Source organism: Blastopirellula marina (assembly GCF_002967715.1).
Taxonomy (GTDB): domain Bacteria; phylum Planctomycetota; class Planctomycetia; order Pirellulales; family Pirellulaceae; genus Bremerella; species Bremerella marina_B.
In genome coordinates this window covers 57,672-115,342 of sequence record NZ_PUIA01000064.1, presented here as the reverse complement: position 1 = coordinate 115,342, position 57,671 = coordinate 57,672, and the positions used below count along the sequence as shown (strand labels likewise).

At 55.1% G+C, this 57,671-nt stretch carries 52 protein-coding genes (2 of these 52 cut by a window edge); 15 read left to right on the top strand and 37 right to left on the bottom strand.

The features are described 5' to 3' along the window. Window positions 1–170, bottom strand: the 5' end (the start) of a protein-coding gene (locus tag C5Y96_RS20000; protein WP_105357041.1) for a putative sugar nucleotidyl transferase. Its footprint begins 1,081 nt before the window's first position; the window shows 170 of its 1,251 coding nt (coding positions 1–170); it begins with the start codon at window positions 168–170; its stop codon lies beyond the left edge, outside the window. 362 nt (window positions 171–532) lie between these two features. On the opposite strand from C5Y96_RS20000, the gene C5Y96_RS19995 reads away from it, so the two are divergent. After that, the gene (locus C5Y96_RS19995; protein WP_105357038.1) at window positions 533–1,630 is read left to right on the top strand and encodes a diguanylate cyclase domain-containing protein; all 1,098 of its coding nucleotides are present in this window, start codon (window positions 533–535) and stop codon (window positions 1,628–1,630) included. A 24-nt stretch (window positions 1,631–1,654) separates the two neighbouring features. Beyond that, a complete protein-coding gene (locus C5Y96_RS19990) occupies window positions 1,655–2,644 on the top strand; it encodes a succinylglutamate desuccinylase/aspartoacylase family protein (protein WP_105357036.1) in 990 nt (329 codons plus the stop codon). 113 nt (window positions 2,645–2,757) lie between these two features. Here the strand turns inward: C5Y96_RS19990 and C5Y96_RS19985 are convergent, their stop codons facing one another. The 5 genes from C5Y96_RS19985 to flhA form a co-directional block, all read right to left on the bottom strand. After that, window positions 2,758–3,546 (bottom strand): FliA/WhiG family RNA polymerase sigma factor, encoded by a 789-nt coding sequence (locus C5Y96_RS19985; protein WP_105357034.1) that lies wholly within the window; start codon window positions 3,544–3,546, stop codon window positions 2,758–2,760. Between the two features lie 195 nt (window positions 3,547–3,741). Next, entirely contained in the window at window positions 3,742–4,047 is a 306-nt protein-coding gene (locus C5Y96_RS19980; protein WP_105357031.1) for a hypothetical protein, read from the bottom strand. Between the two features lie 138 nt (window positions 4,048–4,185). Beyond that, complete coding sequence (locus C5Y96_RS19975) at window positions 4,186–5,007, bottom strand: MinD/ParA family protein (protein ID WP_158261330.1); 822 nt, start codon at window positions 5,005–5,007, stop codon at window positions 4,186–4,188. Between the two features lie 87 nt (window positions 5,008–5,094). Beyond that, window positions 5,095–6,225 (bottom strand): flagellar biosynthesis protein FlhF, encoded by a 1,131-nt coding sequence (flhF, locus tag C5Y96_RS19970; protein WP_105357026.1) that lies wholly within the window; start codon window positions 6,223–6,225, stop codon window positions 5,095–5,097. Between the two features lie 51 nt (window positions 6,226–6,276). Beyond that, window positions 6,277–8,361 (bottom strand): flagellar biosynthesis protein FlhA, encoded by a 2,085-nt coding sequence (flhA, locus tag C5Y96_RS19965; RefSeq protein WP_105357024.1) that lies wholly within the window; start codon window positions 8,359–8,361, stop codon window positions 6,277–6,279. Window positions 8,362–8,753: 392 nt separating this feature from the next. Here flhA and C5Y96_RS19960 point away from each other — a divergent pair, with 392 nt between their 5' ends. Both C5Y96_RS19960 and C5Y96_RS19955 read left to right on the top strand, forming a co-directional pair. After that, the gene (locus tag C5Y96_RS19960; protein WP_105357021.1) at window positions 8,754–9,929 is read left to right on the top strand and encodes a sulfotransferase family protein; all 1,176 of its coding nucleotides are present in this window, start codon (window positions 8,754–8,756) and stop codon (window positions 9,927–9,929) included. Between the two features lie 111 nt (window positions 9,930–10,040). Continuing rightward, window positions 10,041–11,939, top strand: coding sequence for a DUF4332 domain-containing protein (locus tag C5Y96_RS19955; RefSeq protein ID WP_105357014.1), 1,899 nt, complete (start codon window positions 10,041–10,043; stop codon window positions 11,937–11,939). 19 nt (window positions 11,940–11,958) lie between these two features. Here C5Y96_RS19955 and flhB read toward each other — a convergent pair whose 3' ends face one another. The 30 genes from flhB to C5Y96_RS19805 all read right to left on the bottom strand — a co-directional run bounded on the left by flhB (window position 11,959) and on the right by C5Y96_RS19805 (window position 42,400). After that, window positions 11,959–13,068: a flagellar biosynthesis protein FlhB gene (flhB, locus tag C5Y96_RS19950; RefSeq protein WP_105357013.1), complete on the bottom strand. Its 1,110-nt coding sequence runs from the start codon at window positions 13,066–13,068 to the stop codon at window positions 11,959–11,961. 3 nt (window positions 13,069–13,071) lie between these two features. Beyond that, complete coding sequence (locus C5Y96_RS19945; protein ID WP_105357012.1) at window positions 13,072–13,875, bottom strand: flagellar biosynthetic protein FliR; 804 nt, start codon at window positions 13,873–13,875, stop codon at window positions 13,072–13,074. Between the two features lie 22 nt (window positions 13,876–13,897). Beyond that, the gene (fliQ, locus tag C5Y96_RS19940; RefSeq protein ID WP_105357011.1) at window positions 13,898–14,173 is read right to left on the bottom strand and encodes a flagellar biosynthesis protein FliQ; all 276 of its coding nucleotides are present in this window, start codon (window positions 14,171–14,173) and stop codon (window positions 13,898–13,900) included. 15 nt (window positions 14,174–14,188) lie between these two features. After that, a complete protein-coding gene (locus C5Y96_RS19935) occupies window positions 14,189–15,118 on the bottom strand; it encodes a flagellar type III secretion system pore protein FliP (protein WP_105357009.1) in 930 nt (309 codons plus the stop codon). 3 nt (window positions 15,119–15,121) lie between these two features. Then, window positions 15,122–15,805 carry a FliO/MopB family protein gene (locus C5Y96_RS19930; RefSeq protein WP_158261329.1) on the bottom strand — a complete coding sequence of 228 codons (684 nt, stop codon included), beginning with the start codon at window positions 15,803–15,805 and terminating at the stop codon, window positions 15,122–15,124. A 192-nt stretch (window positions 15,806–15,997) separates the two neighbouring features. Next, window positions 15,998–16,633 carry a flagellar motor switch protein FliN gene (fliN, locus tag C5Y96_RS19925; protein WP_105357004.1) on the bottom strand — a complete coding sequence of 212 codons (636 nt, stop codon included), beginning with the start codon at window positions 16,631–16,633 and terminating at the stop codon, window positions 15,998–16,000. 33 nt (window positions 16,634–16,666) lie between these two features. Then, window positions 16,667–17,227: a flagellar basal body-associated FliL family protein gene (locus C5Y96_RS19920; protein WP_105357002.1), complete on the bottom strand. Its 561-nt coding sequence runs from the start codon at window positions 17,225–17,227 to the stop codon at window positions 16,667–16,669. A 73-nt stretch (window positions 17,228–17,300) separates the two neighbouring features. After that, the gene (locus C5Y96_RS19915; RefSeq protein WP_105357000.1) at window positions 17,301–18,068 is read right to left on the bottom strand and encodes a flagellar motor protein MotB; all 768 of its coding nucleotides are present in this window, start codon (window positions 18,066–18,068) and stop codon (window positions 17,301–17,303) included. A 12-nt stretch (window positions 18,069–18,080) separates the two neighbouring features. Beyond that, a complete protein-coding gene (locus tag C5Y96_RS19910) occupies window positions 18,081–18,857 on the bottom strand; it encodes a motility protein A (protein WP_105356998.1) in 777 nt (258 codons plus the stop codon). Window positions 18,858–18,868: 11 nt separating this feature from the next. After that, a complete protein-coding gene (locus tag C5Y96_RS19905) occupies window positions 18,869–19,090 on the bottom strand; it encodes a flagellar FlbD family protein (protein WP_105356996.1) in 222 nt (73 codons plus the stop codon). 96 nt (window positions 19,091–19,186) lie between these two features. After that, the gene (locus C5Y96_RS19900; protein ID WP_105356993.1) at window positions 19,187–22,027 is read right to left on the bottom strand and encodes a flagellar hook-basal body complex protein; all 2,841 of its coding nucleotides are present in this window, start codon (window positions 22,025–22,027) and stop codon (window positions 19,187–19,189) included. A gap of 57 nt (window positions 22,028–22,084) precedes the next feature. Then, the gene (locus C5Y96_RS19895; RefSeq protein WP_233199034.1) at window positions 22,085–22,585 is read right to left on the bottom strand and encodes a flagellar hook assembly protein FlgD; all 501 of its coding nucleotides are present in this window, start codon (window positions 22,583–22,585) and stop codon (window positions 22,085–22,087) included. Between the two features lie 138 nt (window positions 22,586–22,723). Next, window positions 22,724–24,355, bottom strand: coding sequence for a flagellar hook-length control protein FliK (locus tag C5Y96_RS19890; protein WP_105356987.1), 1,632 nt, complete (start codon window positions 24,353–24,355; stop codon window positions 22,724–22,726). Between the two features lie 11 nt (window positions 24,356–24,366). Continuing rightward, window positions 24,367–25,065, bottom strand: coding sequence for a hypothetical protein (locus C5Y96_RS19885; RefSeq protein ID WP_105356985.1), 699 nt, complete (start codon window positions 25,063–25,065; stop codon window positions 24,367–24,369). 2 nt (window positions 25,066–25,067) lie between these two features. Beyond that, window positions 25,068–25,517 (bottom strand): flagellar export protein FliJ, encoded by a 450-nt coding sequence (locus tag C5Y96_RS19880; RefSeq protein WP_105356983.1) that lies wholly within the window; start codon window positions 25,515–25,517, stop codon window positions 25,068–25,070. A 17-nt stretch (window positions 25,518–25,534) separates the two neighbouring features. Next, window positions 25,535–26,893 (bottom strand): FliI/YscN family ATPase, encoded by a 1,359-nt coding sequence (locus C5Y96_RS19875; RefSeq protein ID WP_261341402.1) that lies wholly within the window; start codon window positions 26,891–26,893, stop codon window positions 25,535–25,537. Next, window positions 26,890–27,558, bottom strand: coding sequence for a FliH/SctL family protein (locus C5Y96_RS19870; RefSeq protein ID WP_105356981.1), 669 nt, complete (start codon window positions 27,556–27,558; stop codon window positions 26,890–26,892). Before C5Y96_RS19870 ends, C5Y96_RS19875 begins: the two co-directional genes overlap by 4 nt. A 12-nt stretch (window positions 27,559–27,570) precedes the next feature. After that, a complete protein-coding gene (locus C5Y96_RS19865; protein WP_105356979.1) occupies window positions 27,571–28,725 on the bottom strand; it encodes a FliG C-terminal domain-containing protein in 1,155 nt (384 codons plus the stop codon). 37 nt (window positions 28,726–28,762) lie between these two features. Then, a complete protein-coding gene (locus tag C5Y96_RS19860; RefSeq protein WP_105356977.1) occupies window positions 28,763–30,433 on the bottom strand; it encodes a hypothetical protein in 1,671 nt (556 codons plus the stop codon). A gap of 83 nt (window positions 30,434–30,516) precedes the next feature. Beyond that, entirely contained in the window at window positions 30,517–30,819 is a 303-nt protein-coding gene (fliE, locus tag C5Y96_RS19855; protein ID WP_105356975.1) for a flagellar hook-basal body complex protein FliE, read from the bottom strand. Window positions 30,820–30,838: 19 nt separating this feature from the next. Further along, on the bottom strand, window positions 30,839–31,261 hold the full coding sequence (gene flgC / locus C5Y96_RS19850) for a flagellar basal body rod protein FlgC (protein WP_105356973.1): 423 nt from the start codon (window positions 31,259–31,261) through the stop codon (window positions 30,839–30,841). A gap of 40 nt (window positions 31,262–31,301) precedes the next feature. Next, window positions 31,302–31,715: a flagellar basal body rod protein FlgB gene (locus C5Y96_RS19845; RefSeq protein WP_105356971.1), complete on the bottom strand. Its 414-nt coding sequence runs from the start codon at window positions 31,713–31,715 to the stop codon at window positions 31,302–31,304. Between the two features lie 218 nt (window positions 31,716–31,933). Next, entirely contained in the window at window positions 31,934–33,346 is a 1,413-nt protein-coding gene (locus tag C5Y96_RS19840) for a sigma-54-dependent transcriptional regulator (protein WP_233199030.1), read from the bottom strand. Then, a complete protein-coding gene (locus C5Y96_RS19835) occupies window positions 33,343–34,224 on the bottom strand; it encodes a sensor histidine kinase (protein WP_105356968.1) in 882 nt (293 codons plus the stop codon). Before C5Y96_RS19835 ends, C5Y96_RS19840 begins: the two co-directional genes overlap by 4 nt. A gap of 17 nt (window positions 34,225–34,241) precedes the next feature. After that, a complete protein-coding gene (locus C5Y96_RS19830) occupies window positions 34,242–34,700 on the bottom strand; it encodes a flagellar export chaperone FlgN (protein ID WP_105356966.1) in 459 nt (152 codons plus the stop codon). Between the two features lie 17 nt (window positions 34,701–34,717). Beyond that, a complete protein-coding gene (locus tag C5Y96_RS19825; protein WP_105356964.1) occupies window positions 34,718–37,240 on the bottom strand; it encodes a tetratricopeptide repeat protein in 2,523 nt (840 codons plus the stop codon). A gap of 395 nt (window positions 37,241–37,635) precedes the next feature. After that, window positions 37,636–38,379 (bottom strand): alpha/beta hydrolase, encoded by a 744-nt coding sequence (locus tag C5Y96_RS19820; protein ID WP_146115742.1) that lies wholly within the window; start codon window positions 38,377–38,379, stop codon window positions 37,636–37,638. A 336-nt stretch (window positions 38,380–38,715) separates the two neighbouring features. Beyond that, window positions 38,716–39,663 carry a malate dehydrogenase gene (gene mdh / locus C5Y96_RS19815; RefSeq protein ID WP_105356959.1) on the bottom strand — a complete coding sequence of 316 codons (948 nt, stop codon included), beginning with the start codon at window positions 39,661–39,663 and terminating at the stop codon, window positions 38,716–38,718. A gap of 186 nt (window positions 39,664–39,849) precedes the next feature. After that, window positions 39,850–41,304, bottom strand: coding sequence for a hypothetical protein (locus tag C5Y96_RS19810; RefSeq protein WP_105356957.1), 1,455 nt, complete (start codon window positions 41,302–41,304; stop codon window positions 39,850–39,852). Then, window positions 41,285–42,400, bottom strand: a complete 1,116-nt coding sequence (locus C5Y96_RS19805; protein WP_146115741.1) for a hypothetical protein — start codon at window positions 42,398–42,400, stop codon at window positions 41,285–41,287. Before C5Y96_RS19805 ends, C5Y96_RS19810 begins: the two co-directional genes overlap by 20 nt. A gap of 293 nt (window positions 42,401–42,693) precedes the next feature. On the opposite strand from C5Y96_RS19805, the gene C5Y96_RS19800 reads away from it, so the two are divergent. The 7 genes from C5Y96_RS19800 to C5Y96_RS19770 all read left to right on the top strand — a co-directional run bounded on the left by C5Y96_RS19800 (window position 42,694) and on the right by C5Y96_RS19770 (window position 51,997). Beyond that, window positions 42,694–43,260: an RNA polymerase sigma factor gene (locus C5Y96_RS19800; protein ID WP_233199029.1), complete on the top strand. Its 567-nt coding sequence runs from the start codon at window positions 42,694–42,696 to the stop codon at window positions 43,258–43,260. A 54-nt stretch (window positions 43,261–43,314) separates the two neighbouring features. Continuing rightward, window positions 43,315–45,393, top strand: a complete 2,079-nt coding sequence (locus C5Y96_RS19795) for a VWA domain-containing protein (protein ID WP_105356951.1) — start codon at window positions 43,315–43,317, stop codon at window positions 45,391–45,393. 262 nt (window positions 45,394–45,655) lie between these two features. After that, entirely contained in the window at window positions 45,656–48,826 is a 3,171-nt protein-coding gene (locus C5Y96_RS19790; protein WP_105356950.1) for a tetratricopeptide repeat protein, read from the top strand. Between the two features lie 74 nt (window positions 48,827–48,900). After that, window positions 48,901–49,917, top strand: a complete 1,017-nt coding sequence (locus C5Y96_RS19785; protein ID WP_105356949.1) for a tetratricopeptide repeat protein — start codon at window positions 48,901–48,903, stop codon at window positions 49,915–49,917. A gap of 245 nt (window positions 49,918–50,162) precedes the next feature. Continuing rightward, entirely contained in the window at window positions 50,163–50,978 is an 816-nt protein-coding gene (locus C5Y96_RS19780) for a MotA/TolQ/ExbB proton channel family protein (RefSeq protein ID WP_105356948.1), read from the top strand. A gap of 45 nt (window positions 50,979–51,023) precedes the next feature. Beyond that, window positions 51,024–51,476, top strand: a complete 453-nt coding sequence (locus tag C5Y96_RS19775; protein ID WP_105356947.1) for an ExbD/TolR family protein — start codon at window positions 51,024–51,026, stop codon at window positions 51,474–51,476. Window positions 51,477–51,493: 17 nt separating this feature from the next. Further along, window positions 51,494–51,997, top strand: a complete 504-nt coding sequence (locus C5Y96_RS19770) for an ExbD/TolR family protein (protein ID WP_105356946.1) — start codon at window positions 51,494–51,496, stop codon at window positions 51,995–51,997. 35 nt (window positions 51,998–52,032) lie between these two features. Here the strand turns inward: C5Y96_RS19770 and xerD are convergent, their stop codons facing one another. Continuing rightward, entirely contained in the window at window positions 52,033–52,974 is a 942-nt protein-coding gene (gene xerD, locus C5Y96_RS19765) for a site-specific tyrosine recombinase XerD (RefSeq protein WP_105356945.1), read from the bottom strand. A gap of 182 nt (window positions 52,975–53,156) precedes the next feature. Here xerD and galE point away from each other — a divergent pair, with 182 nt between their 5' ends. The 4 genes from galE to C5Y96_RS19745 all read left to right on the top strand — a co-directional run. After that, window positions 53,157–54,140 carry a UDP-glucose 4-epimerase GalE gene (galE, locus tag C5Y96_RS19760; protein WP_105357067.1) on the top strand — a complete coding sequence of 328 codons (984 nt, stop codon included), beginning with the start codon at window positions 53,157–53,159 and terminating at the stop codon, window positions 54,138–54,140. A gap of 39 nt (window positions 54,141–54,179) precedes the next feature. Beyond that, window positions 54,180–55,400: a lysophospholipid acyltransferase family protein gene (locus C5Y96_RS19755; RefSeq protein WP_105356943.1), complete on the top strand. Its 1,221-nt coding sequence runs from the start codon at window positions 54,180–54,182 to the stop codon at window positions 55,398–55,400. Between the two features lie 79 nt (window positions 55,401–55,479). Then, the gene (locus C5Y96_RS19750; protein ID WP_158261328.1) at window positions 55,480–56,502 is read left to right on the top strand and encodes a 3'-5' exoribonuclease YhaM family protein; all 1,023 of its coding nucleotides are present in this window, start codon (window positions 55,480–55,482) and stop codon (window positions 56,500–56,502) included. A gap of 114 nt (window positions 56,503–56,616) precedes the next feature. Further along, a protein-coding gene (locus C5Y96_RS19745; protein ID WP_105356938.1) for a sensor domain-containing diguanylate cyclase crosses the window boundary here: on the top strand, window positions 56,617–57,671 show its 5' portion. The gene runs 238 nt beyond the window's last position; the window shows 1,055 of its 1,293 coding nt (coding positions 1–1,055); it begins with the start codon at window positions 56,617–56,619; the stop codon falls past the right edge of the window.

Genomic DNA, 57,671 nt, shown 5'->3' with positions numbered 1-57,671 from the left:
GCCTGAAGCGCGTCGATATGGTACCGCACGACACCGCGGCAGGCGTCGAACTTCTCGGCCAGCAGTTCGGCCAGGCGAAACCCACCGCACGTAATCCCATAGGCCGGCCGCGCAAGGACGATCGGATACAGTTTGGAAACCGAACGGTCTTCAAAAAGGATGCAGTTCATGCCTGGGCGGTGTCTTTCTCGGCATCGTGCCGAACGACTCAAATAGTACCGGTAATAACGAATTTAACACCACAATGTGGTTTAATCGTCTTTCGGGCAACGCGTCTGCTGCCCAATAGGTGCCGTAAAACGATTTCGCACCCGATATTTTTGTAATCTTTGCTTACAATTCCCTGAAACACCGTTGTACCCGAACTTTTAATACTGCGATTCCCCCAGAAACACTGTTGCCCCGTCTCATCGGGCAACCTGTAACCTAAGATTTCCCAGCGGTTTTGGTCGTAACCGACTGGAACCGCGCAAGGTGCCCCTGTTTTTGTGGTTCTCGACGTTTTCCCTGCATCTGATTGTTTGACCGAACTATGGCAGAGCTATTGACGTTTGTTCTGGGTGACGTTTTCGGCGTGGTGACTCTCTTCGTGGGGATCGTCATTGGTTTCTGGCTTGGAAGACTGTGGGCCAAGTACGTTCAACCACCGCAACCTGCCGAGTCCGAAGATGAGTCGGCCGCGTATCGCGATCAGTTGGCTGGCATGATTCAGTTCACCAACCACTTCACCGGCGACCTGAGTAAGCATATCGAATTGCTCGAGAATCTCGAACAGAAGTTGATCCAGCCTGAGGGTGGTCAGGCCGTCGCCGACGATGGCCCGTCAGCCAAGGCAGTCGAGTTGATTGCCCAGATTACCGCCGCCAATCAGAAGCTAAAGCAGCGATTGGAATCGGCCGAGGCAACGTTGAAGACGCAATCGCAAGAACTGGAAGACACCCTGTCGGAAGCCCGGACCGATCCTCTCACACAACTGCTCAACCGCCGTGCTTTCGACGAAGAACGAGAACGCCGCTGGGCACTCTGGCAGCGCAAGCAGCAACCGTTCAGCCTGATGATTCTTGACATCGACCATTTCAAACGTGTCAACGATACCTACGGGCACGATGCGGGTGACATGGTACTACGTGAAGTTGCCGCTCGCCTGAACAGTGTCATGCGAAAGACCGACTACCTGGCTCGGATCGGCGGCGAAGAGTTGGCCATCCTGGTTCCTGAATCGGATTGGGCTTCGGTTTCGACGGTCGCGAAGAAGGTCCTAAACGTGGTGCGTTCGTTGCCGGTGCAATACGGCGAAACGTCGATCGACATCACGATCAGTTGCGGGCTGATGCCGGTTATCCATGTCGAAGCGCTCGATACGCTAACTAAGGGAGCCGACGAAGCGTTATACGCCGCTAAGGCAGCCGGCCGCAATTGTGGCTTCCTGAACAATGGCGAAACGCTGATTCCGATCGAAGGGCAATCTTCGCTGTCCTCTCAAGACGAGCAATCATCCGCGAGTAATCCGTCACGCACTTCGGAAGACGAGTCAGAACCGACAGCTCGAATTCAGATCAGCGAACTTGATTCGGCGGCCAATGAACTCAAAAATCGACTGTTTCAGATTTCTCAAAGCATTATGCCGTAACGTAAGAGAGGGATCTTACGACGTATGGACGCGCGACACACCAACCAGCCCAGCCCACAACCCAGCCGTTCGTTTGTCATTGGTGGACAGTACGTAGGCCCTGGCAATCGGCTGCGTCTGGAAATCCCTGTCGCTCGTCTTCCTACCGGCACGTACATCACTCTGCCAATTGAAGTGTTGCATGGCCCGGTTGAAGGTCCCACCGCTTGGGTTTCTGCCGCCGTGCATGGCGACGAACTGAACGGGGTCGAGATTGCTCGCATGCTTCTTGAGAAGCTGACGCCAAGCAAGTTGATCGGAACGTTGATTGTCGTGCCGATGGTGAACGGCTTTGGCGTGATCAACCAGAGCCGTTACCTGCCTGACCGACGCGACTTGAACCGTTCTTTCCCAGGCTCGAAGACGGGATCGCTCGCCTCGCGACTGGCCAAGCTGATGATGACCGAAGTGGTTTCGCGTTGTCAGTACGGCATCGATTTGCACACCGGTTCCAATTTGCGAACCAATCTTCCGCAGATCCGCGGCGATATGGATGACGAAGAAACGTACGAATGTGCGTTGGCCTTCGGACCGCCTGCGATTGTGCATTCCGACCTGCGCGACGGCTCGCTGCGCGCGGCGGCCAATGCGAAGGGGATCAAGGTTCTGCTTTACGAAGCAGGCGAACCCAATCGCTTCAACCACGACTCGATTCGAGTTGGCGTGAACGGCGTGATGCGTGTTCTTTCATTTCTGAACATGCTCAAGACACCGGTCAAGCTTCCCAAGCGTGCCCCCAAGATGATCCGCGAATCGACTTGGGTACGCGCCAAACGAAGCGGGATCGTACGCCTGCTGGTCGAACTCGGGGACGAAGTTCACGACGGACAACAAATTGGCATCATCGCCGATGTGTTTGGAACGGAACCGAAGTATTTGAAGGCCCCGTACGACGGCCTGGTCATTGGGCTCTCGAACAATCCGATCGCGCACCAGGGGGATGGCTTGGTGCATGTTGGAAGGCTTGGCTCTTAAGCCCCGGCAGGAGCTTAAGAAGGAACACTGAAAACTTGCCACTAGCGCAAAAACAAACGACCCACTCAAGAGCGGGTCGTTTGCGATTTGATCTAACAATCTCGCGGCAAACTCTAAACCGTTCCGAACTCTGGCTTACGCCGTCCGAGTTGGCTTTGGAGTCGCGAGACGATGCTGCTGTGCATCTGGCTGACGCGGCTTTCGCTCAGGTCGAGCGTGGCACCGATTTCTTTCATGGTCAGCTCTTCGTAGTAGTACAGAATGATGATCAGACGCTCGTTGCGATTGAGCCCCTTGGTCACCAGACGCATCAGGTCATTCTTTTGAATGCGACGCGTGGGGTCTTCCCCCTTCTTGTCTTCGAGAATATCGATTTCACGGACGTCTTTGTAGCTGTCCGTTTCATACCACTTTTTGTTGAGGCTGATGAGCCCGACGGCGTTTGCGTCGGAGACCATCTTCTCGAGTTCCTTGAGTGGCATTTGCATGTGCTCTGCCAGCTCTTGGTGAGTAGGTGCCCGTCCAAACTTGGCTTCCAATTGCTTGGTTGCTTCGTTCAACTTGCTCGCTTTCGAGCGAACCAGACGGGGTACCCAGTCCATGGTTCGCAGTTCGTCCAGCATTGCACCGCGAATACGCGGGACACAATACGTTTCGAACTTCACGCCTCGGCTCATATCGAACGCGTCGATTGCGTCCATCAAGCCAAAGACGCCTGCCGAAATCAGATCGTCGAGTTCAACCCCTTCAGGGAGTCGAGCCCAGATCCGCTCGCCGTTGTATTTCACCAGCGGCAAGTAGCGTTCAACAAGTTGGTTTCGTAATTCTTTCCGCGACGGGTCCACTTTGTAGGCTTCCCACAAGTGAGACACGTCTTCCCTGGTCGCGGTCGTCGTTGCCATGCGTTCCTCCGTGAATCGCCCATCTTGAGCTAACACGCATTTTCTTATGAAATCGACGGGCCTGAATCCTTCAGGCCACTTCCCCGTTGTTGGCAAAATGCCACTTCGGAAAGGGAATCGATCAGGTGATCCAATCTCGCGTTAGGGACTCGGAGATTCCCGGGGAGGAATATCTTTGTCGGCCTATGTCGCGGGTTACGCGGTTTTGGGAGCTTTGGAGTCGGCAGACATGCCACCGTGTTCCATTGCTTCCAACTCCGCATTGATTCGCTGCCGCACCGATTCGTCCACAATGCGGGCAGCAGCGTTTCCTATCAGCCATCCAATTGCCGCGAACAGAAACATTGCTCCGATCGCCGCGATAAGAATCGATTCGATCCCGCCAGACATAACCAGTCCCCGTATAGTCACGGTGACTAGTGCCGTCGTAGCCAAGATTCCCGCGTAGTCGCGTCCCATCGATTCCAGGTTGGTTGAGTTGTATCGATCCGCAAACCTCATACGTCACATGCGCATGTGACGCTTTCTCGTTCAATCGACGTTCCAAAAACGAGAATTGAGGTAATTTTACGGATATCATTTGTTTTGCTTGAAAAACTCGTTGCCAGTTCTGAAGTGATTGCAGCGATAGCACCATGGTTAAGCGGCCCGTTTCGAAGAGGGCGATTGGGAAAGGCTTAACGACATGCGCACCAGGCGATCGGCAATGCGCTGAATCGACTTGCTGGCGGTATGATCGGCGTAGCGTTGAATGAATGGCTGAGCCACACGAGACGCGGCCTTGATCTCAGAGGCCGTCTCGACATGCCCTACCGACTCGATGGCCAGGTTCAAATACTTGGCGGCGGTGGCATCCATTCCAGCAACTAAATCGAGATGTCCTGAATCGCTCGTGGCACGATTCATAAGGACATGGGTGACTTTTCTCGGCGAGTAACCATGCAGCGAGCGTATCCGCTCGTAGCTGGCCTTAATGGCATCCGCCGTGGGGTTCAGCACGACCAGGAACAGTTGGGCCATGCGCCACAGTTCGCCGGCCAAGGGGTTCAGTTCATTACCGGCATCAATCAGCACGATGTCGGCATGACGTCCCAGTCCCATCAGTTGTTCGATAAAGCGGTCGACCGCAGCCACCGGCCACCCCCCTGCTCCGCTGCTCTGGTCGGTCGGTAGCAGCAGCGATGCCGCCAGGCCAGGCACCAGGTATTCGTGCAGGTCGAGTCGTCCCGTCAGCAGTTCATCGATACTGACCGTGGGCGTGCGACCGGTTAACAGAGCGAGTCCCGCGTTGTTGGGATTCAGATCGACCGTCGCCACACGATGCCCGGCAAGTCCCATTGCACAGGCCAGGTTATGGCAAACGGTTGTCGTTCCTACCCCCGCACTACCACCAAACAGCACGAAGGTCTTCGCTTTCGCGAACGCCGGCGTGCCGCCGATCATGGCGCGTTTAGCAAGCATTCGCAGAAGCGTAGCTTGGTCGCGGGGAAAAGAAGGTTCAAACGACATATTAGATCAGACAGTAACTTGGCTAAGGCTGGTTGGTTTCTACAGGATACGAGCGACCAGGTCTTCCGCTTCAGCAACGGCGATGGCCTGGGGGACGTCCTGACCGTTGGTCACGTATGCCAGCGGGAGCTGGGGATCTTGCAGAAAACTCAATGTGTTACCCAACGAACCAACCTCATCAATCTTGGTTAATACCCAGCTGGAAGGACCTACCGTGGTGAACTTTGCCACCGCCTCGGCCAGGTTCTTCGAACTGCTGGGGGCGGACAGTACCAAATAGGTCTCATCAGGGGAAGCTGCTTTTATCAAAGATCTGAGCTGCTGTACTTGCACCTCGTCGCGAGGGCTACGACCCGCCGTATCGATGAAAATTTGTTCGCAGTCCGACAGTTCATTGATAGCACCGCGAACTTCCATCGGAGTCGATACGATCTTCATCGGAAGATCCATGATCTCGGCATAGGTTTGCAGCTGGTCGACGGCGGCGATCCGGTAGGTATCGACCGTCACCAGGCCAACGCGACGCTTATGGTCGAACTTGGCCCGAGCTGCCAGCTTGGCGATCGTCGTGGTCTTGCCGACGCCTGTCGGTCCAATCGCCGCGACAATACGAGGATAAACATGTGGGTTTTCGATATCGTGTCCCACGTGCATCGATTCCGCCAACTCGTTTCGAATGGCCTGCAACAAAACGACTTCTTCTTGCTGCGACGGCAGGGCATGATTCGACAGCACTTTCTCGCAGATCGAATCGGCCAGAAAGCCAGGCACTTCCGCTTCGACCAGTCGCTCGCGAATTCGCAGTAGCGAAGGCGGCCAGCCAGGCCCGGTGCTGAAAAAGCTTTGGCTGAACGACATCGCTTCCAGGTCGATACCGGTGTCGTCTTTCGGAATATCGTTTAACAGTGGAGCATTGAACTGTTCGATAGTTTCAGGTGCAACGGCTTCCGGTTCTTCAGATTCTTCTTCCGGTTCTTCGACCTGAAAGCGACTCTTCAGATTGGAATCGGACGAAGCAGCCAGTTCGATTTCCTTACCGCCGAAAAGGCCCTTCAGCCCACGCTGGGGAACTTCTCGCGTGTGGAGCAAAGCGGCATCGGGGCCAAGTTCTTTGCGAACTAGCTCCAATGCTTCGGGCATCGATTTGGCGCGGAATGAGCGTATGTCCATGATGATTATTTACTACTTCTGCGGCGGTTGCTGAGGGCCTGGCCCTGGCGGCTAATGTTTGCCTGGCATCGCGTCACTGATAATGCCCATCGACTCGATCATCGTATCGTTGGTGATTTCGTTGTGGCTCAGCACGATCAGGTCAGGAATGAAGTTGCCGGTCAGTTGTTTCACGGCGGGGCGAATCTGAGGATTGACCAGCACGATCGGCGGCTTGCCAATTTCGCGAAGCTTCTCGATTCCAATGGCAATCGATTTGCATGTCATCTCGATGGCTTGAGGACTCATGCGGGCAAACGCGCCGCGTTCCATTTCAATGCCTGAGGCAATCCGATCCTGCATCGCCGGGTCGAGCGGCACCACGTAGATGCGGCCTTCCTTGTCGCGATACTTGGTGCAGATCGTACGGGCCAGCTTGTGGCGAACGAACTCGGTGAGCCACACTGGATCTTTCGTGCGGCCAATATGGTCGCCTAATGTTTCGAGGATGCGAGCCAGTTGGCGGATCGAAACTTCTTCGCGAAGCAGTAGCTGTAGCACGGCCTGAACGTCGCCGATCTTCATCGCCCCAGGAATCAACTCGTCGACCACGGCCGGAGATGTTTCCTTGAGTTCATCCAGAAGGTGCTTGGTCGCGTCGCGGGTCAGTAGTTCGTCCGCGTGCTTCTTCGATACCCGCTGCAAGTGCGTGGCCAGAACCGACGTCGGTTCGACGATTGTGTAGCCCATCATTTCGGCCTGCGGCCGCATGCCCGGCTCAATCCAGACGGCAGGCTGATTGAACGCAGGGTCACGTGTCTTCTCGCCGGGCAAATCTCCCTTGGCACCACTCATGGCAATCGCCAGCAGGCCATCTGGGTAGATCGTATTTTCAGCGACAACGTTGTTGCTGATCTTAATGCGGTACTGGTTTTCGTGCAGGCGCATGTTGTCGCGAATGCGAACCTTGGGCAGGATCACGCCGATCTCGCTGGCCACGTTCTGACGTACGCCAGTGATACGCGGCAGCAGGTCACCACCTCGGGCAGGTGCCGCGAGCCGGACAAGACCGACCCCCAGTTCCATTTCCATGGGGTCGACCGTGAGGTAGTCTTCGATCCGGTCGTCCTTCTTGGCGGCGTCCTGTTCTTCCTTCTGTTTCTTTTCGGTCTCGGCCGCCTCGGTTTGTGTCTTCTTGGCTTGCCCCTTCTTGGTCATCACGGCGATGCCCACGCAACCGGCACCGATCAGCAACAACGGAAGAGTCGGCAGGCCCGAGAAAACCAACAGCCCCAGGAAGCAACCAGCCACACCCAACGCTTCTGGACGCGAGAACAACTGCTTGATGAATTCAACCGGCAGGTTCGATTCTTCGGTGCTGCGGGTAACGAGCAAACCAGCGGCCAGCGAAATCAAAAACGCCGGCACCTGGCTCACCAGGCCATCACCGATGGTTAGCTTCGTGTAGACCTGAGCCGCCTCAAACACTTCCATTCCAGACGAAACGCCGATGATCAGCCCGCCGATGATATTGATCAGCGTAATGACGATACCGGCAATCGCATCACCGCGGACGAATTTACTAGCACCGTCCATGGCCCCAAAGAAGTCGGCCTGCTGTGTGATCTCGGCACGCCGCTGTTGGGCTTCGACTTCGTCGATGATACCGGCATTCAGGTCGGCATCGATCGCCATCTGTCGCCCTGGCATCCCATCCAACGCAAAACGGGCCGCGACTTCACTGATACGCGTGGCACCTTTGGTGATCACCAGAAACTGGATGAGCACGATGATGATAAAGATAATGATCCCGACTTCAACGCGGTCGCCGGCCACGAATTCGCCGAAGCTTTGAATCACGCCGCCAGCGGCATCCATCCCTTCGGTTGCCGCCCCAGTCAGAATAAGTCGCGTGGTAGCGACGTTCAGCACGAGCCGAGCAAGGGTCGTGGCGAGGAGCAGCGAAGGAAAAATATTGAACTCGAGGGGTGTCTTCACGTAGATGGTCGTCAGCAAGATGATGACCCCCGCCGTGATGTTTGCTGTCAGCAGCAAATTCATCAGCGGTGCCGGCAACGGCATCAAAATCACCAATACGCTGGTGATGATACCGATGGGCAAGATCAGGTCTCGAATTCTGCTGAGGCTGAAATCCACGAGTTTCTGCGAACTTTTTTCAAGTTTGTCTAAAGGTTTTCCCTGTCCGATCCGACGTCGGGCGGGTGGAAGATTACTGAAACCCCTTTGGGGTGTCCAGAGCGATCAATTCAGTGGAAGTTGTTGCCTGCAGACGAGTTAACTGGGGTGCCAGGTGCTAGCAATAAGGGGCACTCATTCGCGTTCTCTCGATTCCTGTCCCCTCGCCCCTCAGAGGAGAGGGTTAGGGTGAGGGGCGAACCTGGTACCAACTTTCCAACCCTCACCCTGACAATTTCCCTTGAGAAGGGAGAGGGAACACGTTGACCGACCTTCGCTGGTCGATTTAGCGTTTTTGGCGTAAACTTCGGTACCCATACCCCAATCGCAGACGTTTTAGGAACTTGAGCGACTTGAATGCCTCATCCCCCGCCACCGATTCGCAGTCGAAACCGGCGGAAGCCTCGAAACCGAAGAAGCCCAAAGCCAACAATTACCCCTGGTACACGCCGCGCGTCTGGCACGGTATGCGGGTAGGTACGTGGGGCAGTCTGCTAGCAAAGAACGGATTCAAGGTGCATCCCCTGAAGCTGGGCCTGGCCGCGACTGTTTCCGGCTTTGCGATCAACAACAGCGTTTGCCATCAGTTGCAAAACCTCTTCTTTGGCAAGAAGATCAAAGACGCGAAAATCGAGAACCCGATCTTCATCCTTGGTCACTGGCGAAGTGGTACGACCCTTCTGCACGAGTTGATGGCCGCCGACGACCGCTACGCGACACCGAACACGATTCAGTGCTTTGCGCCGAACATGTTTTTGATCTACGGCCGGTTGATCGAGAAATACTGCAACTTCTTCATGCCCAAGAGCCGCCCGATGGACAACATGGGCATGGGATGGTCGAAGCCGCAGGAAGACGAGTTCGGCGTTCTGAGCCTGGGAGAAATGTCCCCCTACGTACGGATGGCATTCCCCAATAACGCCAAGCCTGATCCCGACTTTCTCGATCTGGCCGCTGTTCCGCCGCATCGTAAAGAAGAGTGGCTCGACACGCTCGACCTGTTCATGCGCATGGTCACCGTTCAAGAGCAGAAGCCGCTGATCCTGAAGTCACCCACGCACACCGGCCGAATCGGCGAACTGGCCGAGCGTTACCCGGACGCGAAGTTCATTCACATTGCTCGCGATCCCTACGATGTCTATGCGTCGACGGTCCGTCTGTGGAACACCATGGACGAAGTGCAAGCATTCCAGGTCTCGAAGGATGACTATCGCGAGTACGTCTTCGACTGCTTCGAGCGGATGTACGCCGCCTACGACCGCGGACTGGCATCGGTACCCAAGGAGAAGGTTTGCCAGACTCGCTACGAGGACCTGATCGCCGACCCGGTAGGGGAAGTTCGTCGTATCTACGATTCGATCAACCTGGACGGGTACGACCGCATCGAACAAGGCGTACGAGACTACGCCGAACGTACCAAGGACTATCGCCGCAACAGCCACTCCATGGATGAAGCCACTCGCCGGGAGATTCAACGCCGCTGGCGAGGGTATTTCGAGTCCAACGGATACCCGCTGGACGAGGCATAAGCATCAAATCCGGCTTGGGGCAAATGGCCACTTTTCGCTAGAATTCGCGTAGCGAGACGCCATCATTCTCCCCGCACGCGGATACGAAGGAACTCGGGAAAGGAAGCCCCGTTGCATTTGCTGTTCGACATTCTGTACGCCGCCCATGCCAACGGCACACACCACAAGCTGGCGATGGATGCACTGAAACATCTGCCGGCCGAGAACAGCGAGCGCCGTCGTAACATCTTCCTAAAGCACTACGAGCCCTATCTGCGGGGCTCGAAGGATCCCGATAAGAAGTTCAAGGACTTCCGTAATCACGTTCTCCATCCCTCGCAAGACTACTGGGGCGGTGCCGAGAAAGCGGCCAGAAAGTGGTACGATCTGCTGGTCGAATCGATCCGCGCGGAGAAGTGGAAAGAGGCCGCCTACAACGCAGGCGTCCTGAGTCACTACTACAGCGACCCGATCATGCCGTTTCACACCGGTAGTTCCGAGGCCGAGAACAACATCCATCGCGCGGCGGAATGGAGCATTAGCTGCTCGTACGATCGGTTGCGATCCATGGTCGAGCTTCGCGGGCTACCGGCGGTACGGATGCCCAGCGGCCAGAACTGGCTCGAACAAATGGTTCGCGATGGCGCGACCAAATCGCACGCCAACTACCAGAGCTTGATTGATCATTACAACTTCAAGCAGGGGCGTCGCAATCCTCCGCGAGGACTCGACGTCACTTGCCGCGACATCGCTTCCGAGATGATCGGCTACGCGATCGCTGGCTTCGCGAAGATCATAGGCCGCGCATTCGACGAAGCTGCCCACGAACCTCCTTACGTACTACTGGTCGTCGAGACCGTCTTCGCCACGCTGGAGATGCCGGTGCAATGGGTTACCAAGCGGATGGAAAACGCCGAACAGGCAGAACTCGTCCGGCAGATGTTTCGCGAGTACCAGAAGACCGGCAAAGTCGAACGCAATCTGCCGGAAGACATACGTGTCGTTCGCGATGAGCTGGAAGCGGACATGAACCCGAATAAGCCTCAGGAAGGAGAACGACCTTTATATGAGGTGCCTGATCTTCCGGAGGTGAGTCTTGCAAGCCTGAAGCTGACCGGCACTCGCAAGTCGACCACAATCAAGCCTGAACCACCGAAGCCCCGTCGCGAGATCGAAGAAGAAAAAACCAAGCCGCGCGTTTCGATTCCGATCCCATCCTTTGAAGAGGATGAAGAGGAGGACGAACCAGCACCGAAGCCATTCGCCGAGAAGCCGCAGCCAAGCCAGCTCTATCAGCCGACCAAAGGCGTGACCATTCGACCGAAACCTCAAGAACCGGAGGACGAACTCGAGGAAGAAGACGAACCAGCCAGCCCAGTCGAACGGACGCGACCGCCGGTTTCCGTGAAACCTCCACAAGTCGAACCACCCAAGGTTCAGGCAGCAAAGATCGAGCAGCCTGAGGAGGACTACCCGCCGTCGGTTTCCATCGCACCGAAAGCGAGGCCGCAATCGGAAGTCAAACAGCCACTGGCTGAAACGCCTCCACGCGAGCGAGCGATCGAAGAGAAGAAGCCGATCGAAGACAAGCCGCTGAAGTTCTACCTGAACTGGGAAGACCCGGTCGTCGATGCCCCTTCGATCGGCAACAAAACCGCCAAGCGGCTCAACGGCGTCGGCATCAAGACAGTGGCTCAGTTGGTATCCGCCGATGCCAAAACCGTCGCCCCCAAGCTGAAGGCCAAGCATATCACGCCGAAGTTGTTTGCCGAGTGGCAAGCCCAGGCCGTGCTGGCTTATCGCATTCCTATGCTCCGCGGGCACGATGCCCAACTGCTAACCGCATGCGGCCTGGAAACGCCCGAAGATGTCGCGAAAGCATCAGCGAAAGACCTGCTGGCCGAGGTTACCGAGTTTGCCGAAACATCGGATGGGCAGCGGATCATTCGCAGCGGAACGCCGCCTGATTTGGCTGAAGTGACCAACTGGATCGCCTGGGCACGCCAGGCGCGACGTTCGCAGGCAGCTTAGAATTCTTCGACACAAAGAATTACGCCGCCCTGCCCCGTTCACGGTCGGCTCGTTCCAGGTCGGCCATCGTCGGCATCTGCTTGCCTTGCAGTTCGTAGACGTATCGCAGCACTTCCGCGACTGCCGCGTAACGTTCCGCTGGTACCGGATAGCCGATCTCGGCTTCCTTGTACAGCGCGCGGGCCAGTTCTTTGCGTTCGACCACGGGAATATTATTTTCGAGTGCGAGACGCCGGATGCGTTGGGCAACGGTGCCGGCTCCTTTGGCAACGACCACCGGGGCTGACATCTCGAATGGATCGTACTTTAAAGCAATCGCCAACTCGGTCGGATTAGTCACCACGACATCGGCCGTGGGAACATCGTTGGCCATGCGGCTCATCGCCAACTGCCGAGCAACCTGACGCCGCTTGGCCACGATCTGTGGGTCGCCCTGCATGGTTTTAATTTCTTCGCGAACCTCTTCCTTGGTCATCATCATGTCTTGTTCGGCTTTCCAGACCTGGTAGCCGTAATCAAGAATCGCCAGGATAACCAGCGCGGCGGCAATCTTCATGGAAGTCCACAGCGAAGTATCCAGCAGGTACCGGGCTACTTCCATCGTGCTCATGGCCGAGAGCCCGAGGATGGTATCCATCTCGAACCAAAGGGTCACGCCGGCAACAATCGAAATGATCAGGACCTTACCAATCCCGAAAAGCAGTTTCATCAAGTTCGTCAGCGAGAACATTCGCGACAAGCCTGAGGCTGGATTGATACGACTCCAATCGAAGCCCAGCTTATCTGGCAGGAACATCACGCCTGATTGCATCATGTTGACCGCAATCGCCGCGAAGAACAGGATCGCCAGGATCGGCAGCATAACCATCGCCAGTCGCCAGAACGCGGTGGCCGTGTGATTGGTGGCCCACATGTCGGTTGGGTTCAGCGGCGGTACGGTGCCAAGTTCGTCGCGGGTCAATTGCCCCAGAAAGTCGACCAGATCGCGTCCCAGAAACATGAGCGAACCGAGCGCTACGGCCAGCATTACAGCCGATACCAGGTCCTGACTCTTGGGAATCTGCCCTTTCTCGCGCGCTTGTTCGCGGCGATGCTGGGTTGCTTCTTCTGTTTTCTCTTGATCGGACATCGTCTAATTCTGGGCCGTTTCGATAGACCGATGAAACATGGATCGAATGTTATCGACGGTCGGTTCAACCGAGCCTTGGAAGATCCATACAACGCTGCCGATGGTCAGCATGACGAACGCCATCAACAGCATCGTGTTCATGCTGAAACCGATGGCCATCAAGTTCAATTGAGGAAGCGTGCGACTGATCACCCCCATCACAAGCACGCCCACCAACAACGCCACCGTTCCAGGAGCAGCGGCCTGAACACCCAGGATTAGTGAGTTCGCCAAGGTCTCTCGAATGACATGCACCAACTGCACGTCGATGGCCGCCACGCCAGGAGGTATCTCGGCGAAGGTATGCAGCAAAGCCGACATCAGAAAGCGATGGCCACCGATCACCAGAAACACGGCCAGCACCACCAGGTCGAAGATGATTGCCAGCATGGGAACGTTGTCGTCGAAGGCTGGATTGAAAACGTCGGCAATCGAGAGACCACCAATCTGCCCCAACAGTTGCCCGGTCATCTGCACCCCGGCAAACAAGATTTTAATGCCAAGCCCAAGCGACAGACCGATAATCAACTCGGCCCCCAGCACGATGATCAGGTTGGCCGCATTGCCAGGCTCGGGAAAGTCGTAATCCCAAAACACCGGGGTCAACATCAGCGAAATGGCAACGGCCAGGAACGATTTCACCTGTACCGGGGCATAGTTGGCACCAAGTACCGGAGCAGTGGCCACGAGCCCGCCGATTCGCGTCACGATAGCCGCGAAGATCAGCAGTTGCTCGAGGTTCGGTTCCAAGTACCGAAGCAGTTCCATGACGCGTCCCTCTAGCTAGTGATTAACCACCAGCGATTCGGTCGGGAATATTGCTGAACAGCTCGACCGTGTAACCGGCCAACTTGTGTAAAAGCCACGGCAGCGTAAAGGCCAAGGCGACGGCCATCGCCAAGATCTTGGGCACGAACGAAACCGTTTGATCCTGCACCTGCGTCAGCGCTTGCAGGAAACCAATCAACAGCCCCACTACCATGCCCACCACCAGCACCGGGGCACCAATCACCAGGCACATCATCATGGCTTGCCGGGTGAGATCGATTGTCGTTTGAGCATTCATGCGCGGTGCCTACGGCTAAAGACTGGGAGCGAAACTTTGCATCAACATGCCAATGATCAACGTCCAGCCATCGACCAGCACGAAGAGCAAAATCTTAAACGGAAGCGAAATCATCACCGGTGGTAACATCATCATGCCCATCGAAATGGTCACACTGGCAATTACGATGTCGAGAATCAAAAACGGCAGGTAGATCTGGAAACCAATCAAAAAGGCGGTCTTCAATTCGCTGAGCATGAACGCCGGCACCAAGGCCTGTAGGGGCACATCGTCGTACGACTGCGGCTCGCCGATTTCGTCGCGGGTTTTCTTCGGCAGGAACTCGTAGAACATCCACACGTCGTCGCTATTGCCAGCGATGTCGATCTGCTTGGCCATGAACTGCCGGATTGGTTTGACACCCCGTTCCCAGGCTTCGTCCGGTCCGACAACACCGGTGACGGGATCTTCTTCGGCAAACAGCTTGAACGGTTGTCCCGTTTCGGGATTTACTTCCTGACGTGTGTAGGGACCGATGCTTTCCTGGTAAACCTCTTGCCAGTATGGATGCATCACCATGAACGTCATGAACATCGCCAAGGCCGTAATGACCTGGCTGGGTGGCAACTGCTGCGTGCCGATCGCTTGCCGCAGTAGACCCAGCACGATGGTGATGCGAATGAAACTAGTGGTCATGATCAACAGCGCCGGGGCCAGGCTGATGACCGTCAGCAGGACCATGATCTGGATTGTACTAGAAAGCCCCTGAGGACTGGTCCAATGCTCGGGCCCTGCTTTGACGAAGTCACTCAGATCTTCGACTTCCTGCTGAATAGGACGATCGAGCGACGACTCGATCAGTGATTCCGGAATGGAAGTCGCCTGCTGTGCGATGGCCAGTTGCGGCTGAACAGCGACCGCGGCCAGGGCAATCCAAAGCCAGGCAATGTTTCGGATACTTTGCATGAACTAGGCCTCCAGGAATCCACGTGCCGGCTTGTGTCCCATTTGGCTCAGCACATCATGAAATGTCGCCGTCATGCTGCCAGGCGAATCCTGACGAACGATCGTCAGCAAACGTTCCACTTCGGTTGGCTCGGTAATCTCGGTCAGCGTTTCGACACCGCTGGGCGTGACACACAGCAGAAGCAGCTTTTGCCCAACACGAACGAGTTCCAGTTGCTGTTTGCCGCTGAGCTGACTCTTGCCGAGGACTTGGATGATCTCTTTCGACAGGCGACCATTGCTCGGCTTCATATTCTTCTTGCCAACCCAGGCAAAGATCAAAAACAAGCCGACCACCACAAACAAGCTCGCAGCGATACTGGCCGTTTGATTGCTTTGAAAGTTGAAGGTTGGCATGGTGATGCCTTCCTCTTTGGCGGCCTTGCTGGGGGGGGGCAGACGCAGTGGCTCTACCGCTGCGGCAGGCTGAGCGGCCGCTGGATTCGCAGCGTGCTCGCCCACCTCGGGAACCGCTTCGACATGCAGTGCCTGAGCCAACGGAGGAAAGGCAGGCGGGGCTTCGTTATGGATTTGAATGGGCTGGTTGGGTGGTACCTGCGAACCGGAGTAATCGTTGGCCGTTGCCGTCTGAGCCCCGGCAATCAACGTTAGTGCCCACAAGCACGCAGCTAAGATTCCATTCCGCATGAAAGTCTTCCTGATTTCCATTCAAGTCGCGAAGGCGACCAGGCCGAAAAAGATAGTGGGGAATTAGCTTCCTGCCGCATCCCGTCTCCCGCACAAAAATTGCGGGTGAGGCATCTTAGAAACTGGGCCGTCTCGGCTCAATACGAATCGGGCGAAACGTCGGGCAATTGCCTGCTAGCAGTTGCCCCCTGGTTAGACGACCGAGTCGCCCACGATCAGCTCGGTAATACGCACGCAGAAGTTGTCGTTGAGAATCAGCACTTCCCCTCGGGCAATCAGGCGTCCGTTAACGAAGATATCGACCGGATCACCGGCCAGCTTATCCAGCGGCACGACCGAACCCTTTTGCATCTGTAAGACTTCTTCCAGGTGCATATCAGCGTGCCCGAGCTCGATTTTCACTTCCAGCTCGACATCGCGAACCAGATCGATCGTGGTCTTATCGGTACTGGCTGGTGAGCCGCCAAAATCGCGAAGCGTAAATGGAGCGATCCCGGCAGGCATGTTATCGTTGGGTGAATTCAACGAAGCGATTGCCGCTTCGGCTTGATTAAGCAGATACTCGATATCGGATGCCCCCTCGCTCGATCCCCCGTGAGACGCTTGCGGGGCCGGCTGCGTAGCGGTGGCCATAGCAGGCTGTTGCTGCTTGGGCTGAGAACTAGCAGGAGGTCCAGAATTCTGAAACAAGGCTTCAATATCGTTCTGGTCGAGGGCCTCGAGATCTTCCGCTTGCTTTGGGGCAGGGCCGCTAGCACTCATATTGCCCGCCTGGGCTTTACGGAGCAGCTCTTCAATTTCGTCCTGTCCCATTTGGTCGTCAGTCATCGGATTCCATTCCAGATGAGAGGTCGTCGTCGTTTATTGTTCGACGAAGGAAAACTCGCTAAAGACGATGGAATGCACCATCGGCTTACCCAAGATGTTGTTGGTTTTCTCTAAAATCTTACGCTTGAGCAACCCCAAACTGGGATCGGTCAGCTCTCCGTCGTCGCTGCTGCGGACCGTCACAATGACTTGTTCTCGGAAACGCTTCTCGAACTTCGCGATCGCGGCGGCAAAGTCAGCCTCGTCACTGGCCCGAATCGTCGCGTACAGATGAAAGTCGATACGCATCGTCGATTCGCTGAGCGGACGATAGGCGGTAATGCCAAAAGGATCACCCAGATCGACTTCAACGGTCTCTTCGTCGGCGGACAATGGTTCGAGTTCTTGCTTCGGCAACATGCCATCGGATTGCCCATCCTGCGCCTGAATTTCGGCAGCCCGAATCACATCTTGGGGGCTGGGAATGATCAGGTAAGCAACCACGCATTCCAAAAGAACCAAGACCAGAATCCCTCCCAAGATCTGCAATTTCGCTTTCATGGGAGGACCTTTTACTACGTCGGGCGTTGCCGTGCTGTTTGCTGAATCAGCCATGGAATACTGCTTCTCACGAGACTATCTCGAACATACCACTGCACAAACGTAGCATGTCCTGGCGCGCACGCGGCTAGTTTCCTGAGGCCTCGATGGGCGGAGCACGGCGATTGGCCTGTTCCTGGGCCGTGCCGACCAGATCGTCGATAACTTCGTCCAGGAGAAAGACTTCCACACGCGGATTCTGCTTCAATAGCAGTGGATCGGTCCCGATATGAAACGGTTCGTTCTTCCCAGCGACCGAGACACGAATTCGGCGCTCGTCGATGCCCAGCGACACAAGGTACTCTCTAACGGCCATGCAACGGGCGTAGGCCAGATCCCAGTGCGTTTTGTAGGGACTATCAGGTGGAAGTGGCCGAAGCGAGGTGTGACCGCGTATCTCGATCTTCTGCGGTTTGCCCCCAAATTCCAGACTTTGGGCCTGTAGGGCCTCGATGGCGGTCTCGTCCAGCTTCGCGCTGTCTTCAGGGAAGTAGACAACCGTTCCGACTGCGGTCTTCGATCCAGGCCGGATAATCCGCACTTGCGGACTATCCCCTACCGGAGCTTTGACTTTATCACCGCCAGCATGAGTCGAGAAACGCTTGGCACGCCCCATTGTCGCCAGCTTGGCCAGATTCGAGTTACGAGGCTTGGCATTACCCGCGATGACGCTTTCCATCGAGCTATCGTGACCAAACTGACGGCGAAATGACTCGACGAGTGCCTGGTACTGTTCTTCCTTCTTAATCTCGCTCATCGAAACGAGCATGATGAAGAAGGTCAAAAGAAGCGACATCATATCGCCAAAGGTCACGACCCATTCCGGGATGCCAGCGGCTTCGTCTTCTTGGTCCATGACCTGCTCTCCTTATTTGTCAGCGTCGAGCTTAGCGCGAACCGAAGGCGGTAGAAATGTACGGAGCTTTTGTTCGATGACTCGGGGATTCTCGCCGGACTGAATCGCCATAATGCCGCGAATGACGATTTCCATACCGAGTAGTTCCTGCTTGTTCAGAAAGCCGAGTTTCTCGGAGAATGGCAAAAAGAAGACGTTCGAGACAATGGCCCCGTACAGCGTCGTGAGAAGTGCCACGGCCATACCGGAACCAATCGAACTGGGGTCGCTCATGTTACCGAGCATGATAATCAGACCAAGCAGCGTCCCGATCATCCCGTAAGCGGGAGCGAATCGCCCCATCTGGTCGGAAACGGCCTTGGCATCGCGATGCCGCGTTGCAACGGCATCCATTTCAGTCCGCATGATATCTTCGATGGCGTCCGGGCGCGTGCCGTCGACGGCCATTTGAATGCCGGTGATGATAAACGGGTTGTCGATCTCGTTGATGCGGTTTTCTAGGGCCAACAGGCCATCGCGACGAGCCGTTTCAGCCAGGCTGACGATCTGCTTGATCAGTGCACCGTAGTCAGTTGCCTTGTTGAGAAAGACTACCTTGATGGACATGGGCATGCCCAGCATCGATTTCAGCGGGAAAGCGATCATGCATGCAGCCAAGGCCCCGCCGCAAACCACCAAGAGCGAAGGTACGTCGACGAACGCCATCAGGGATGAACCTGGTGCGATCAAAATGGCTACGAGAATGAGTCCCATCGCAGCCAAAAGTCCGACGACGGATGCGATATCCATGGCGTTTTATTCTATTTTTCCCCGGTGTCTGGCCGGGCAAATCCTGGGGGTAACAAATTTTTGCGTTGGTGGTACTCAATTACGCGATCTACGACAACGTCAGTTCCCTCTCGAACGACAATTCGGTCCCCGTTGGTCAGGGTGATAAACGTGTCGGGATTGGCTTCAACGTACCGAATCAGTTCGGCATTCAATACGAACGGCTCGCCGCTGAGCCGGGTTAACTTGATCATCCTGGCCGCTCCAATTCGAAGCACGGAATGCCTAGTACGCTTAATTAGCGCACTAGGCTTTCAACCGTAGGTCAATATTTAGGACGTGCTAGCGTTTTATCGCCGCAGGTTCAAAAGTTCATCAAATAGCTGCTGGGCAGTCGTGATCACCCGGGAGCTACCTCGATATTGGGTCGAGGCCAAAATCAGGTCGATCAAGTTGCCGCCGATATCGGTGTTACTCAATTCCACGGCACCGGCGATGACATCGCCCAGGCCATCTGCCCCCGGGTCGCCAGTGACTGGCAGCCCCGAGTTCACCCCGGTGGCGTACAAGTTTTCACCACGTTGCTCCAGGCCGGTAGGATTGCCAAAGCGAGCCAACTGAAGCATACCCAGATCGCGGTCAACACCGTTGGAGAACACACCCCGGATGACGCCGTCTTCACCAATGATGAAGCTATTAAGGGTACCTGTACCGGAACCGTCTTGCCGCGAGGCGTTGAGGGTCGGCTTGTCAGCAGCCAGACCCGACAACTGAGTAAAGTCCAGGTCAAATTCCAGCGGCGACTGCGATGGAATATCACGGCGCTGGATATTGATCGTGTTGTTGTCGGTACCTACGAAGTTACCATCGCCATCGAAATAGATGAGACCAGTACCAACGGCGATTTCAGCCTGGCCGATATCGCCGGTATCCATAGCGGCATCGTTATCGGGCGAGTCGGCATACCAGCGGTAAACCGTGTTGGTTCCGTCTCGGCTTTCGAGGGTTGCGGTCACGCGAACATTGATCGGAATACCCAGCGTGTCGTACACGACGAAGTCCGATACGGCACTCTGGCCAACCGCTTCCTGAACCGTACCGAAGTTGAGGTTCGGGTTCTGCAGCACGCCGGTATTGTTATCCAGCGTGAACGACGACAGTTTGATATCGACACCATTGTCGACACCGTTGTTCGAGACAACTCGGATACGACCATCGCTAATCGAAATCCCTTGCGACAATGTTCCCGATTCACCAGGAATCGAGTTCGTCGAACCAGGAATTGGATTCGCGTTACCGTTGACCGATGGCTGAATACCCGTGGATGACTGAACGAACTCAAGCAGTTCCTGCACGATCGTCGTTTCGGTGATCGTGAAGGTTTTCGTATCGAGCCGGCGATCACCCTTGAAGCCGGTAAAGCTAAGTTCGCCGACTTCAAAGACATTTTCAAAATTGAGCCCGTCACGCTTCACCACGTCAACCAGCAGCGTATTCGAGTCAATCTTCGGACCATCCAAGTCGATGGCCTTGTTACCCAGAACGGACAGGTCCGAAATCTCGGAGTCAGGTGTCGTATCGATGAAATCTTCACCTGGATCGAGTTCTTCCACCAGGTAGAAGCTCGACGAGTCGGTCGAAAGGTTACGGTAAATCCGTACCTTGTCATAAGCCGGGAAACCACCTTCCGGAGGAGGAGTCGGAGGAAGCGGCAAGTTGGAAAGCTCGATACGTCCGTTCACGACGTTCTGTGGCCCAATGGCCAAGGATGGTCGCGATTCCTCTTCGCCTGAACGAGCGAAGGTAACCAGGTAGGTGTAGTTGCCGTTGATCGTCTGAGCATCGAGCTGATTGGTCGTCAGGGGCGTACTTCCGTCGTCGACGTATGGCGTAGCCGCGGCGGCCATCGTCAAGGTATCCAGTTCGTAGAAGTCGGAACCGCCAGCAGCTGTTCGGTAAATCCGAACCGAAGTGTAGTCGGGACTGGTCGGAATATTGTCCAGCACAACCGAGTAGCCGTTGCCATCGGCCGGGCTGCCCGATACGGTGACCGTATGGGTATTCGACGGAGCGGTCTCGTTACCAGAGGCATCGATAAACGTGTAGCGGTATTGATAGACGTCACCACCACCGAGCGTACCGTCGGTGCCGGTACCACCGATCATCGAAGCACTCAACTGAGTGGCAGTCGGCGAGGCGGCGGTATCCGTGACCGGAGATCCCATCGCGGTCGAACCGACCAGGAAGTAGGTCGCACCGCCGTCGTTACTGCGGTACATGTTGAGTTGCGAGAACGAACTCGACTGGGGCGGATTGGTAAAGGTGACGGTGTTGTCATTTGCCGAAGCATTGCCATCGGCCAGCGTCACGGCATAGTCCGCCGAGGCGAGTGTTTCACCCGAGAGGCCCGCGTTCGAGAATGTGAAACGATAGTTGAAGTTACCATCAGGAACCGAACCGCCGGCACCTTCGGTCTGCCCATCGGTTGTGGTCCCCACGCCCGGCGTGATGGCCGAAGCGGTGGTGGTTGCGGTAATATTCGGCTGAGTCGAAACACCAACGTTGGTAGCAGACGTATCGGGTCGAGGCACGTTGGCGTTACCCAGAATCGCGCTTTCAATCACCTGAGCCTGCGTCGCCAGATCACCGGTCGCGGTCAGGGTACCTTCCAGGTAAACGTTTTCCGTTGCTTTGGCGACACTCTTAGCCCCCAGAGGAATCGTCAGCGGAACTAGCTGCGTACGCTGGATCTGGAAGCCTTCGTCGATACCAAAGCCGAGCACGCGTTGGCCGGTAATCGTGACGAGTTCGTTTTGCGAATTCGTTTTGAAGATACCATTACGGGTATACAGCGTTTCGCCGTTCCCCCCTTCGACGATGAAGAACCCATCCCCCTGAATCGCCAGGTCGGACGGGCTGTTACTGACTTCGATCGTACCCTGAGTGAAGTTCGGTGTAATCTCTGCGACCTTCGTACCAAGACCCGTTTGACGCGGGTTCGTACCACCATTAGAAGCGGTCGGCTTGGAACCGAGGCTCTGTGTCTGCAGAAACTGGGTCGCGAAGGTTGCCTGCGATGCTTTGAAACCGACCGTTTGCGAGTTCGCGAGGTTATTACCGGTGACGTCGATTTGCGTTTCAGCCGCCGTCATCCCGGTCAATGCGGTCGATAGTGCAGATGCTAGACCCATGATTATGCTCCTTGCAATTTTAAAAACGTCTCCAAGTCCCTGGAGAGCGTGGTTGTTTTAGGTAGTTGTTTCTTCAGTTTCGTCGCCAGATTCGTCCCCGCTGCCGGTGTCATCTCCATCATCAGTTCCGGTTCCGTCTCCGGTACCTGTACCATCGGTTCCGTCAGTCGGAGGATTCTGAACTTGAGCTGGGAGGATCGTGAAGATGTCGTCCATGTTCACGTCAACAGTCTGATCGCCCGTATCGACCTTCAACGTCAACTGCCGCGTCCCATCGTCGTTAGGAGCCAACTGCACGCTCTTCACCACGCCGAAAAGAACGTACCCGTCGTCAGTCAATGCCTGGACCTGCTTCCCGATCAATCCACTCGCGGTCGAGATACCTTGGCTCTGCTGCATCGATTCGAGCGACTCACGTAATTGATCGGTCGCACCGATCTCGCGAATCTGGCTGATCTGTTGCAACATTTCCGAGTTTTCCATCGGATCGAGTGGATCCTGGTTCTGCAATTCGGTGATCATCAATTGCAGAAAGTGATCCATGTTCAACTCACGCAAGTCCGTTGGCTGCTTGGTGGATGAACTGGAACTATTAGTCGACGAACTGGAATCGATTTTTGACATGATTCGCTCACGCGTAAGTGAACTGCGGTAAATTCATTTTGCTATTGTTCAAGTATGCCTGACGCACTTTCTTTAAATGGTCACATTCAAGTTGCGACTATCGCGTTCGGCATCTTTATTGACGGACTCGCGTGCACTCGACGCGGTCTCTTCTTCGTTGTTCGTATCCACGCCTTGGCGATTTGAAGTGTGCGAACCGCCTTGACGATCGGATTGATCTGCGAAGGTCGACGCCGATCCATCCTGGGGTGTTTGCTGCCCCATCAGCTCGACTTCAAAATGTTGGACATTGATATTCGATTCCGCCAATCGTTCGCGAAGCTGCGGAAGGTTATCGAGCAGCACCTGCCGTGTGGCGGCGTTCTCGGCTTCAATCTTGGCTGACAGATTGCCGTTTTCGATCTTGATTTCAACCTTCAGTTGCCCAAGCTCCGATGGATTCAAGCGAATCTTGATCGACTGTCCCGGGGGCGTTGTTTCGACGGCCCTGGCAACTCGATTGATCAAGCGAATCTGCTGCTTGGGATCGAGTTGCGGAGACTGACTGCCTTCCGCTTTCTGAAGTGATCCTCGCTGAATACCACGCTGCAAAAGCGATGCGAGGTTGTTCACTCCGGTTGTGCTATTAGACGTACTATTGCCACCTGACGCCGTTGTAGCGACTGTATTACTCGACGCCGCCGCGGCCAATGCTTCACTGGCTTTCGTCACGGCCGCCATCGTCGAAGAATCAGGCGATGTCGTAGCGGCGGGCTCGATCACGTCGACCTGACTAGTGTCTTTGTTGCTGGCTCGCTGAGTCGAAGTACGACTTTGGTTTCGGTCGGAAGAATCGTCCTGAGCGGTGTCTCCCGTCTCTAGGCTGACCTCGCTGTCGACCGTTTCCTCGGCAACTTGTTCGACTCCATCCAGCTTCAGCTTGCGTTCTTCCTGCGAACGCACCTCGCCTGGTTCTTCGCCTGGGTTCACTTCGCTAACCGGTTCAACCGGTTCTTCTTCCATCGCGGCGAATGCGGGGGCTTCGGCTTCTCTCGATTCCTTTTGTACCGATTCAGATGTTACTTCTTTAGCGGAGTCATGCTGCTCATCCGAAGAATCCTCGGATGCTTTCTCCGTATCGAGCGGCTGGCCGGCATTCAATTGCCCTGGCAGCAGCGTATTTTTCTTTTCCTCCGATGCGCTAGCAGCATCTACGGGAGCCTGTTGTTCGACTTCGCCCTGCTCCCCTTCCGCCAGCGTATCAGGAGCACCCAGTAGCTGCTCTTGCTGTGTGGCAGCAGCTGCGGTCTCCAGAGCTGCCTGATCCGGTTCACTATCTTCCTCGTCCTGAGCAGCTTGCTGCTCGGACAACTCTGCGACTGCTGCGGTGTCTTCTTGTTCGACTGTTGTATCTGCCGCCGACAGGTCGACATCCGACGATTCGCTTGATCGAACACTCCCTGCGTAGGAAGGCGTCGAATCGTCGTAACCATCGTGAAGATTCGGATCGTCGGTGGGTGCCGTGTACGGATCACTCGCTGCCGTCGCGGTGCCTGTCGAGGCAACCGGATCGAACGATTTGCTACCCTTTGTTGTCATCGCCTGGGTCGACTTCATGATCAAGTCGAAGAATGCCATCGGATCGGCAGCCGACGCTGAATTGCTACGCGAACCGCCTGACCAGCCAGTCGTCGAGTTCACGGAGTTGGATGATGTCGATTCCATGGGTTTCCTCGTTATTTGGACGGCGGCGCGAATTGTTGAAGTTGATCGCGGGCATCGCCCAGGATCTCGGTATCCGGAACACCGCGGCGAATCTCATCCAATATGTCGGCGAGTTTTTGCTGTTCATCTTCCGAGCGAAACTCGCCCATGATCTTCTTTCGTTTGTCTGTGGACATTGCTTTGACGATCTTCACCACATCGGTCATGGCTTCATCATCTCGCTGCAGCATCATCAAGATCTGCTCTTTCGCCTGTCGCGGATCCAATGCTTCCAGCGTCCGTTGAACTTCGACAATCGCCTCGTCCAGCACGCCGTCTTCCAGTGCTTTCAAACGCTGATCGAAGCCCTGCTTCAGCTGATCGTAACGCCGTCGCTCTTCCATCAAGCTCGACTGCATGTTCCGGAGGTTCTCGATCCCGGTATCCAGGGCCTGCAGGCGAAAATCGAGCGCCAGATGCCGCTGGGCTCGTTCGTCGATAATCTGCTGCATGTCTGGTTCTTCGTGATCTTCCTCAGGCTCGTCCTTGTTCTGCACTTCTTCTCGAATGGCGTCCTCGTCGATGCCGTACACGATAGCCATCAACGAGTAGAAACGGTCTTTGGTGAACGTCCCCGAGTTGGCGAACACAGCGACACAGATCACCTGTGCCAACACGGTTGCCACACATAGGTAGGCGAAAAACGCTCCCGCCATTCGTACCAAAGCCACGGCTAGTCTCCTTTACGCATGAAACCGCTTAGCGCGATCTCGTCCATTTGTTTTGCTTCCACGGCAGCTTCCCACTTCAGGTGCTGCTCGTGCTTCTGCTCTTTGAGCCTTTCCAACGTTCGGACTTCGTGGTCCGCATCGATCAATGCTTGTTGTCGCTGCTGAATATGCGGCCGCAGCTTGAGCATCAGTTGCTGTTTCTCGACTTGCAGGGCCTTCAGAAACATCACTTCACGCTGCGAGGCAGTGATCAAGTCGACATTCAGCGAACCGACTTGGGTTAGTCCACGAATGTAACTGTGTTGATCCTGGATATCGCTTTCGATCCCGGCCTGGTGTTCCTTGAGTTGCTCTTCGGCCCGCAGGACTTCGGCAAGTTCCGCGCGACACTGATCCCGTGCGGCAATCTTGAGCCGCAGGTAAGTCTCGAGTCGGAAACGGAACTTGGACATAACGTTTTACTTCCTATCTACCTGGCCGCAATCTTCGGACCACCGGCGGCCTGAAGGTTCGGCTGGGCAATGCTGCACTTGCGAACCAGGGCCATCAATTGTTCCTGGGCTGACTCAACACTGGCCTGTTCGTCCACTCGCTGGCGAAGGAATCGATCGATTTCATCCTTCAAGCGAATGGCCATATCAATGCGTGGATTCGAGCCTTGGCGATAAGCCCCTATGTTGATCAGGTCTTCGTTTTCGGCGTAGGTTGCCATCAGGTCGCGAATGACAATCGCTCCCGTGCGCACTTCCTCACTCACCAGATCGTTCATCAAACGACTAATGCTAGGCATGATATCGATCGCCGGATAATGCCCCTTGCCTGCCAGCTTACGAGACAGAATGATGTGCCCGTCAAGCAAACCACGCACGGTGTCGGCAACTGGCTCGTTCGTGTCATCCCCTTCCACTAGCACCGTGTAGAAAGCCGTGATGCTTCCTTGCTTGGTACGTCCGGTACGCTCCACCAATCGCGGCAGCATAGCGAACATCGACGGTGGATATCCTTTGGTCGTGGGGGGCTCGCCAGCGGCGAGGCCGATCTCGCGCTGAGCCATAGCAAAACGTGTGACACTATCCATCAGGAAGAGCACGTTTTTGCCACTCTCTCGGAACGATTCGGCTATACTCGTTGCGGCCATGGCCGCTTGCATTCGCTGAATGGCAGGCTGATCGCTGGTCGCCACGACGACCACACTTCGCGCCATTCCTTCTGGGCCGAGGTCACGTTCGATGAAGTCATTTACTTCACGGCCTCGTTCGCCGATGAGTGCAATCACGTTCACGTCGGCCGAAGTGTAGCGGGCCATCATCCCCAGCGTGACGCTCTTGCCGACACCACTGCCGGCGAAGATTCCCACGCGCTGTCCCAGGCCGCAGGTCAACATGCCGTCGATGGCTCGTACCCCAGTCGAGATGGTTTGATCGATCCGTGGCCGGTTGATCGCGTTGGGGGGATCCTGGTCGAGTCGAACTCGATCGGACGCGATCGGCGGAGGAAGATCGTCCATGCAGTTTCCATGGGCATCCAACACACGGCCAAGCAGTTGCTCGCCAACACCCACCGTGCGGAACGAATGAGTCAATCGAACGCGGTTTCCACGTCGAATGCCCTGTACGCCTGTCAGCGGATAGATGAGCGTATTCTCTCCCTTGAAACCAATGACTTCGGCGGGAATCGGCGGCCCAACTTGTCGTTCCACTTCCACGACGGCACCAATTGGCACGGGGAAGCCAGCGACTGCCGTTGTGGTACCAAAGGTTTCGACAACACTTCCGGTGACGGCAGTCGGCATGACCTGTTTGAGTCGACTCTTGAGAGAAGCGATCACTGGGCATCTCCCAGTTCGTCAGCGATTCGCGACAGTTGTGTCTCGATGCGGTTGTCAATCGAACCAAACCTGGTTTCGACCACACAGCCGCCGCGGCTGATAGCGGGATCGGCAATGATCTGCGTTGCGGCAAGCTTTTTTAGTTCGTCACACAGCATCGCTTCGCCGCTTTGCATGCTGCTTAAGTCTTGGGGATTCAGTCGAATGTGAATCTCGCCGCATCCGGCTGCCAATTGCAGCGACTCGCGAACGAGCGTGGCCGAAATTTGAGGGTCTGCGGCAATTTCGCGACGAATGATCTTCTCAGCGATGGCAGTGGCAACCTGAAGGCCAACCTTCTCCCACTGGTTGAGCCAGTGCTGACGCTCGGTCGTTAGATCTTGGACCAGAGTTCGCAGCGCTGGCAGTAGCGTCGCAGCGTGCTGATCGACTTCGGTCTTCAGCGATTGTCGGGCCTTTTGCTCGGCAGCTTGTCGCCCTTCCGCTTCAGCCTTGGCACGTATCTGCTTCGCCTGCTCTTGGGCCTGTTTGATGATGTCGGCGGCCTTGAGCTTGACGTTGTTCAGGTCGCTCTGCGCCTTGTCGGAAACATCGTTCAAATTGAAAGCGATGGTCGAAAGCGAATGGGCTTCGTGTTCGAGTTTGCCTGATTTGATGACTGCCATGATGCGATTTCCTTATGCGGCTGCCTGAAGTCGGCTCGTGGGATGAACCAGGGAAGCCACAAGCAGCTCATCCGCTGCCAGACACATTTGTCGTTTCGCGTGATCGATATCGGAGAGCAATACTGGCTGCATCTCGCGAATCTTGCGTTCGAGCAGCTTCACGTCTCCTGCTCCGAGACCACGAGAAATTCGCTTCATTACTGCAGACGATGCACCACACAATGCCAACAGCACAACCTTAGGACCGGCCTGGTGTAGCACTTTGGCCAGCGAAGCATCGTCCAGCAAGGCAAAGCGTTCAAAGGGGAACTTCGCCTGAGGCAATTCTCGCAGAGTGGCTTCCTTCTTCGGCTCCGGCTTCAAAGCTTCGACAGCCGGGTCGAACTTCGTTTCTGGTTTCGGCTCAGGCTGGACCGGAGCAGGCGACAACGGAACGATCGCCGGTTGCGGTGCAGGCATCTTGAAAACAGGCTGCTCGACTTCTACGTACTTCAGCGTTTCCAACTCGGAGGAAAGCTGCGAGCCACGGTTTCGCAACTCGGCGAGAAGTTGTTCTGCCTGATCGCCAGATGAGGCCTTAAGGATTGCCTGGGCTGCGGCCATCCCAAGCCGGCGACGCTCGAACGCCAGCACCTGACGCGAGACAATCTGCTTGATGCGAACTTCGATCTCGGCCACGATCTCTTGCGAAGGTTCGTCCAACTGGGTGATCCGATGAACGATGTCGGCCTGCAGTCGGGCAGGAAGTTGACGCAAGATCTCCGAAGCCCGCTGAGGCTGAAGATAACTCATCACGACAGCCGTTACCTGCGGATGTTCCTGTTCGAAGAAGGGTGCCAGCATTTCGCTAGGGGCATCGTTCAGAAAGGCGAACGGTGGGGGCGTGGTTGCCGTTGTTGGGACAGCAACCATTTCTGGCTGCTGGTAGGTGAATTCTATTTCCACGCCTGGATCTTCGACGGGTAGTTGTCGGCCAGAGTTGCGTAGAAATTCGTCGAGAACGGTCTGTCGTTCTTCATCCGATACGTTTTCCAACTCAATCGACATCCAGCGAATCTGGGAAGCGACTTCTTCCGGCATGCTATCAAGCAGCTTATCGGCCGAGGCTTCATCGAGACTGGCGATGACGATGGCGGCTTTGCGGATGGTTTCAGGGGATGTACTCATGATGTTTCTCTAAAAAGGTGCGACAACCTTTTGGCACTTAGTTGGGGCTTCCGATCCAGGTCTGCAGAATGCCCAAGGCCGTGTCGGGGTCCTCGCGAACCATATCGGCCAGCTCATTCTTCAGGTTAGGACCACTGCCCTGGGCAAAGCGCTTCTTCAATAGCCCCTGCATCGATCCTTCCGGCTGCTCTTCCTTCTTCTCGTCTTTGGCTTGTGCGGCGGCAGGATCTTCCAGCTTGAAGGCTTCCGACTGAGCCGGAACGCCAGCTCCGCTGGTCAGCATGCCACGGAGCATCAACAGCCCCACAGCCGCGAAGCCAATCGTTGCCAGGGTTTGCCAATTGGTTGCCAACCAGGCCATGGCCGTATCGGCAACAGCAGGTTCGACCGTTGGCGTTTCCGGCAGCTGAGGTGCCGTCCAGACGTAGACCTGGGGATAAGGGTCGTCCCCTTTGGCTTGCTCAGGCAGCAGTGTCACGACGGTCGTTTCCACCGTCTTCTTGGTTTCGTCTTCGATCTTCTTCAGTTCGCCTGGATCAGGCGTCTTGGGCTGCTGCCCGGCCGGGGTCGGGTTCCGCGAGTTCCAGACATCAACGTAGTACTGACTCGGAATGCTGACCGAAACGGTCACGCGTTTCGGCGTAAGGGAAGCCAGTTGCTTCTGGGTGTAGTCCTGGTTGGTAACGGCGAGCGTTTCTTCTCGATTCGATTCGGAAGTTTGTTCCGTCATCGGAGCTGCACTGACAGCCGTAGGACGATTGGGGCCTTGGGCACCAAGTCCAGGTTCACCAGCGTTGGTAGGGGTTCGCCTGACCTCAGACGATTTCTCGGCAGTCGAAGCCAACGGCGTCGGACGGGGATCGTACTTGATCCCCTTCTCGATGCGGTTCATCTCGGGGTCTAGTTCGACATTAACGGTCACGTTGTTGCCGCTGATGAAACGCAGGGCGTTGTCGATCGTTTCAGTCCAATGGTCCTCGAACCATTTCTTACGTGCCGCGTAAGGGTCGTCATTGACAGAGGCTAGATCGTTATCGGCTCCGCTAAAGGTCTTACGCGTATTCAAGTCGGTGACCGAAACGTGTTCGGCATCGAGGCCTGCAATCGAATGAGCGACGTAGTTTTGAACGCTTTTTACCGTTTTGGGATCGATCTCTTCCGAACCACTGGGGCGAACGACAACCGAAGCGGTGTAGACCTTTTTACGAGGAAATCCCCCTTTGTCTTCGATGTCGTACTGCACCGAGGCGTAGTCGATGCCCCGCATGTTTCTCAGTACCAAGGCCATTTCTTTCTCGCGAGCGACCTTCTGTCGGTCGGCACGATGGGCTTCCGATTCGAAGGGGCTGGCCTGCCCGATTGCTTCCGACATGCTGTCGTGGAAGTCAGGCGGAATCGCGTTATTCTTGACCAGCGCGGCGATGTAATCGACACGGCGACTTCGCGGCACGTAGATCTGGCTGCCAACAACTTCATAGTCGTCAAGCGTTTCAGAAGCGAACGCGGCTAAGATGGCCTTTTGATCAGCCGGAGCGATTGGAGCGCCAGATAGAATCGGGACGTCCTTCTGGAACATGTTGCTCTGAAACAGAAAAGCAACACTGGTAACAATAGCCACGACCAGCAGGCCTGCGATGATCCGGGAACCGGGTGTCATCGAGACAAACAGGTCTTTGACTTGTTCAAACGCTTTGTTCAAAAAGTCCATCCGTGGACCCTTCAAGCTGCGGAATCGAGTGGATTAATTCATTTGGGTAACTGTCGAATCCTTCGACAGTCAGTCTCTTACTCTTAAACGCGAATGTCTTTCACTTCAGCGTAGGCTTGCATCATCTTGTTGCGAACCTGAAGCATCATTTTGAAGGACATGTCGGCTTTCTGCACGGCGGTCAACACCTCGGCGGGGTTAACGTCGCCGCCGGTGAACAGGGACTCGACCGCGCGGTCGGCGTCCTGTTGCATCTGGTTTACTTCTTGAATTCCTTCGAGCAGGAATTTGCCGAACGATCCAGGCCCATTCTCCGGCTTGCCTGGCAAGGGATTGGGGGCCTGAGGAATGGTCAGCTGCTGTTGAATTGCGTTAATGGATGCCATCGGGGGGAAGTTCCATCAATTACGCCAAAATACGGAGCGTTTGGCTCGTCATGTTCTTGGTCATTTCAATCACACCCACGTTCGATTCGTAGGCTCGGCTTGCCTCCAAGGCATCGACAAACTGTTCGGTCATGTCGACGTTGGGGTACTCGACATACCCTTTCCACTTGCCATCCTGGATTGCCAAAGGATGGTCAGGCTGCCAACGGCGTTTCGGTTCGACACTATCTTCACGAACCTCAGCAACCTTCACCCCAGCGGCACCGCTGGAAGTTGCTAGTTCGTGGTCGGTTTCCAGGATGACGTGCTTGGCCTTATAAGGACCAATGCGTCCGTTGGCATCACGTAGCGAGGACATATTCGCAATGTTCTGCGAAATCGTGGTCAGGCGTTCGCGTTGTGCGATGAGCCCACTGGTACTGATATCCAAAGCGGAAATCATGAGGACATCCTTTCCTGACTAATAAAATCCGTTGGGGGAGTTAAACGCGTTCGCTAATGGCAACGCCCAACAAACGAAACTGGCTTTCCATGATGGCCAGGGCCGTGTTGTGCATCGTCTGGTTCTTGGACAGCTCGGCGACCTGCTTTTCGATGTCGAGGTTGCTCTCGTCATGAAACAAGATGCCGTTAAGCGAGCTCTTTACCTCTCGCATTGGATCCCCTTCCTTGGTGTGAACGAGTCCTTGCGAGATCGGCTGGTTCGGGTTGTTCTTTCGCTCGATCGCTTCCGACAATACTTCGTGAAAGCGATCGACGTTCAGGTCGCGTCCCTTGTATCCGGGGACGCGTTGGTTAGCGATGTTGGTGGCCAGAATGGAGTGTCGCTTCTGCGCGAAATTGACGACCTGTTCGAGAACAGGAACGGTGTTCGCATTGAAGATCGAGTTTTCCATCGTAGGCTTCCTTACGCTTGTCGCCTGTCATATTGCAAAGGGTGTGCCGATCTAAGCCGGTTGGTATCGATCGTTGCGAATGGGCCCGCAAAGTTTGCCTGCTTCGGCAAATCTTGCGGCAAGCCACTTATGGGGCCGCATTCCGGAGGCAAAAACCGGCAATTGTTGCCGCATCGTTTCCGGAATGTTTTGCCGATAGCACATCCTGCATACTGTCCTTAAACGTGAGCGAAGGTCCGAGCCCGAGGTGCCAGGCCGTAGCTTCGCAGCTTGTTACTCAGTGTTCGCACACTAATTCCCAGGGCCGTTGCTGTCTTTTCGCGATGCCCTTCGAAGTGCTCGAGCGTTTGTTCAATCAACTGTCGCTCCATATCTTCCAACCGCATTCCAACGACGGAAACATTGCCGGTCGATTGCAGTGAAATCGATTCCTGGCTGTTTTCGGTTAACCAAGGACGGATCTGTTCGGGGGTCAGGTCATGACCGATCGTCAGCAATGCGGCTCGCGTGATGATGTTTTCCAGTTCGCGAACATTGCCTGGCCAAGGATGGCTTTGGAGCAACTCCATCGCCGAATCGGCAACCGTCAGCATTTCGCGACCAACGCGAATCACGGCGGCGTTCAGGAAGTGATCGACCAACTTGGGAATGTCTTCGGTGCGATCACGCAGCGGAGGCAGTTCGATCGGCACTACATTCAGCCGGTAATACAGGTCCTGCCGAAAACGACCCGCGGCAACTTCCGCCAGCAGATCTCGGTTCGAGGTCGCCAGCACCCGTACGTCCGCTTCGACGGTCGAACTGCTGCCGACTTTCTCGAAGCGTTTCTCTTGCAGAACACGCAATAGCTTAGCCTGCAGCGGCAGATCGATCTCGGTAATTTCGTCGAGCAGAATGGTTCCCTTGTCGGCCAGTTCAAAACGACCGATTCGGGCATGATCGGCACTGGTAAACGCACCTCGCTCGTGGCCGAACAATTCACTTTCCATCAAGTGAGCAGAAAGAACCGGACAGTTCAGGCTGATCATCGCCTCGGCACAACGACGGCTGGCTTGATGAATCGACCGGGCTACCAGTTCCTTGCCAGTACCACTCTCGCCGGTGATCAAGATGGTCTCGTCAGTCGGTGCTACCAGTGCGATGCGTTGACGCAACGTCTGCATGGCCAGGCTATTGCCGATCATCACGACCGAGTCGCTATCACCGCCGGGCGGAATGGCTGTCGCACGATCACCGCGACTGGTCGACTGGATGGCCCGCCCAATGGCCGATTCCAAGGCTTCGATCTGCACCGGCTTTTCCAGGTAATCGAGCGCACCAAAACGCATGGCATCGACTGCCGTATGGATGCTGCCGTGGGCGGTGACCATAACCAACTGAGTTCTCTCGTGCCTGGCGCGAACTTCTCGCACCAGTTGCAGGCCATCCATCCCGGGCATTTGCAGATCGGTCACAACAACATCGAATGCTTGCTTGGCAAGGCGATCGAGCGCTTCGCGACCGCTGCCACAACTGACCGTTTGATAACCGATCATGGAAACGGCATCACACAGACTTTCGCGCGAGTGCGGATTGTCGTCGACGATCAGAACGGAATGACTGGGGGTGCTCTTTTTCATGGCGTCGATCATGCAGCTGCCTTCAGGGATTTCATCGGAAACATGAGCGTAAATGCGGCTCCAAAGTCGGGGCAGTTCATGGCAGAGACCTGTCCCTGGTGAACTTCCACCACTCGCTGGACGATTGCTAGACCGAGACCGGTTCCGGTGCTCTTGGTGCTATAAAAAGGATCGAAAATACGTCGAACATCGGTGCTAGAAATTCCACAGCCCGTATCGGCGAACTCGATTTCCAAGTGACCGAAGTTGACTTGCGAGGTGATGGTCAGGATGCCTCCATCCGGCATCACGTCCAACGCGTTGAGGATCAAATTCAGAAATGCTCGCTTGAGCATGTCCTTGTCGGCCAGCAACATCTCTTGCTCGGTCAAATCGAGACGTACCTGAACGTCTTGAGCTTGAAACTGGGGTGCCAGATCTTCACAGATCTCGCGGATCATTTGCGATGTCGGCACGTAGGCCTGATTAGGCTGACGATCGGCCGTGAAGTGCAGCAAATCGTCGACGGTCGTGTTGAGTACAGTCAGTCCCGACTCGATCTTATCTACAATCCGCTTGGTTTCTGGGTCGCCGCTGACCTTTCGCTTGAGCAGCCCCGTGTAAAGAGTTAGGGGCATCAAACCGTTGCGAACTTCATGGGCGATGTGAGACGCCACCAAACCAAGGTCTGCCAGACGATTCTTACGTGCTAGTTCGCGATTCTTGACTTCTAATTCGTCGGTCAGCCGCGTGACTTCTTTGCGAAGCGACTCGTGCGTTTCCTGGAGTCGTGCGGTGGCTTTGTCCCAGCACGAAAGCAGTTCACGCAGATCGATCGACTCGTCGTTGGCCGAAAGATTCCAAAGGCGGTTAGTGTCGGAAATCGAAGGTTCTTCGTTAGGAGAGGTCATATACTGGGGGACCTTTCTTACTCGGCGGTTAAATCGAAGCCGCGACTTGTGGGTACGTTCATATCGTTGTAGGCGGAAGCGGAATCGGCGGAGGCATGTGTTTCCTGGAGCATCCTTGAGATTTCATCACGATGCGTGGCGACAACCTCGGTGCTCTTTTGTTCGATCTCCTTTAGTTCTGTCAGCAGCACTTCACACTGCTGCGCCTTTTGCGAACATTGGGTGCGTTCGCTGGCACTTCGCCATACTCGCGTTTCCGGGTTCTGCTGGCGAAAGGGATCCATGGTGCGGTCGATGTACGTCAGGCGTTCAATCAACGTTTGCTTGGCGGCCAACACACGCATCAGGTCGTCGATGTAGTCGCTGTGCCCAGCCAATCGCAGTTGGTACTGCGACAGGGTCAGCAACTGCGTCAGCACTTCGTGCTTTTTATCTATCAGCTGAACCAGTTGATCGGTTTCCTCTACGCAAGGCATACAAATCAGCTTTCCAGTTAAAGGGTGGCTGCTAACCAATTGAGGTAATTCTGCCAGTCGTCACGCGTGCCGTGAGTTGTCTCGGAATAGTCAATCCCATCGGCGAGTCGCGACAACACAATCTTGGCTTGTTCCACTGTGCCTCGGGCTTCGTTCGATAGATTCATATACCGGTAACAATGGGCAATCTGCACGAACGCTTCCAGCGAAACGGCTTCGGTTTGATAGCGATTGGAAGCCGTGGAATAGGCTTCGATCGCATCCTTGTAACGTGCCAACTCAAACATAGCCGCGCCCTGTGCGAAGTAGCAGTTCCGCAAAATCTTCGCTTCGACTGGATGGAGGTCTGCCTGAGTTTCGAGCTTCGTCGTCAATTCATATTCCAGGTCGCTATAGATCTCGATCGCGCTTTCGAGATGGTCTTTCACTTCTTTGTCGAACTTGATCCGCTGCGTTTCGATGTTCACCAGGCGAAACTTCTTTTTGGGCAGCGTGGACGAACGACGATGACACTCGGCAATCAAATAACGAGCACTGACCGAGCGGGGATCGTCTGGATATCGCCGAACGGCCGCATGCAGATATTTGATCGCCCCCTTGTAGCTCTCGTTGCTCTGTTCGAGGAATTGAAAGCCCTCGCGTGGAATACTTTCCGGAGCTTCCAGAGCACCTTTCACACGGGCTTGGGCCTCGAACATTTCCCCTTCCAAGTGCAGAACGCTACCGAGTGCAAACAGCGAGTCTTGCCATTCACGACTGCTGGGCTCAAGTCGACCGTCGTCTAGATTAGCAGTCAGCACGCTCTTCGCCTCTGCGAGCTTGCCCAATTCCATGTAGGCTTCGCCACCGAGTACGCGAGCTTCGTAAACGGACGGATCTTTCGGATAAAACTCCAGGCACTCGTTAATTGGGCTCAACGCTTCTTCGGCTCGATCGAGTGCGATTAAGGCCCTGGCAGTCGCCACCAACGCACGGGGCTGATGCTCACGCGTTTCGTACCGTTGGTATTCGGCGAGAATTTCGACTGCCTTGCTGAAGTCTTGCCCACGGAGGTAAGCCGAAGCGCTATTCCAAAGGTCATTCGTGTATTCCGCTGTGGCAAACCGATGTTCGGCCAGATCGAGATAGACCTTGCCGGCATTGCGGAAGCGGAAACGCGACTTCGCACGCAGGTCGAGTGATTGGTTGAATGGAACGTTGTCGGCTTGATGCTCGAGGTAATCGCCCCAGGCATGTTGCACGTCTGCTTCGATTTGAAAGGCTTGATCCGCCGGGAATAAGGGACGCAGCGACTGGGCGACTTCCACCGCAGGGGCAAACTTCTTGGCTGATTTCCAAGCATCGATCGCTCGGGTCACACGTTGACGGAACTCGACTTCGTCGACCCAGGGGTTTTCGTACTGGCCACCAAGGGTTGCTTCGCGAAGGGCACGGCGATAGATCTCGACCGCTTCTTCATCTTTATTTTCGTCACGCAACAGCTCGGCTTCTTCCAGGCCGGCGGCAACGCTTTCCGGAGTTCGATAGTAAATCTTTCGCGTACGAGAAGCCTGCTCCATGGCTTCGTCCAACTGATCGTTTGCCCGTAGCATGACGGCCAACAGGTACGATGCTTTACGCGTCGAATCCGCCGCAACCAACTGATTGCTGGCCGCCTTGCGGAACATTCGAATGGCCGTATTGAGCGAGTCCTGAGCTTGCTCTTGCTCTCCGGCAGCGAGGTGCTCGTGATAGCGACGACGAGCGACCAACCCTTGGACGATCACTCCATCGACATAGCTAGGCGAGGTCGGCGGGATCTCGAGAATGGTCTCCAGCGTTTCGTCGAGTTGCCCCAATTCGAATTGAATACGAGCCAGGCGAATGTGTGCCTCTGATTTTTGATCCGGCGTAAGAACCGGATGGGAGTCGTAAAGCCGACTCCACTTCAAGGCTTGCTCAAGCTTTTCTGGTGTGGTGGGCTGAATCGCCAAATAGCAATCGGCCACGGCGTTCTCGATATCAAGCTGATGCAGCGGGTAGTCGGAATAGATCTTAGTGAGGGACTGGATTGCCTTTTCGTACTGCTTCGACTCCATCTGGCTGATGCCAAGCAGGTATTCACCTCGGATCTTATACTCCGGCGGGAATCCTCGTTCGCGGGCCGTTTCTAAATGTTGCACGGCAACACGATAAACCGTTTCGCGGTCCTTTGGGTTGAGAAACCCTTTCGCTTCGTCATGCAAAATCATGCCTAGTAAAAAAGGCGCGGCACCCTGGTAGGGCTGCGGAACGTGAAGGTCATCGACATGGCTGCGAGCAATATCGCGTGCCTTGGTGACCTCTCCTTTTTCATAGGCATCGATGGCTGCAGCCAAAGTTTGGCCCTCGCCATCGCCGCCGCGTAGGAGCACCCACGATGTTCCTGAAACAAGCCCAGCCACAACGACAGCTCCAGCAACCAGGAACACCCGATTGCCGAGCATGCCCATGAAACCGCCGCGAGGGGTTACACCCTCGGCCGCTTCAGGAGCATCGTTTTGGCTAGATTCCGTCGACATCGATAATTTGTTTCAAGTTTCCTGGTGGCTCAAGTCGATATCGAAAACGGGAAGGTTCGCAATCAACATTCCGCGAATTCAACGAATTACAGTCGCGATTCTGCGCGAGCGCACGCAGGCGCACGGATTTTCGCGGCACAATATGTACAGAAATGCAGGGAAACGGGTCAAGACAGGATCGTTAAGATCTTTTGCCGCAGCAGATCGCCACCCATAAAGACGGCATGCCAATAGCGGATTGCCAGCATTGCCGGCATGTGAGATTTACCAGATTGCCGATAATCTTTTACGCATAAGCACTTGGCAATTTAAGCGTCTTTCCAACGAAAAACCCTCGCCAAGGCGAGGGTTTTTCAGCGCTTACACGGAAGGTCTAACGCTAACTCCGGGAAGCGTTATTTCAAAACCTGGCCCATGACCCAGCCGTTCATATCTTCCAGCATGTCGGTCATGATGCCATCGCCGCAGAGATATTCGCGAACGTCCATTTTGAGGCCGGCGCTGTGCCCCAGACGAATATCACTGCAAAGCTGCTGTTCGGTGTAGTAAGTGCTTTCATGGCAGTGCATCAACAGAATCGGCAACTGTTCGCACAGTCCGAGATTTCGCAGCGGGGCATATCCACTGGGAAAAGGGCCGTTGATGGAGATGACGCCTGCGTAATCACTTGGATTTTGCAGGGCCAACCGCAGAGCCATCGTCGCTCCATCCTGGTAGCCGGCCAGGAAGATACGGCGGCGATGAATATTGAACTGGTCTGATGCCGACTCGATCGCCATTTCTACGCGACGCGAGGCAAACTCGATGTTGGCTTCGTCTTGCGACCAATAGTAGCTGGCAAATTGGCTACCTGTGTCCCGCGTGTGACGACGAGTACCACGAGGACCAACCGCAACAAAATTGCGAGTGCTGGTCAGCGGCATAATACGCCGCAATTGGGACTCGTTATCGAACGCTCCGTGCAGCCAGACGATTAGCGGATACGCATAGCCTGGCTCGTAGTGTAGCGGAGTGAACAATTCCAGCGGACAGCTTTGGCTTGAATCTCGCCGAATGCGGAATTCGTAAACCTTGCTTTGCTGAACGCTAAGATTGGACGAATGGGCCGTTGGAAGCGCTGGCGTGTCTAAACGTTTCATGAAGACGTTCTGCAGACTCTCGGTGTTGGTTGTTCGGAGAGCGAAGCCCAAATGTGGCGATGTTCGCCAAATGGGTCAAGATCAGCCTCACCATCTTTTTGACGGATCAACTTCGCTTTGGTAATGCCAACGCTGAGAAATCGTTTTCTAGCGTCCTGCGCGACTTCCTTGTCGCCTCGTTGGAACAAGCATTGAAACACGAATGACCAAGGGAAACAATCTTGCTAGCGAGACCGACATTCCTGAAAATTTCTTGGCAAATCTCATGGCCCAAGAAATGCATGGGCCGTGATTTGCCACTCGCTTGGCTTGTTTCCTTAGCCGGAAAACCTTTGCTTACGAAGCTAAAAGTTTGTCCATCGCCTCGACCAATCCCTTGACCGCGTCGACACTCTTTTGGAAGTCCGATTTTTCCTGTTCGGTCAGTTCGAGCTCGACAACTTTCTCGACGCCATCGGAACCCAAGATAACCGGCACGCCGACATAGTAACCACCCACGCCGTATTCCTTATCGCAGTAAGCAGCACAAGGAATCAGACGCTTCTTGTCGCGGACAATCGCTTCGACCATCTGAGCAGTCGCGGCAGCTGGTGCGTAGTAAGCACTACCGGTTTTGAGCAAGCCGACGATCTCGGCACCACCCTTACGGGCGCGGTCAACGATTTCTTCCAGACGCTTTTCGTCCATCAGACGCGTAACTGGAATACCGCCTACCGAAGTGCATGATGGCATGGGAACCATCGTATCGCCGTGGCCGCCCATCAGCATGGCGGAAACGTCTTCGACACTCACGCCAAGTTCCATGGCAATGAACGTGCGGTAACGGGCCGTATCCAGAACACCCGCCTGCCCCATGACGCGATTAGCAGGGAAACCGCTGACCTTCTGGGCCTGCTGAACCATGGCATCCAGCGGATTGCTGACAACGATGATCGAGCAGTTCGGGCTGGTCGCTTTAATCTGCTCGGTAACGGCGGTGACGATCTTGGCATTGGTAGCCAACAGGTCATCACGGCTCATGCCGGGCTTACGAGGAATACCAGCGGTGATGACGACAACGTCGCTATCCTTAGTGTCGGCGTAATCGGTGGTGCCAACAATGTTGCTATCGAAGCCAACGATCGGCGAGGCCTGCATCAGGTCGAGGGCCTTACCCTTGGGCATGTCTTCGGTTTGCGGAATGTCCAGCAGCACGACGTCGCCGAGTTCAGCGGCTGCACACCAGTGAGCACAAGTGGCCCCCACGTTACCGGCACCGACAATCGTGATCTTGGCTCGTTTCATGAGAAAGTTCTCCTCAAAAGCCCAGCAACCGCTGGGGTTAATGGTTGAAGACATGTCCGCAAGGTGAATTGCCTGAAGCTGTTAAGTAGCACTAGGCCGTTCTGAAGCTGAATATGGGCGCGCCGCCAGCGATTATCAAGAGGGCTTGACGGCCTAACGTCGATCTTGAAGGAGGTTCGTCACGAATTAACGCTTGCGAGACGCAGGTTTCCTGCCAAACACAAAACCGAACGCAATTCCCAGTCCAACCACGACCCCCAAAACCACCAACATGGCAAGCACAAACTGATTGGTCTCAGGATTACTGGGAGCCGCATACTTCTCGACGTTCGCGGCGATAAAAAGAGGGCTGATCTGCCGCCGGGTAAAATCTTCCTGCGACATAAACGGGGTTCGATAGGCCCAAAGCTTGAAGAACGCCCCCGTCACGGCAACCGACTGGTGCAGGTCTTCTCCTACCGACAGCCCAGGCGGCAACTCCGCCACACAAACCAACACTGGATAGTCATTAGAAAACTGCTTACGCGTCGATTCATCCCCTGCACGCTGCGAGACAATCGGATTGGCAATTGGCACGAAGACCGACAGTTCGTAGTAATGATCGACTCCCAACCGCTGCTGGATATCTTCATCGTCGACCTCAATTTTAGTAATACGACGACACAGGCCCGTGAGTCGCATAAACCTGGCACGATAATCCGCAGGGGCAACCATCAGCCCCTCTTTGGGTTCGGTCAGTAACTGAGAGACCGATAGATCTGCCAAGGCCTTTTGCTGATCGAGAGGAACGCCCCGAACAGCGGCCATCATCTGGTAGAAGGGCTCTCGCTCGAGCCCCTCGAACTTGACGCGATCCTTGACGCGGGAAAGCTCACCGATATCCATCCCCTGCTCTGCCAGGAGAACCTGGTCGGCCGTGACACCCAGATCCTGATTGGGCTCGCTTGGATGCCACGAAATCTTGGGGGTAGCAAAAACGAAGCCCTGACGTCCCTCATCTGTTTTAAATGGCTTCAAGAAAACGCCAGCACAACTAATCGGTGCACCTGCAATGTTCTTTTCAGGATTGAGCGTGACCTTCCAGGAGTGCGGAATATCTTCCACCACAATCGTGCCAAACGCTTTCCCGGTGGGCGTATCAAGCAGAGCATCCACTTCATAGTAGGCAGCCAATCCAACACTTGCGACCGCCTCCTTGGGTATCGTGATTTCGCGTACCGCTTCGACGTTGCCGGTGAGCAAGTAGATCTCCAATCGGTGCTTCTGCGGGTCTTTTTCCAGATCTTGCCAGGGGGTTTCCAGCTTCAACCAGCGAGTGATTCGGTGCGGTTGAAGACGTCGAATCCGCGTTAAAGCTCGAATAACAGCCTCCTGCTCGCCATCCTCCAGTGGCTGTCCATCCAGAAACATTTGCAGGTAACTGTCTCCGAAATCAATCAGCGCGAAGAAGTCACGGGCAGACATTTTGTCAAAGTCAGGTGCACGCTCCTCTGACTGGCTACCTTCCGCTTCCGAAGCTTCTTGCTCGGCCATCGGCGATGGCTCAGCCTCATCCTGGGCAGTCAGATAGCCACTCGCAATGAAGAGCAGCACTAGCACCAAGAGAAAATGCCGACCGGGATTATTCAGTTGTTTTGTCATCGGTTTCTTCGGACGACGAATGATTCTTCATTTGAGCCGACAAGGCACCGAGTTGATCTCGCACCGAGACCCCTACGGAGATATCGGCGGCGTTTTCTTCAAACTGTTTTCGGTTGCGATGTCGCACCAGTTTCTCGACCTGAGAGTCACGATTGCGGTTAGCCCACCAGATAAAACCAACAACACCAATCGCCCCCAGCAGCGTACAACCAATGCCGATGGCAATCTCCAGCCCTGTGATCTCACGCTGCACGGTTGCCGGTGCCTGCCAATTGACATTCTTCGCCAGCAGAAGCGGGGCGGACATCGTCCCACCCTTGGCAGCATATACCCACTTCTTGAAGTAGACGGCCTGCAGGGATGCCGTTTCGTGAATTTCGTTACCTACCGGAAATCCTTCCGGCAGGTCCATACTGTAGATCACAATCGGAGAGTTGTCCCCTCCTGAAAAGACCCACAACTGCCATAAATTACCAGCCCGCTCGTCGAGCGGATTGGGAGGAAGCTTGACACACCGCCGAATGGTTCCCTGAATGGTTACCAGCTTGCCGCGATAAAGCTTCGACTGCTGAAATAATTGCCCAAACTGGACCAGTGGAGCATGTTTTGCCGATAACTCCTGGGCATTCGCCTCACGCATATTATCGAAGACCTGAGACCAGGCTTCAAAGTCCGAGGCGCGAAACGGGCTACTATCCTCTACCAAAGCCAAAGCCTCTGGTGTTGCCCAGATCTTGTCGTGCCCCTGCCCTGCCTCCCCGTTGTGATTGCCTCCCAAGGTGTAGGGAGTTGCTGGAGGGCGATTCCCTACAACACGAAACTCCCCTTCAGTACCGTTATCACTGGCGACGGCCTTGCGGGGGACCTCGATCTGATTTTGGGCGATGCGAGCCGGGTCTTCCGTCGAGCCCTCTTCGGCTGCCTGATCCGGAGCAATCCAACGCCAGGTTTCCGGATCGGCGGCTCGTATCATGAGCACGACCACCAGCCCCAACGAGCCGACCAGCATCATCAGGCGTAACTGCTCACCTCGCGCAAAGTAATTTCGCGGAGGCTTTCGACCAGATTTCGATGATTCAGGAGTAGTTTGGGACATGTCTCAAATTATACGCGATATGTGAATCACCCCAGTGAACTACGGCCAAACACGTTCAATCGAGCGATTGTGTACCACCTTCCTGGCCGAATCATGCAGTCAGAAGGGTACACCCCTTAAATCTAGGTTTAATAAAGAGATACAGCAACACGGCAAAAACCCTGGCCGCATTCGGCACCCGACTCGCGCCGGTGCTGAACTCTATGGTATCATGGGTTTTATCTCGAAATCCGCTCCTCTTTCTGGGAATAATTCAATTCGTTGCCTACGAATGCTTAGTTAGGAGGAGTTGATTGACAGCCTCTGCTTGGCTTCGCCCTGGCAGGAATCGTTCATTCAGTTCTTCCCTGGAGTTTGCGTTGGCTCTTTCCGCCGAGCAGTTTCACCGATTGGTCGACCAGCATGGTCCGACGCTTTATCGCGTTGCCTATCGCCTGATGGGTAATCGCCATGATGCCGAGGATGTTGTGCAGGATGCATTCCGATCGGTTTGGGACAGCCGCGATCGATTCGACGCTGAAAAGGGGGAGCGTGCCTGGCTGATTGCCATTCTTCGACGTCGTGTCGTCGACCGATGGCGTCGCAAAAAACAGCCCATGCCTCTTTCCGATCACGACGAGTCCACGCCAGAATTGGTTGCACCCGCTGAACCGGAACAAGGATTCAGCGACGAAATGCAGGCTGCACTACAGTGCCTTTCAGAGGAACTTCGCGAGGCAATTCTGCTGGTGGTGGTTGGTGAACTGACGCACCAGGAGGCCGCGGACCTGCTGAACGTACCACTAGGGACAGTCCTTTCCCGTGTGAGTCGTGCTCGCAAGAAACTTCATCTAGAATTATCCACTCGCCTGTCGCCCTGACCATTCAGCACGACAGTACCCTCAACAACCGTTAACTCGCTAACCAGCATTACCGTGAATTCTTCTGACCACGATCGCGAACTTGACCGACAACTGCGAGAGGTTGCTCTGCCAACCGATCTCGTTGCCCGGCTCAAGTGCATTCCTGAAGCTGCTGAAATTGACGCAGCCCTCGATCGTGAATTGTCGGCGGTAGAAATTCCGGCTGGTCTTGCCGAGCAACTGCACGATATTGCGGCTTCGTCGACGCTAGTTACACGTAATGTTCGCGAGCGGAGTGCCGCCAGTCGTCGACCAGCTTCGCGTTGGATCGCAGCAGTTTGGGCAGTCGCAGCCTCGCTGCTGGTCGTACTGGGTATCGGATCGCTTTGGCAAATCAACACGAAATCAAACGTTGCCAAGAACGACCCCGTATCGGTCATCCCTGGCCCTGCCAGCCCGTCAGAGACATCCCTGGCACTTGACTGGCTTGGCCCAACTGGGGCCGAAATCGAAGCCTTGGCCCGACTGCCTGAATCAAGTCCCTTGGCCAACCGACAATCGTTCTCGCCAGTGATCATCACAGAAGCATCGATGCCTGAGACGCAAGTCGTGCAAACGGATGCCCCGCGAATTAAGTCCCTCTCGGAAGAGTTGCCCGAAGACCTTCTCGCCAACACGTTTCTCATGCGTTGGCAGCCGCTGGGTGCTAATCCGATGATCGATTCGACGCACAAACGCCCTCAATTGGTTTTGCCACCAGCGAACACGGTTTCTTATTTCCCAGAGTCCCAAGCCTATGATCGAGAATTCCTACTACGGGAGTCTTCGCATCCATTTGCTTCTCCACAGCATCCTTCGATGCGAGCAACAAACGTTCCGGTAATGGGATCCCAGAAGAGCTTCGAGAATTGCTTCTTCTCCGAGAATCCCCTTTCACCTGAGCTACTGGAAAACGCCCGTACAGAAGAATGGCTCGCCGCGACCGGTAAGTTCTACGTCCCTGCTCAACCTCACCAGATCGAACTTCGCACGGCAGCCGGCCCGGCGGTATTCGCTGGTGCAGGGACACAACTGCTTGAAATTGGAATCGTCGCTGGTGCCGTCGATCCAGAGGACCGTGCCCCCGTCCACCTCACCATCGCGGTTACGCCGCCCGAATCCAAGCAACATGCCCAGCAAACATGGCTCCCACTCAAGATTGCCTTGCGGGAAATGATCGAACAGCTCAGGCCGCATGACAGCGTGACCCTGGTCGTCATGTCCGACATTCCCTATGTCTTGATCGACGATGCGACCAGCGAGCATCGCGACGAATGGTTTGCCGCACTTGATCAGATTCACGTAGGCAGCCCATCGAATCTAGCCGAAGGAATTCGATTCGCCGCGGCGACCTCGCTAACCAAAGCTGGGTTCGGCGATATGCGTCGCTCCTTGATGGTGCTCTCGGATCGTTTTCCGGCACTCGACGCATCCACCAACGAACAACTTCGTCCATTGATCGAGAACGCCTCGCAGCAAGGCATTACGTTCAGTTGGGTTCAACTCGAGGACGATAATTTTGCGTCGCTCGTTCCCGCACCGCCCGCATTTCAGGGGATGGGGGATTGGGTAGTGACCAATTCACTGCAACGACTCGGCCGCCTTCTGAACCAGCAAATTCATGGGATATCGACCCTCGTTGGTACAAATCCGAATGTGCGAGTCAACTGGAACGAGAAGTCAGTCGCCCAGTATCGACTGATTGGCTATCAACCGATGGGTGGTCATTTTGTATCCACCTCGGAAACACGCGAATTGCACGCCCTCGAAAGTGGCACGCTTTTGTTTGAATTGATTCTGCCTGAGGATGGTCCCAATGACATCGCGACCATCGAATTGACCTGGAACGATCCCCAAGGGAAAAAGCATAAGTCCGAGCAGAAAGTAAGCCGCCTGCAGTTTGCCTCGTCTTGGCAGGCGTCTTCCTTATCGTTGCAAGTGGCGCAACTCACCCAGCAATCGCTGGCTTTGCATCAGAATACGTACTTTTCACGACGTCGTGGTAACACGATCGATGAGTTAGATAACTGGACTTCCTCACTAAATCCTGCAATTGGTCAACACGCGAGCTATCCTCGATTGGAAGTCCTGTTGCCGACACTGCTTGATTAGGTCAGGATGTGAGTTCAACCGAATACGGCCCAACCATGAAAAGTGTGTTTGAGTCGATCATTTGACAAAAGGAACAGCACCTCCTCCCCCATCTCTTCTTGAGAACATCCGTTCGAACGTGGCCAAGTAAGGCTTACATTGTAACTGGATGTGGACAATCAGCCTTTTCGCCTTCACAATCGAGCTTGCCTGTCGGCACCGGTTATCACCGAGAAGTCTTCGTTCGGGTAGAGGTTTCGCCTTGTCTTTGAGGATAGAATCAATGCGGATTACCAAGCAGATTTTGCTCGCTACCGGCCTTCTTCTGGCGTTCTCGTCGGTGACGACGGCCAAGGAGCCGTTCGACGAATTCTTTAATGGGCTGTTGCAACGCGGGTACCAGGAACAAGCGATCTGGTACATCGAGTCAATGGCCAATAACCCAGGGCTTTCGGACGAAGTCAAGAAGACGCTCGACTACCGCAAGGCACTTGCCCAAATCGAATCGGCTCGCCGCAGTCCGAACCTGGACTCGCGCGAAGAGCTGCTCGTTGCCGCCGGCGACAACCTGGGCAAGTTCCTGAAAGCCAATCCGCAAAGCGATCGCGTCATCGATGCGACGATCCAGCGCGGGAACGTTCTGTCTGATCAGGCCCGTCTGGCCGAAGCCCGCGCACGCCGCGAGGAAAAGCCCGCCGACAAGAAGCCTTATCTGGATGCGGCGTACAAACGCTACGAAGAAGCACGAAAGGTCTTTGAAGATGCGAACAAGCAGATTCGCGAAGCACTGAGTGCTTTGCCGAAAGTCCTCGATCCCTCTAAGGACTCTGCCAAAATCGCGTTTCGTGATGAAATGCGAGCCTCTTACATTCAGACACAACTGCTGGCGTCGAATTGCCTTTTCGAGATGGCCAAGACCCTTCCCGATAACAATCCAGATCGCAAGAAACAACTGGAACAAGCTGCCAAAGAATTCGGCGAGACTTACAGTAAGTACAAGTCGCGACTGGCTGGTCTGTATGCTCGCTTGTACGAAGCACAAGCTCAACAGGCCCTGGGTAAATCGAAGGAAGCCATCGCCATTTACGTCGACGACCTGATGCTGCTGGGGGATCAGCCCGAGCAGTTCCGCCAGGTGAAACTCAAAGCCGCGATCGGCCTGGCAGAGATCTGGGTGAAGCAAGACGAGCAAGCAAAAGTCTTGAAGGATATCGCCCCATGGCTGGCCAGCCAACAATTGCGAGCCAACCAGGAACGGGACGAAGATTGGCTAAATATCAAGCTGATCGTCGCCAAAGCCTACAAGAAAGACGCCGATGGCCGCGACGCCAAAGATAAGGCACGAGGCGAGAATCGTCGCGAAGCGTTGAAGCTGGCAGTCGACGTTGCCAAGTACCCTAGCGAATTCCAAAAGGAAGCGTTGCAAATCCGCACGGACCTGCAAGGGGAAGATGCCGTCGCCCAGGACGAGACGGAAGCCAAAACATTCCAAGAAGCCGTCACCGCAGGTCGCGATCTGATCAATGAAGCCAATACTCAAAGCTTCGCGGTGAAGAAGATGCAGGCCGACCTGAAGGCCACCAAAGACAAAGCCACCAAAGAACAACTGACCAGCCAGATTGCAACGGACGAGAAAGTCATTCAAGACACGTTCAGCAAGGCGGAAAGCAAGTTCCTACAGGCCCTGCAACTGGCCGATCGAGACACGCCGTCCGACGAAGTGAACGGGGTGCAGTATTTCCTTTCCTTCCTGGGTTTCCAGGATGGCGATTACTGGCAGACTTATGCCCGGGCTTCGTTCGTCGCTCAGCGTTATCCGAATAGTCCTAGCGCCAAACCATGCTCTAAAATGGCCCTGGCGTGTGCCCTGCGTTTGTTTGAGGAAGCCCCGGCCGACAATCGCTCGTTTGAGCTTGGTTTGGTTCAAGACACGACCGACTTCATGGTCAAAACCTGGCCCGACTCGGAAGAAGCAGGGCAGGCATTGTTGGCCTTGATTGGATTCCAACTGCAACAGGCAAGTTCAAAAGAGCTTTCCTGGGAACAGCAAAAGGCCATGCTGGAAGCTGCCGAGAGTTCGGTCGCCAAGATTGGTGACGGAACGGCCGCGAAAGCGGATGCCCAATTGAAAGTGGGTCAAACGTACTGGAATCTTTTCCTCCGCGGTAACGCACTGCGCCGCGAAGCTAAAGACAACCCAGAAGCCAAGGGCGTCCCCACCGAAGAACAACTTGCCGCCATCAAAGACAAGACTCAAAGTGTTCTCTCGGCTGGTGTCGACTCGTACCAGGGAGACGATCCAGACTACAGCTACGTTCTGGGGGCCTTGTCCCTGATCCAGGTTTACACCGACATCGGCGAACCTGATAAAGCGGTGCAGCTATTGGAAAAGAAAGACGTCGGCTTGATGAAGCTGGTCGAAAGCAAGAACCCTGCTGCCACGCGACCAGGCATCGATCAACTGATCTACAAGGCTGCCGTCCGAGCCTATATCTCGGCACTTCCCAATACGACCGACGCCTCGAAAACAGAAGCGTTAATGGCCAACGCCGAGAAAGCCATGGCCCAGCTTAAAAGCCTGGTCGGCAACGACGCTGAAGGGCAAAAGCAATTGGTGGCGATCTACATCTCGCTGGCCAATGACTTGAAGACCCAACTTGATAATGCGAACCCGGCATCGAAAGTAGCTTTGGCTGGAGCGTTCGAGAAGTTTCTGAACCGCGTCGCCGAGTCGAGTTCGGAACCCAACGTGCTGAACTGGGTTGGCGAAACGTTCTACAACCTGGGACAGAGCTTCTCGGAAGATCCAAGCTTCAATGGAGATACCAAGAGCTTCTACAACAAGGCTATTGCCGCCTATCAGCAGATTATCAACCAGGCAGGCGGAAGCTCTCTGAACCCTGCCCTTGTTCAACAAGTCCGCGTACGGATCGCCATGGCTCAGCGCGAAATCGGCGAATACGAACAAGCCATCGCTACCTTCACGGAAGTGTTGAAGGAAAAGAACATGATGGTCAACGTCCAAGTCGAAGCTGCCAAGACCTACTACATGTGGGGACTCAATGGTGGCGATCCGAAGACGTTCTATGAATCGCTCATGGGTGCTGAACGTAACCCTGAAACCAAGCAGAACCTGATCTGGGGTTGGGGGCGTTTGCAATCGATCCTCGCACGCTATGCCCAGGCGGACGCGGAACCTTCGCCGTTCAAAGATACGTTCTTTGAAAGTCGTTACTACCTGGCAGCCTGCCGCTACGAATTCGCTTTGTCTCAATCGGACAAAACCAAGAAAGATCAGTACCTGGCCGCTGCCGCCAAGGATATTACCTCAACCCAATCGTTTGATCCCAGCTTGGGAGGCGATGAGTGGTTCCAGAAGTTCGATATGCTGATGCGAAAGATTCAAAAGGACCTGACCGGTGAGGCGAAAGGCCTGGAGAAGTCTAAATCTTAGGCAACTCGTAAGTCAGGATCTCTTTTCCCAAACTATTCCCGTAAATGATCGATCTATTCGAGGAGTGATAAACAATGCGTCAGATTCTCTTACAAGCCGTCACCATGGCGTTGGTCGCCGGTGGACCGCTGCTGGCCGATTCGGTTCGCACCGAAAGCGGCGCTCAAACGGGCACCATTGTTGGCGCAACCAAAGATGCCGTCCAACTGAGTAAGGGTGGCTCCAACGTCGAGATTCCTACCAACGAGATCGTGGAAATCGCTCTCGACGCGGAACCATTCGACGTCAAGACAGCCCGTCGCATGGTTCAGAACGGTCAGTTCGCCGACGCTATCGAAAAACTGCAAGGCGTTGACGGGGGCAATAACGAACTCGTCAAACAGGAAATCGATTTCCTACGTGCTTACTCGATGGGGAAACTAGCCCTGGCTGGTTCCGGTGATCGTGCGAAAGCGGCACAGGCACTGCTGGGCTTTGCAACGAGTTCGTCCAACAGCTTCCACTTTTACGACGTTGCCCGAATGCTGGGCGACCTGGCTGTCAGCGGCGGCGATTACGCTTCAGCCGCTAAGTACTACGGTGGCTTGAAAACGGCTCCTTGGCCTGACTACCGCATGTCCGCCCAGGTCCTCGCCGGCCGTGCTTTGTTGGCCCAAGACAAAACAGCCGAAGCCATTGCCAACTTCGACGAAGTGATGGCCGCAAACGCGACTGTCTCAGGTGCTGCCCGCCAGAAGAGCTTTGCTGCCGTCGGCAAGGCCAAAGCCTTGGCTGCCAGCGGAAAGCCTGCCGAAGGGATCACGCTCGCCCAGAAAGTGGTCGACAATGCCGACCCGGATGACAAAGAGTTGTTCGGTCGCGCGTACAACGCACTGGGGCTATGCCACCTGAAGCAAAACAACCCTAAGGAAGCATTGTTGGCCTACCTGCACACCGACATTCTTTTCTACACCGACCCGGAAATCCACGCGGAAGCGTTGTATTACCTGACCACTATCTGGAAAGATTTGAACGATCCAGACCAGTCGACCGACGCCCGAAATCTGCTCAATGACCGCTACCCAGGTAGCATTTGGGCTAATCGGCAATAATTCGCCCAGGCTGGTACGATTAAAAAGGGGAGTTTGCCCAAAAAGGTAGGCAAACTCTCGCTGCAGATGCTTTTCGAGGGGAAATGACCCAACTAGAATACGAGTCCACCTCGTCGATATTCCCATCGAAATCCGACCATCCTTAACCCTTTTCCTGGGTACAAGTTTCGGTCGAATACGTTTCTCATAGCTTAACCTAACCACCAAGACATAGCTCAGATATTCGCCAAAGTCTGGAGAACCCAATGTTGCGTCGATCTCATGCGTATTCCTTGTCCCTCTGCGTGGCTTCCGTGGCCCTGATGTTGGGTATTTTTCTAACGAGCCAGGCGGTCACGGCTCAAGATGCTGCTGCCGACGCCGAGCCTGCCGCTGCTGAACCAGCTGCCCCCGCTGCAGGCAACGATGGTGCTGCCAACGAAGCACCGGCCGAAGCCCCCAAATCGGTTTTCGAGTGGGTTTACAACGCACTAAGCTATTACTTCTGGATCTTCATGGTCATTTCGATCGTGTTTGTCGCTCTTCTGGTAATGAACATTATGAATGCCCGCCGCGAAAACGTCGTTCCGCTGACGCTGGTGGAGAGCTTCGAGGCTTGCCTGGAAGAAAACCAGGTCCAAGAAGCTTACGACATGGCCAAGGAAGATGAATCGTTCCTCGGCAAGGTTCTTTCGGCCGGCCTGGAAAAGGTCTCGCTTGGCTACGACAAAGCCATTGAAGCGATGCAGGAAGTGGGCGAAGAAGAAAACATGAAGCTCGATCACCGCCTGAGCTACTTGGCTTTGATCGGTTCGCTCAGCCCCATGATTGGCTTGTTCGGTACGGTCGACGGTATGATCCAATCCTTTAGCGTGATCGCCCGTAGCGGTGGTACGCCAGACCCATCGAAGCTGGCCGACGGTATTTCGACCGCTCTGTTCACCACGCTCGTCGGTTTGGCGTTGGCCATTCCCGCGATTGCCGCCTACAACATCCTTCGCAACCGAGTGGATCGCCTGGCACTGGAAGTTGGTATCACCAGCGAAGGCCTGATGAGCCGTTTCCAAAACGTCGGCAAGTAAGCTCCCCTCAATCCGTGTGATCTCTTTCGCGAAAAGATGTAGCTAATGAAGATCAAGAAGAAAAAGCGGGAGATGCTTGAAGGGGACCTTACCCCAATGATCGACATGACGTTTCAGTTGATCGCATTCTTTATGGTGCTGATCAACTTTACCCAGGCCGATCAGAACAAGAAGATTCAGCTTCCGCAGAGTGAACTGGCAAAGCCGCCTGAAATTCCGTTTGAAAACGCAATTACGCTGCAAATGTATCAAGACGGCTTGGCTTACTTCGACGGCAATGACTACACGTTCGATGCCCTGCGACAACGCTTGGTGGTCGAAAAGCAAATTGCAGACGACTTCAAAACTGATGCCGGTGGTGCCAAAGGCGTTACCGTCATCATTCGTGGTGACGGTCGCGTAGCCACGGGCAAAGTCCAAGAGATGATCAAGCTTTGTCAGGACGTCGGATTTGAAAAGTTCGCCCTCAGGGCTAAAGAAGAAGCTCCCAACAACTAAGAGTTACGGTTAGGTTCATGAAACTTCGCAAGAACGAAGTCCACGGACGAGAAAAGATCGAAGTGCCGATGACACCGATGATTGACATCGTGTTTCAGCTCCTCGTCTTTTTTATCATGACGTTCAAAATCGTCGCGATGGAAGGGGACTTCAACATCAACATGCCCCAGGCAGCCCAAGGTGCGCCTAGCACGAGCCTTCTGGTTCCGATGAAGCTGAAGCTGCGTGCCGGCCCCAATGGTGCCCTGCAATCGGTAGCGCTCGACAACACCTCCTTTAGCGGCAGTGCTCGCGAGAAGTTCGCCCAATTGCAAGATGCAATCGTAAAGCGAATTGGTGTTGAAGATGGCCCCAATTCGACCCAGGAAGAATCGGAAATCGAAATCGATGCCGATTACCAGCTTCAATACACGTACGTCATTGAAGCCATTACGGCAGTCACCGGACGCATCGACCCAAAGACAGGCGAAGTGCAGAAGTTGATCGAGAAGATCAAGTTCGCTCCTGGTGCCGGCGGTTAGTTCGCACAAACTTGCCGACTCAAACCAAGTAAAGTTCACGCTCGCGGATGAAACGCAGCGTGAACTTTTTTTAGACGCGTCTGGTCGACGTGCGTGTAGATTTGAGTCGTTGCGATGCTCGCATGCCCCAGCAGTTCTTGAACCTGCCTAAGATCGGCACCACCGGCCAGTAAGTGGGTCGCAAAGCTATGCCGTAGCGTGTGGGGGCTAACCGCAGGGTCGATTCCCGCGCGAAGAGCATACTTCTTCACCAGTTCCCAAATCGCCTCGCGTCGGAGTGGACGGCCAGTTCGTGTCAGGAAGAAGGCCGGCGAATCGAAGCCTCGGGCTGCCAAAGTGGGGCGTTCTTTTTCCAGGTATTGCTGGCAGGCGGCAATCGCCTTTTTGCCCAGGGGAACGAGACGCTGCTTGTTACCTTTACCGTGCAGTCGGCAATGCCCTTCGTTCAAGTGCACGTTCTTCACGTCGAGCCCTGCGATCTCTGAGGCTCGGCACCCGCACGCATACAAAACCTCTAAAATTGCCCGGTCTCGTCGCCAGTACGGGTCTTCACTCCAGGGGGCCGTTAAGAAATCGTCAATCTGATAGGGAGGGATCACCGAAGGGATCTTCTGCCAGAGCTTCTGGCAGCCCAGCAGTTCCGCCAAGTTGTCCTGCATGATCCCTTCCAACTGCAGGTAACGAAAAAAGACCTTCAGGGAAATGATATGCCGGGCAACCGAAGCCGGAGCCAAGTTCTGCGAGTGGAGCCAGGCCACATAATCGGAAAGCTGGGCAATGGTCAGAGTCGTAGGATTCTTGGTCCCCAACCATGTCCGAAATCGCCGTAAATCACGCGAATAAGCTTGGATCGTATTCGGCGAAAGATGGCATTCGGTGGTCAGATAGGTCACCATCGAAGCGATCAATCGTTCGGTTCGCTCCCCTTCAGGCTGGGGCAGCGGCCGTTTGAGTTTCAGTTTTAATTTTCGGGGCATCGAAGATCCCAAGCTATTTTTAGGAGAGACTATCCACCGTATAGGTGTTTTCGGCACAGGGGTGTGGTCGTTGTACGTTGCTGACGAAGATTCAGGTCGTATTGATCGTATGGACGCAATGCGACAGAATCGTGGCAACTGCGTTCCCGGCATTTTTGGCTAAGGCATTGAAGGAAAAGAAGATGCGCGTTCTTGTCACCGGCGGAGCAGGCTACATCGGTTCTCATACTGCCCGAAAACTGGCGGCCGAGGGACACAACGTCGTCGTCTACGACAACCTCTCCGCTGGCCATCGCGGCGCGGTCGGCAAGTTTCCGTTGGTGGTCGGCGACCTTCACGACAGCGAAAAGCTGACCGCCACCCTGAAAGAATACAACATAGAATCGGTGATCCACTTCGCCGCGTTCGCGCTTGTCGGCGAATCGGTCACCAACCCGGCCAAGTACTACCAGAACAACGTTATTGGTACGCTGAGCCTGCTGGATTCGATGCGAGCCGCCGACGTGCCGCGGATTGTCTTTTCCAGCACCTGTGCCACCTATGGCATTCCGGCGTCGTCCCCCATCGACGAAAGTTTCCCCCAGGCACCGGTGAATCCTTACGGTTTCACAAAACTGGCCATTGAACATGCCCTTGAGGACTATGCTCACGCCTACGGGATGGCCTTCGCGGCGCTTCGCTACTTCAACGCGGCTGGGGCCTCTCCGGAGGGGGACATCGGTGAAGATCACTCCCCCGAATCGCATCTGATCCCGTTGGTCCTGCAAGTTGCCCTGGGACAAAGAAAATCGATCAGCGTATTCGGCGACGATTACCCTACCGACGACGGGACTTGCATCCGAGACTACATCCACGTCGATGATCTGGCCGATGCTCATTTGGCGGCCATGCAGCAGATTACGGCAGACAATTGCCTGAAACTTAACCTGGGAACTGGTTGCGGTGTTAGCGTGCAAGAGATCATTCAGGCTTGCCGCGAGGTCACGGGAATGGATATTCCTGCAGAAATTGGCCCCCGACGCGAGGGAGACCCCCCTGCCCTGGTAGCCAACGCAGATAAGGCCCATAAAATTCTTAACTGGCAGCCAAAGTACATGGACGTCCGCGAAACGATTGAAACTGCCTGGCGATGGCATCAGTCGCATCCTCACGGATTCGCCCAGTAGCAATAAATGCGGCGAGTCCGAAAGGATTTCCGCGATCCTATGCAGAATATCATCATCGAAAAGCCATACCGATTCGTTCCGCCGCATCGCGGAACTCGTTGGCCTGCGTTCATCCAAAAATTCAATCTCTACGGAAAATACCTCCAACACTTTGAAGGCGTTAAGTCTTACGAAGTGCGCAACGCCGATCGCCTGAAGAAGTCGCTGGATGCCAAGCACGGCATTCTTCTCGCTCCCAATCACTGCCGCATGTCCGATCCGCTGGTGCTGGGGTTTCTTGCGAAAGAAGTCGACTGCAATCTTTATTCGATGGCCAGCTGGCACCTCTTCAATCAAGGGTGGTTCAAAGCATGGGCCATTCGCGTGATGGGGGGCTTCAGCATCTATCGCGAAGGCGTCGACCGAAAGTCCCTGGCAACCGCCGTCGATGCCATGGTCGATGCCGATCGTCCCCTGGTCGTTTTTCCCGAGGGGTCAACAACACGCACCAACGATTTCATTCATCCACTTTTGGACGGGGTCGCGTTCGTCGCACGCTCGGCCGCCAAACGTCGCATTAAGGAAGGACGCGGCGATACCGTAATCCATCCGATCGGTATCAAATATGTCTTTCAGGGAGACATCGATGCGACCGTCCGCCCTGTGTTACACGAAATTGAACAACGGCTCGGCTGGCGAACTTCCGAGGAACTTCGCCTGTTGGAACGTGTCGAACGCATGGGCGAAGGGCTCTTCTGCCTGGAAGAAATTCGTTACTCAGGGCGAGCCTACTCTGGCGACGACATGGCGACCCGCACGGCACGGTTGATCGACTGCATCCTGCATCCGCTGGAAAAGGAATGGCTGCGGGTCGAATCGACCGGCAACATTTTGCCGCGTATCAAAGCACTGCGTTCGAGAATGTTACCAGATATGATCGAGGGGAAACTTTCGCCCGAAGAACGCTCGCGTCGCTGGATGCAGTTAGAAGACATCTATGTCGCGCAGCAGATCTCATGCTACATCCCGAACTATCTGCGTGACTTCCCTAGCATCGACCGCCTGTTGGAGACGGTCGAACGATACGAAGAAGACCTGAAGGACACAACCACGGTTCACGGAACGTTAAAAGTCATCATTGATGTCGACGAACCGATTCTGGTCACCGATGAGCGGCGTCCGAAGGGAGACGAAGATCCCCTGATGACGGAGCTAAAAAACCGGCTTCAGGCCAAGATGACGCACCTCTCGAAAGCGTCAAAAATCTACGGCTCCGAGTAATTCGATTGGAATCTCCCCTCGCCCCCTCGTAAGATGGAATCTAATATCCACCATCAGGGTACAGACACGGGGGCGTTCAGTGATTCAGGTCGATCGCTTAGCCGAACTACGGCATGGCCAAGAGGCCGATTTCTTTGCTCAGCTTTTCCAGAAGGACCTTCGCCTGACACGGCAGGGACGTCCCTTCTACCTTCTTGAGTTCCGCGATCGCACTCGGAACATTGCGGCTACGATTTGGGAAGGTTCGAGCCACGAGACGGCTTGCCGCGACCAGTGGACCGTTGGGCACTTCTATAAAATCCGAGGCACGTTCCAAGAGACGATTCACGGAGGCAAGATCGAGATCAAGCTCCTGCGTCCGGTTGAACAGAGCGATCATGAAAACGGGTTCGATCCTTCGGCTTGCCAGCCGTCGTCGGATGCGGACACGCAAGAACTCTTCGATCGACTGTTAGACTTGGTCGACCAAGAGATCGACACGCCGGAACTCCATGCCCTGGTCACGACCATCCTGGAAAGTCATCGCGAGCGTATCGAAGCGTTGCCGGGCGCGTTGCATCACCACCATGCGTACGCCGGTGGATTCCTGGAACACATCTACAGCGTGACTCAAAATGTGCTCTACCTGCTGAACACCTACCGCGGTCAGCACCCTTCCCTTCGCGAACCGATTACCAGGCAGTTAACCATTGCCGGCGCATTGCTGCACGATATTGGCAAGGTATCGGAACTAGATGGTGAAGTGGCCAATACGGCTTACACGCCACACGGTGAACTCATAGGGCACATCGTCCTTGGGCGCGACATGGTACGCGATACGGCTCGCGACTTGGGAGTCGATCTTCAAACCGAGTGGCTGCTTCGGTTGGAACATCTTGTTCTTAGTCACCAAGGAACAGCCGCCAATGGTAGCCCGAAGTCACCGATGACGTGGGAGGCGAACCTGATTTACTGGGCAGATGAACTCGACGGAAACATCTTTCGCCTGGCTAAGGCCTGCCAACAGCAGGATGATGGGGCCCCCTTCGTGCCTAAGAGCAACCCGTTTGGGCGACGCATCTATCGGGGGGAATGTCCAGCGAACCCGGAAGAATCGTCATAATCGGCTGATTTTTTCTACTCCACTTTTCGACATTCATGCAGAGTAGCCTACGTTTACGTGACCCATCCAACGGTTGGTTGGTAAAGGGTATGCATATACATCGGGGCTAAGTGGATGTTTCTCTTTCTTCTATTGATGATCGCATCGAATCTGCTGATCGGGTTCTGTGCCGCAGTGCGCGTTCGTCAATTGATACAAAATCAACCGTCGATCGTAAGTGTCGAGACCGCCGAAGTCTTCCTCAACGAATTCGAAAACCATGCGGCCGCCAACCAAGACGATAAGACTTCCAAGCCCCAGCAACCGCAGCCAGAACCGGAAGAGGTCATCCCGTTCGAGTATCTTGCGGCCTTGGAAGAAGAGGCCATCGTCGCCAATAGTCTCGTCGAGGCTTCGGCTCAAGTTCTTCGGCTGGAAATAGGCAAGTATCGTGCCCGGCTAATCGAGATTGAAAACAAACTGCGTGAGACGTGGTACCAGCCAACCGAAGATGCCCTGCACGAAATTGCCGAGCAGTTGGACACCGTCAACATCGACTGGCTCGACAAACAGGCAGAAGCCTCTCAGCATCTGGATAGCAGCAAGGAAGGACTCGGAGCCTATGCCGATATTGGAAGTCGTCTCTGCGACACCTTGTTCGAGCAAACGGCTCAAATCGAAACCACGCTCAGCAACCTGCAGCAGATCGACTTCCAAGACAACCTGAACGATGTATGCCGCAAGCTGGTATTGGAAATCGCTCGCTTGATCGATCTTTGCCACGACCTGCGTGACAAGATGACCGAAACGATCGTCACGGTACTTCGTGCAGAGAAACGTCTGGGCACGGTCGATAAAGGGATGAGGCTCGACTCGCTAACCGGCCTCAAGAATCGAACGGGGCTCGAGTGTCAGATTTTCGAGTGGTGGCGAGACGATATTCGTCGCGAACGTGCGTTAAGCATAGCGACGCTCGACATCGACGAGTTTCGCAAGTTCAACGAACGCCTGGGCACGGAAGCAGGCGACAAGATCATTGCCGCGGTCGGTAAGTACCTGGCAGACTGTGTTCGGTCGGAACGTGGCTTTGAATATGCCATGCGACTGGAAGGTCAGCGTTTCGTACTCTTTTTCGGCGATGTAGGCCCTCGCGGGGCAACCAGCGCCGTCGAACGCATTCGGCAGACGAT

Excerpts from the sequence above, each read along its gene's own strand:
- C5Y96_RS19995 (WP_105357038.1), top strand. The coding sequence starts at position 533 with ATGGCAGAGCTATTGACGTTTGTTCTGGGTGACGTTTTCGGCGTGGTG.
- C5Y96_RS19990 (WP_105357036.1), top strand. The coding sequence starts at position 1,655 with ATGGACGCGCGACACACCAACCAGCCCAGCCCACAACCCAGCCGTTCG.
- C5Y96_RS19985 (WP_105357034.1), bottom strand. The coding sequence starts at position 3,546 with ATGGCAACGACGACCGCGACCAGGGAAGACGTGTCTCACTTGTGGGAA.
- C5Y96_RS19980 (WP_105357031.1), bottom strand. The coding sequence starts at position 4,047 with ATGAGGTTTGCGGATCGATACAACTCAACCAACCTGGAATCGATGGGA.
- C5Y96_RS19975 (WP_158261330.1), bottom strand. The coding sequence starts at position 5,007 with ATGCTTGCTAAACGCGCCATGATCGGCGGCACGCCGGCGTTCGCGAAA.
- flhF (WP_105357026.1), bottom strand. The coding sequence starts at position 6,225 with ATGGACATACGCTCATTCCGCGCCAAATCGATGCCCGAAGCATTGGAG.
- flhB (WP_105357013.1), bottom strand. The coding sequence starts at position 13,068 with ATGTCCGATCAAGAGAAAACAGAAGAAGCAACCCAGCATCGCCGCGAA.
- C5Y96_RS19945 (WP_105357012.1), bottom strand. The coding sequence starts at position 13,875 with ATGGAACTGCTTCGGTACTTGGAACCGAACCTCGAGCAACTGCTGATC.
- fliQ (WP_105357011.1), bottom strand. The coding sequence starts at position 14,173 with ATGAATGCTCAAACGACAATCGATCTCACCCGGCAAGCCATGATGATG.
- C5Y96_RS19935 (WP_105357009.1), bottom strand. The coding sequence starts at position 15,118 with ATGCAAAGTATCCGAAACATTGCCTGGCTTTGGATTGCCCTGGCCGCG.
- C5Y96_RS19930 (WP_158261329.1), bottom strand. The coding sequence starts at position 15,805 with ATGCGGAATGGAATCTTAGCTGCGTGCTTGTGGGCACTAACGTTGATT.
- fliN (WP_105357004.1), bottom strand. The coding sequence starts at position 16,633 with ATGACTGACGACCAAATGGGACAGGACGAAATTGAAGAGCTGCTCCGT.
- C5Y96_RS19920 (WP_105357002.1), bottom strand. The coding sequence starts at position 17,227 with ATGGCTGATTCAGCAAACAGCACGGCAACGCCCGACGTAGTAAAAGGT.
- C5Y96_RS19915 (WP_105357000.1), bottom strand. The coding sequence starts at position 18,068 with ATGGACCAAGAAGACGAAGCCGCTGGCATCCCGGAATGGGTCGTGACC.
- C5Y96_RS19910 (WP_105356998.1), bottom strand. The coding sequence starts at position 18,857 with ATGGATATCGCATCCGTCGTCGGACTTTTGGCTGCGATGGGACTCATT.
- C5Y96_RS19905 (WP_105356996.1), bottom strand. The coding sequence starts at position 19,090 with ATGATCAAGTTAACCCGGCTCAGCGGCGAGCCGTTCGTATTGAATGCC.
- C5Y96_RS19900 (WP_105356993.1), bottom strand. The coding sequence starts at position 22,027 with ATGGGTCTAGCATCTGCACTATCGACCGCATTGACCGGGATGACGGCG.
- C5Y96_RS19890 (WP_105356987.1), bottom strand. The coding sequence starts at position 24,355 with ATGGAATCGACATCATCCAACTCCGTGAACTCGACGACTGGCTGGTCA.
- C5Y96_RS19880 (WP_105356983.1), bottom strand. The coding sequence starts at position 25,517 with ATGTCCAAGTTCCGTTTCCGACTCGAGACTTACCTGCGGCTCAAGATT.
- C5Y96_RS19870 (WP_105356981.1), bottom strand. The coding sequence starts at position 27,558 with ATGGCAGTCATCAAATCAGGCAAACTCGAACACGAAGCCCATTCGCTT.
- C5Y96_RS19865 (WP_105356979.1), bottom strand. The coding sequence starts at position 28,725 with ATGAGTACATCCCCTGAAACCATCCGCAAAGCCGCCATCGTCATCGCC.
- C5Y96_RS19860 (WP_105356977.1), bottom strand. The coding sequence starts at position 30,433 with ATGGACTTTTTGAACAAAGCGTTTGAACAAGTCAAAGACCTGTTTGTC.
- fliE (WP_105356975.1), bottom strand. The coding sequence starts at position 30,819 with ATGGCATCCATTAACGCAATTCAACAGCAGCTGACCATTCCTCAGGCC.
- flgC (WP_105356973.1), bottom strand. The coding sequence starts at position 31,261 with ATGATTTCCGCTTTGGATATCAGTACCAGTGGGCTCATCGCACAACGC.
- C5Y96_RS19845 (WP_105356971.1), bottom strand. The coding sequence starts at position 31,715 with ATGGAAAACTCGATCTTCAATGCGAACACCGTTCCTGTTCTCGAACAG.
- C5Y96_RS19840 (WP_233199030.1), bottom strand. The coding sequence starts at position 33,346 with ATGATCGACGCCATGAAAAAGAGCACCCCCAGTCATTCCGTTCTGATC.
- C5Y96_RS19835 (WP_105356968.1), bottom strand. The coding sequence starts at position 34,224 with ATGACCTCTCCTAACGAAGAACCTTCGATTTCCGACACTAACCGCCTT.
- C5Y96_RS19830 (WP_105356966.1), bottom strand. The coding sequence starts at position 34,700 with ATGCCTTGCGTAGAGGAAACCGATCAACTGGTTCAGCTGATAGATAAA.
- C5Y96_RS19825 (WP_105356964.1), bottom strand. The coding sequence starts at position 37,240 with ATGTCGACGGAATCTAGCCAAAACGATGCTCCTGAAGCGGCCGAGGGT.
- C5Y96_RS19820 (WP_146115742.1), bottom strand. The coding sequence starts at position 38,379 with ATGAAACGTTTAGACACGCCAGCGCTTCCAACGGCCCATTCGTCCAAT.
- mdh (WP_105356959.1), bottom strand. The coding sequence starts at position 39,663 with ATGAAACGAGCCAAGATCACGATTGTCGGTGCCGGTAACGTGGGGGCC.
- C5Y96_RS19810 (WP_105356957.1), bottom strand. The coding sequence starts at position 41,304 with ATGACAAAACAACTGAATAATCCCGGTCGGCATTTTCTCTTGGTGCTA.
- C5Y96_RS19805 (WP_146115741.1), bottom strand. The coding sequence starts at position 42,400 with ATGTCCCAAACTACTCCTGAATCATCGAAATCTGGTCGAAAGCCTCCG.
- C5Y96_RS19790 (WP_105356950.1), top strand. The coding sequence starts at position 45,656 with ATGCGGATTACCAAGCAGATTTTGCTCGCTACCGGCCTTCTTCTGGCG.
- C5Y96_RS19785 (WP_105356949.1), top strand. The coding sequence starts at position 48,901 with ATGCGTCAGATTCTCTTACAAGCCGTCACCATGGCGTTGGTCGCCGGT.
- C5Y96_RS19780 (WP_105356948.1), top strand. The coding sequence starts at position 50,163 with ATGTTGCGTCGATCTCATGCGTATTCCTTGTCCCTCTGCGTGGCTTCC.
- C5Y96_RS19775 (WP_105356947.1), top strand. The coding sequence starts at position 51,024 with ATGAAGATCAAGAAGAAAAAGCGGGAGATGCTTGAAGGGGACCTTACC.
- C5Y96_RS19770 (WP_105356946.1), top strand. The coding sequence starts at position 51,494 with ATGAAACTTCGCAAGAACGAAGTCCACGGACGAGAAAAGATCGAAGTG.
- xerD (WP_105356945.1), bottom strand. The coding sequence starts at position 52,974 with ATGCCCCGAAAATTAAAACTGAAACTCAAACGGCCGCTGCCCCAGCCT.
- galE (WP_105357067.1), top strand. The coding sequence starts at position 53,157 with ATGCGCGTTCTTGTCACCGGCGGAGCAGGCTACATCGGTTCTCATACT.
- C5Y96_RS19755 (WP_105356943.1), top strand. The coding sequence starts at position 54,180 with ATGCAGAATATCATCATCGAAAAGCCATACCGATTCGTTCCGCCGCAT.